This window comes from Thioalkalivibrio sp. ALM2T, assembly GCF_000381505.1.
In the GTDB taxonomy this organism is placed as follows: Bacteria; Pseudomonadota; Gammaproteobacteria; order Ectothiorhodospirales; family Ectothiorhodospiraceae; genus Thioalkalivibrio; species Thioalkalivibrio versutus.
On sequence record NZ_KB906556.1, the window covers coordinates 388,558 to 446,228 of the forward strand.

Below are 57,671 nucleotides of genomic sequence, written 5' to 3' on the forward strand. Positions count from 1 at the left end.
GTTCCCCGATCCTGCGTTGCGCCGCTTACAGGTAGAACCACTACCTGTTGCACGACGCGCCTTGTCTCGGAAAACCTGGGGTACCAACGCGAACGCGTTCATTGATCAGTGTTTCCCTAGTGGTGATGACCATGGTCCCGCGAAGGAACGACCTCCAAGCCCTCGATGGAAGCACCCGCCTCCGTCAGGGTCGCCAGCACCCGACCGTAGGACGACGTGGCTTCGGCGCGGGTCCGATGGTGATCATGGGGGCCTTCATGTACGACCATCCTTGCGCCATTCGCCAAGTGTTTCTCGTGCCCACCGTCATGGCCCTGCTTGTGGTCGCTAGCATGCGGTATTCCGAGACGGCGCTCTTCGGCCTCTTTCGGCATCGCCTCGGCCAGGCCTTGCATATGGCGAGCGAGCGTTTTTGGCGTCGTTCCGTCAGCGCGCGCCACATTCACATCAACCCCGCGTTCGACCAGTGCATCGACCATCTCCGGATACCCATAGAGCACCGCGTAGGTCAATGCAGTATTGCCCCGAGGTCCCCGCGCATCCAAATCCAGGTCGGGTTCTTCAAGCAAACGCCGCACAATCGCCGCTTCACCTCCGTGGACCGCCTTCATCAGAACCGTCACCCCCTCACGCTCGCGAGCGTTCACGTCCGCCCCCGAGGCAATCAGCAGATCCGTCAGCTCCGCAGAGACCCCAACTGCCACCAGCAGAGGCGTCAACTCCCAGGGCCGCTGAGGACGGTTCACATCCGCACCAGCTTCGATCAAGGCCTCGGCCCGCTCCGCATCATCGCCGGCCACCGCTTGATATAACTCGGACGACAGGCCGCCCTCTTCACTCGCCAACGCGCTCACAGGACCGGCCAGGCACAGCATGCCAAGCGCCATGCATTTGGAGAACCATTTCATCTCACCCTCCAGATAAAGGGCCCCGACGGCCATGCGACCGTCGGGGCCGGAACATCGGGCTAAGTCAAAGTCGGACGTGTGCGAGACCCTCGCGTCAGGAGATGTTAAAGCGTGCCCGGATCGACCCGATGGGCTTTAACATTCCATCAGCAGCCCGGTAATCGAAGAAATCAATATCTACCGGGAACGACCCCGCCTGTTGGGGCTCGAAGATCAGGTCATAGCGCTCCGCCGCCGTCATCAGGATCTCCCCTCCAGCGGGAATGGTCTCGATCTGCGGCAGGGGCCGACCGTCCTCGGCCACCACCTGGATCGGGCCCAGTTCCTCCGGAAAGCGCACCCGCTGAGGGACATACCCCGCCATGATGTAGCGCAGCAAAACCCGGTCCGCGCGACTCGCATTGACCACCACCGAGGGGTCCGTCTGGCTTAGATCCGCGCCTACCCCGTTAATGCAGAAGATCTCCGGATTGAAGTCGTCCAATCCGGCATCACCGCCACACAGCGCGGCGTCCCATGGCAGGCAATGCCAGTTCATGTCGATGTCATCGACCGCCCAGATCGCCTCGACCGTATAGCTCGGGCCGCCCTCGTAGACCGTACCGGGACCACTGGGTGGATCGATGATCAGTGCACCGTACATACCCATCTCGGCGTGCAGCACCGTGTTCGTATGGCAATGGTAGAAGTAGGTCCCCGCCTGCGACGCCCGCCACTGATAGGTGTATTCACCCAGTACATCGAAGGAGTAATGGCCAACGCCATCGTTGAAGGTATCCGGCTCGATCCCGTGATGATGCACCGTATGCGGTGCCATCATCGCCATCGCGTTCAGGTGGGTGTGGACGATCTGGCCCTGACGCACACGCATCGGGGGGGACGGCATCGCGCCTCCCATGCCACCGCCACCGTCCATGCCGCCGCCGCCATCCATGTTGAAGCCCCAGATCGGGACCTCGACACCGTTGATGACCTGGCTGCCCTGCATGAAGGTATTCAGGAAGAATTCAACGTCCGGGGTGACCCGGTTGGGGGTGTTCGGTGCGTCGATGTGCAGGCCGCAATTGCCCGTAATGCCGGCATCGCAGCCGCCACCCATGCCACCGCCTCCCATACCGCCGCCGTCTCGATTTCTGCTCATGTGGTCTTGCTCCCTTCAATCCGTTGATCCGGACCCGTCTCAGGACAGGTCATCCACTTTCTGGGTGAGATCCGATTCCGTCTGCGGCGCGGTACCCATCACGATTGGTGCATGGGCGCCATGCGGATACGAACCTCCGCCGGCGGTCTGCGACATCTCCGAATGGCAGTGCATCGGGAAGTGCTGAATGTCATTCGCGGCAACGGGCGGATACGCATCCGGTGGCGCTTTGAAGGGATAGATGACATCGCGCACGTCCAGCGGGAACATCGACACGGCGTCCTTGTTCTTGAACGGCGCACTGAAACGCTCGTAGTTGATAGTGACCATCTCCACGTGATTCCCGTGGAAGTGCGGCGCGTGCACGATGCCGCCGGCATTGAGCATGCGTACATAGGCCGCCTCATCGTAGTGGCCCATCAGCTCCGTGTTGTACTCGTGGGTGTTCTCGTAGGCGTGCCCGTTGATTGTGAAGTACCGGGGCTTGAAGCTATCCGGGGCGATGGAGTTCACCTGGTAATCTCCCAGGGTGCGCACCTGTTCCCCCCAGGATGGATCCACGTTGCTGAACATCCATTTGTACTGGCGCACAAACTGCGGCCCCCCCACGAATGGGCGATCCTTGATCCCCGCAGGCATGACCACCAGGGTCCCGTGCAGGCCCATGATCCGATTAACGCCGTTGTTCTGGTCGTCGTAATAGAGATACGTGCCTGCCGGCGGCGCGGCGAATGAAAACGAGATGACACTCTGGGCGCTGGCCTGGTGGCGGATGTCGGTCGCCCCAACATGGAAAACCACCGACGTATGCAGCGTGTTCTCCAGGTTGACCGTAATCGTGTCACCCTCCTGGCAGACCAGCGTCGGACCCGGCCAACTCATTACGTCCGTGGTGGAGAACCCGAACATCAGCGCCGACGTGCCGTCGATCATGGCGACATCGCCGCGTCGTGCTGCCAGGTCGATGCTCAGATCCGCCGCTTCGGCGCGCGGTGCCCAGGCCAGCAGGCCCATCGTTCCAGGAATGGCGAAGCCAGCCGACAAGGCCATCCCGCCCTTCAGAAAATTTCTACGATGCATGCGCGTGTTTCCTCCTTGTGATCAGGCGTGTGGCCCGGATAAGTTCAGCCCGGGAGCCTCAAGGCTCTGGTCGAGAACCTTGCTCGACACAACACCCCGAGCGCGCCAGTGACCGTCGCCCCAGCCCCCGGCACGAGGTACCGTCCCCCGCCATAACGAGCGACCCCATCCCGGCCTCGCTCCCTCGCTTCCGCTTTCAGGGTTCGGCCTTCCTGCATTTCACACGAAGCAATTGGCCGAACCGCGGCCGAAGATAGAGGAAAAATACTGAATTACAACAAGGGTATTACCGAATACCTATATGGCGAATCGCTCATTCAACGTGGGCCCTCCACATCAACGACCCAATTTTTCGCTCGCTACACCTTTGATTCGTGTATGATGCGGGGTTGGCAGTTGCCATCCGATTTTCGCCGGGCCTTCGTTTCCGGCCTGTGTGAGTACCCTCAATGTCTGATTCCCCCTCCTTCTCCCAGCTCGGGCTTTCCGAGTCGCTGGTTCATGCCCTGTCGAACATGGGCTTCACGACCCCGACCCCGGTCCAGGCCGCCTGCATCCCCGCGCTGCTGGAAGGCCGCGATGTTCTGGGCGAAGCCCAGACCGGCACCGGCAAGACCGGCGCCTTCGGCCTGCCGCTGATTGACCTGATGGACGCCGGCAAGCGTGCGCCCCAGGCACTGGTACTGGCCCCGACGCGCGAACTGGCCAACCAGGTCGCCGGCGCCCTGACTGAGTTCGCCCGCGAGTTCTCTGGCATCGATGTGCTGCCCGTCTACGGCGGCCAGCCGATGGGCGAACAGCTGCGCGCCCTGCGCAAGGGCCCGCAGATCGTGGTCGGCACGCCCGGCCGCGTGGTGGACCACATCAAGCGCGGCACCCTGAACCTGGACGCCCTGCGCGTCGTGGTGCTGGACGAAGCCGACGAAATGCTGCGCATGGGCTTTGTCGAAGAGATCGAGTGGATCCTGGAACAGACCCCCGAAGCGCGCCAGACCACCCTGTTCTCCGCCACCATGCCGGCGCCCATCCGTCGTATCGCGCACCGCCACATGCGCGAACCGGAAGAGATCCGCATCGGCGCCGGCAACGAGGCAGGCACCGACATCGACCAGAGCTATTGCCTGGTCGATGCCCGCCACAAGGTGGAGGCCCTGACCCGTCTGATGGAGACCGAGGAAGACCTGGACGGCGCGGTCGTCTTTGCCCGCACCAAGGCCTCCACGGTCGAGATCGCCGATTCACTCGGCCAGGCTGGCATCGCCGCGTCCGCGCTGAACGGCGACATGGAACAAGGCGAGCGCGAGCGTGTGGTCAGTGACCTGCGCGACGGCCGCCTGGATGTCATCGTCGCCACCGACGTCGCCGCCCGCGGCATCGATGTGCCGCGCATCAGCCACGTCTTCAACTTCGACGCCCCCGGCGATGCCGAGGTCTACGTGCACCGCATCGGCCGTACCGGTCGCGCCGGCCGCAAGGGCCGCGCCATCCTGTTCCTGGAGCCGCGCAAGCGCCGCATGTTGAAGGACATCGAACGCCTCACCGGCAAGCCGGTGCGCGAACAACCGGTGCCCGACCGCCAGGCCGTACAGGCCCGCCGCGAGACGCGCTTCGCCGAGCGCGTTCAGGCCCTCCTGGGCAGCGAACAGAACTCCGGACACGAAGCCCTGGTCGATCGCCTGCTGGCCGACAGTGGCGTATCCGAGCGCGAACTCGCCACCGCCCTGGTCGCACTGGCCACCGCCGGCAGCCCGCTGGATGCCAACGCCAACAAGGGCGCCGATCCGCTTCTGGCGGCCGCCCGCGCCCCCTATTCCGAGCGCGGCGACAACCGCCGGGACAGCAAGCCCCGGGGCGAGCGTCCGTCGCGCGGCAAGGATCGCGAGCCGGAAGCCGACATGGTGCGCTACTACATGCCGGTCGGCCGCAACAACGGCGTGGCGCCGGGTGCCATCGTTGGCGCGCTGGCCAACGAGGGCGGCCTGAACGGCCGCGACATCGGACGCATTGGCCTGCGTGACGATCACAGCCATGTGGATCTTCCGGCGTCGCTGGACGAAGCCGCGATTCGTCGCCTGGGCAACATCCATATTGCCAACCGCAAGCTGGAACTAACCCTTCAGGCCCCGCGCCCGGGCCAGGCCGCGAACCAGGACGACGCGCGCAAGCCCGCTCCGCGCAAGACCGCCAAGCCGCGCAGTGACAAGCCGGAGATCAGCGGCAGGTCCAAGCCGACCAGCAAGCCCACACCGGCCAAGCGCGGTCCGGCCCCGGGCAACGGCAAGCGCCCGGCCTATGCCGCCGCACCCGGCAAACGCCCCGTGCGCAAGGGTACCAGCGGGCCCAAGAACACCGGCTCGCGCGCGGACGGCACGCTGATGATCAAACGCAAGGCCGCCAACGGCTAAGCGCAGCGACTCAAAGGCGCGTACCAGACAACGCCCGCGGCCTCCGAAAGGAGCCGCGGGCGTTTCATTTGGACGTTCAGAAATCTCCGGTGCGCCCCGCCTCGACAATGCTGTAGATCGTGTCGCGCACCTCGCGGGCCACGACCTCGAGATCCTCGGGGAGATCCGTCGCATGCAGCATCATGTCCATGTTGGTAGTGACGATCCAGCCCTGCCCCTCGTCATCCTCCACCACTGCGATACGGCAGGGCAGAAAGCTTGCAAAGATGATGTCGTGCTTCACCATCTGATTGGCGATCAGGGCATCACAAAAGGCGAGAATGCGCATGTAGTTGCCCTCGCCACCCATCGCCTGCACCTGATCCGACAGCGGCAAATCGGCGACCTCCTGGAAATTGCGCAGATTGGCCCGCAATTTCATCGACTCGATGGCCTCGTCGATGCTGACACCATCTTCGATCTTGAAAATCTCGGCACTCTGCCGAACCATCTGCTGCAACGTTTCAGGATCCAGCGCCTCGTCCCCCTCCGTCGATTCGGACGCAGTCAGCGGAAGCGGCAGCAGCAATAACAACAACACGAGCATCCAGACTTTCATCGCGCACTCCTGATTCGGGTGGACGGGAGAGCCCGCCGGCCGAAAGCCCGTGCGGCCCTCCCTAGTGCGAATCTAGATCATGCGCATGCACTTCACCGCATCTACCGCGCCTGGACGCGGGAGATTCCCCATCGGCGCACGGGCCGCCCGCCAGGATCCACAGCGTCTCCTTAACGCCGGATCAAGCAGTAGAGCTGCTCGTACTTGCCATTGGTGTGGTCGGCACGGCCCACCTCGTCCTGCCAATCCCAACGATCGGCAGGAAACAGCTGACGCATCGTTGGCACTGCGCAATGGTGGGGCGGCCCGCCCTCGCGACCGGTCTGCATGAAGCACGCGAACAGTTCGCCGCCTTCACGCAGCCAGCCATGCAGCTTCGCCGCGTAGGCCGACCACTGCTCGGGCGGCAGGGCACAAAGAGACGTCTGCTCGTAGATCCCGTCCACTGGCACCTCTGGTTGCCAGGCAAGCATATCCGCCTGTACCACCTCCGCTTCCAGCCCGGCCTGCGCCAGATCGCGGCGCAACTGTTCTACCGGCGTTGGCGCCACATCCAGCCCGGTCACACGGAAACCCCGCGCAGCGAGAGCCGGCACCTCGTGACCAAAGCCACAACCGGGCACCACGATCCGCGCGCCGGGCTCCAGCGCGGTGACCTCCAGCCAACGCTCCAGCGAAGGGCTGGGCGCGCCGCGGTCCCAACGGGTCGAACCCGCCTGATAGCGGGCCTCCCAGTTGGTCTCGGCATCCAGAGCTTCGGAATCAACCGGCGAATCTTCGGAATTTGGCATCACTCCCCTTCTCGGCACAGGATAGGAAACGAATAGACCCTACCAAACCACGAATAACTCCCGGAGACCTCGATGGACCCTACCCAACTGCCCTATCGCATCCACCGCCAGGAACTCGGCCCGATGGAGAACTTCGTCTATCTGATCGAGGACCGCGCCAGCCATCGTGGGGCGGTGGTGGATCCGGCCTGGGATCCGGAGGCGATCATCCGTCAGGCCCGCGAAAACGAGGTCGACATCTCCGACATCCTGCTGACGCACAGCCACCACGACCACATCAACGGGGTCGAGGCAATCCTTGAACAGTATCCAAATGCGCGGCTGCATCTTCTCAAGCCCGAGGCCGAGTTCTGGGGCAAGGAGCTGGAACGCCCGGAACTGCATCACGGTGGCGATGAGATGCACCTGGGCGACACCGAGATCCGCTTCCTGCATACCCCCGGCCACACCCCCGGCTCCGCCTGCTTCCACATGCCGGCGGGCGACGACCTGATCACCGGCGACACCCTGTTCGTCTTCGGCTGCGGCCGTTGCGACCTGGCCGGGGGCGATCCGGAACAGATGTTTCATACCCTCAACGGCCTGCGCGAGGGGCTTCCGGCCCATACCTGCATCCATCCGGGTCACAACTACGCGGAAAAGGCGGAATCCACACTGGAGGAAGAGGATGCGGGCAACCCCTTCCTGCACTTCCACGACAAGGACGCCTTCGTCGATTACCGCATGCACGAACACGACCGAGTGCGCAGTACGCCCTATCACCCCATCCCGAAGGGATGACGACGGCGGACGGAGCCGGAAAACGACAGAGCGCACCGCGATGGCTTGCTCCCTCGGGGCCCATCGCGATCCACCGCGCCTGCAGCCGATTCGCTCAGCTGGATGACTTCCTGGCTACGAACCAGGTGTGTGCCTCAACGTACAGACGTGGGTGACAGCGCTCCGCAACATCGTTGGTGCGTCCGCATCGCCGGGTCCAAAGTGCCTGCGCGATGCACGCGACATCGACTTCCGGATTGAATTCCGGACCATCAAGGAGCGACACCATGAAAACACTTGCCTCACTCAAACTCGCGGCGGCCACGGTCCCCATCTTCGTCTTTGGCCTGGGCGGCGTCATGACCGGCGCGATGGCCGGCGAACACGAGAAGGACTCGGACGACCACGAGATGATGGAAGAACGTGGCGCCGAAGGTCACGACCGCGATGCCATGGAACAATCACGTGCGGGCGCCCGCGACGATGCCCCCCATATCCAGCGCATGCCGGACCAGGGGCTGCACGTCTCGGATCTGATGGACCAGAAGATCCATAGTCGCGAAAGCCACGACGAGATCGGGGAAGTCCATGATCTGGTCGTCGATCGGGACGGCCGTATCGTCGCGGTCGTGATCGGCACGGGCAGCGGCGTTCTCGGCCTCGGCGGAAAGGACGTGGCAATCACCTGGGACCGTATCGAGCGCACGTCCGAAGACGGAGACGTCAAGCTTTACATCGACATGAATGAAGACACGCTGCAGGAAATGCCGGAATACGAACGCGACTAACGCGTTGGTCATCCTCGCCTCGGGGGGTAGCACATCCCTCGGGGCCGCTGACGCGCTACGGAGACAGTGGTCATCTCGCGCCCGGGTGACGCTCCGCGCCTTCGTAAACACTGCGCGCCCCCCAACTACATAGCCAGTTTCCGGCTAACAGGGTCGCCCACCACTACACCGCCACCCGCACACACGCCAATCACCAAACCCCGGACATAAGCCCAGGCGGGCCCCAGACCCCACCCACGGCTGGGGGTTCAGTGGTGTACCCGACTCACCTTCCTCTCGAACTCTACGAGCTGCCCTTCGGCGGCGGCCCGGCTCACGCCATACCGCTCCTGGATACAGCCCACCAACTCGTCGCGTTCCCCCGCCACGGTTTCCAGTTCATCGTCGGTCAGCTTGTCCCAACGCGCCTTGACCTTGCCCTTGAACTGCTTCCAGTGGTCTTTCGCGATATTCCAGTTCATCTCGCACTCCTCCGAATGGTTAGCCGGCCTGATTGCCGCCCGACCCAGAACCCTGCGCAGCACACCCGTGCCCGTCTGTGCGGGATCGCACAAACCCGCCCGAACTTCACGCGCAGCGTCCATCTCCGTTCTTCCCATCGAGGCTCCTTCTCTTCCTCACAAGCACTACTTGGACCCACGGTTCCGGGGAATCGAGGGGTCTGTTGATTTTCGCGAACCAGAACACAGCGCGACCGGCTGTCTGTGTGCGCCAACGTACAGATACCCCATCTCTGGAGACGTAATCTGGCCCCAAGTATCGACCCGGAGCCTCCCGGGCACGCCAAGAACCCACCGAGACAACCACCCCATACCGCCCCGGATGGGACCAATCAGGAGAAACGTAATGACCAAAAGGCTAATCGCGCTCACACTCTGTCTGGCCGGAACACTTCCCCTCGCCGTCCAGGCCCAGCAAGCCGGATCAACGGCAAACTTTGGACCGTCCATGGGCGACCGCGAGTTCTCGCTTTCCGGAAGCGGCAGCAGTGACCGCAAGTTCAACAGCACCAACTTTGGCGTCTCCGGCGATATGGGCTGGTATCTGCGCGATCATTTGATCCTCGGGGTCCGCCAGAGCATCAACTACGCCGACATCGAGGGCGAGAACATAACCAATGACTTCTGGAACGGCGCCACGCGCGGCTACCTCAACTTCCAGACGACGGACGGCCGTCTGCGTCCCTTTGGTGGGGGCAGCCTGGGCTTCATCTACGGCGACGGCGTCAAGGACAGCGCGTTCGCCGGCCTGGAAGGCGGCCTGAAGTATTACGTCCTGGAGAACACCTACGTTCTGGGCCGCGTCGAATACCAGTGGTTCTTCAGCCGCTCCAGCGATGCAGAAGATGCCTTCCGCGATGGTGCGTTCGCCTACACCGTAGGCCTCGGCTACAACTTCTGAGCCTTCTTGCCCGGGGTAGGGGCAATTCGAAAGAATGCCTGCTGCCCTGCCCCGAGGCACACCACGATCAGGGGAGCAGCCGCTCCCCGCCACCATCCAATCGGGCCACAAAATCGCTTCATAGCTGGTCGAAGAGCAGGTTGACAGAGACTTCTGTGCGTCCCAGATCAGACCCCTTTCGTTCACAACCCAATGCACATCGCCCTTGTCTCGGACGACATGGGACGACACCGCGAGAACACGCAAACGCGCTTCAATCAGCGTCTCGCTGAAGACCCTTTTCTACACCTCATATGACGTATCGAAATCATCGTTACGCCATTGATATATCGTATTTTCTCTGTCTCCCGTTACCTGAAACCCAACGCGCCCGGAGGCGAATGTGCGGCAACGTACAGATGCCCTCTCGGTTGCGACCGCAATCTGCCGTTTCGGATGCGAAGCGGACCCTCCCGGTCGCCGTCGCACTCCAAAGGCTCTGCGCCATGCCAACGCGGTGGGTAACGTTTCAGGAGGCACGTAATGATGAAAAAAGCAGCCGCAGTCATGCTCTTCCTGGCTGGATCGTTCACCCTTTCCGTCCAGGCTCAACAAGGATCGGCCGCCAACTTTGGGCCCTCCATAGGCGACCGCGAATTCTCGCTTTCCGGAAGTGCATCAGTGACCGAAGGTTCGACAACACCAACCTCGGCATCACGGGTGATATAGGCTGGTATCTGCGTGGTCACTTGGTCCTCGGCGTCCGCCAGAGCATCCACTACGCGGACTTCGAGGGCGACTTCCTGGCCAATGACTTCTGGAGCGGAGCCACTCGCGGCTATCTCAACCTTCAAGACACAGACGGCCGGATGCGTCCCTTCGCTGGCGGAAGCCTGGGCGCAGTCTACGGCGACGGGGTCAACGACAGCGGGTTCGTCGGATTGGATGGGGGCTTGAAGTACTACCTCCTGGAGGACACCTACGCCCTCGGTCGCATTGAATACCAGTGGTTCTTCAGCCGCTCGAATGACGCAGAGAATGCGCTCCTCGATAGTGACTTTTCGTACACTGTCGGACTTGGCTACAACTTCTGATTCGCGTCCGGGGCCAGGGCTTTTCGGGCGCACGCTCGAATCGTGAAATCCACACCGGAACAACGCCGCGCCGGCCATGCCTCCGCGGGCTTCGGCGGCATGCAGGATTTCGCCCACAACCGCATTCGTGAACGCGACGGAGTGCGAAGTACGCTATATCGCCCGATCGTGCACGGCTGGGAGAGCCAGGCAGACCAAGCCGAACGCAAAGAATACCCCGCGACGGCTTGCATCCTTCGGGACCAATCGCGATAATGCGCGCCTTCAGTCGATGCGCCCGTAGCTCAGCTGGATAGAGTACCTGGCTACGAACCAGGTGGTCGGAGGTTCGAATCCTTCCGGGCGCGCCATATTCCTGAGAGAGGGCATCCACATCCGGGTGCCCTCTTTCGTTTCTGCTAGCACAAAGGATTCGAACCTCCGTTCAAAAACCGGTTCGATCCCGAGCGCAGCGAGGAACGTGTCGGCCCCAGGCCGACACCCGGAAGGGCAAGGTGCGAAGCACCGCCGCTATCCTTCCGGGCGCGCCATATACCAGAGAGAAGGATCAGTGACTTACCGTCGCTGGTCCTTTTTTCGTTTTGGGCCAGGTCGCGCCCCGTGACACTCTCATGCCACTTCTGTGACAACCCCCCAAGTCCCATGACTGGCTTACTGCCGCCTGATGAGCACCTGGCTCCGTGACAAATTCCACGCCTCGCGGCTAGGGAGACGCTGATTGAATCGCGCTTTGGACGTGTGCGGGCGCACCTGCCTGGGGGGCGCATACGGCCTTGAGGAATTGGATCTCGACCGAAACATCCCGACGATTGCCGTGAAGAGTCGCGAATGACGGCTGGGGCGGCCTTAGCGGGCCTCCGCTTTACTGCATAACGGTCGGCTTGGGATACTGCCGGTATGGGATGGCGCGCAGGTTTGCGGGCGGTCGCCGGAAACTCACCCGCTGATCGAGATTGCGCTCCCCTCCCGCCAGCCATGCGTTTGTTCAAACATCCTGCCCTCTTCAGCTGCCTCCTGGTCCTGTCTACGACCGCCGGGGCTGATCCGCGAAACCCTGGTGGCCCCGACAACGTGATCGCGGCGGCCGATTCCGCAATCGAATCGCGGATGCGGGCCGGAAGCGAGCCGCTGCGTCTGACGCTACGGGAGACATTACAGCTCGCGCTCGCCCGCAATCCGTCACTGCGCGGTGCCTACCTGGGCCGCGTGGTTGACCGGGCCAATCTGGATCTGGCCAACCGGGCCTTTCACCCCCGAAACACCGTGACGTTCCAGGCACGCGAGCAACGCACAAGCGGTGCAAACGGGCTGCGCACGCGCACCGCCAGCGTGAATCCCAGCGCCAGCCTTGCACTTCCCACAGGTGCGCGGGCCGGCCTGAACTGGCGCGTCGAACGGATACTCCACTCCGACGCGCCTGACACGCCGCAAGACAGCGCCTCCCAGATCACGTTGGACATCACTCAGCCGCTATTGCGCGGCGGCGGCCTGGAGATCGGGCGGGCGCCGGTGGAACGAGCGCATCTAAACGAAGAACAAAACGTGCTGGCCCTGGAATCTCAGGTGATCAGCACCCTCGCCCAGGTGATTCAGGCCTACCGCAACCTGATCCTGGAAAACCAGCGCGTCGAACTCGCCAGGCTCGCACTGGAAAGAAGTCGCCAGGAGTTGGAGAACCGGACCGAACTGGTGGACCGCGGCCGGCTGGCCGCGGCAGATCTCGCCCCGGCGCGTGAGAGTCTGGCACGTCAAGAACTGCAGCAGGAACAGACCCAGGAACGCCGAGATCAGGCCGAGCTCAATCTGATCCGCCTGGTCGGACTGGTACCGGGGGTACAGATCGAGCCGCAGGACACCATTGATGTCCACGACATTGACGGACTCCGAGCCGACACACCAACCCTCGAAAACGCAATGGATACGGCATTGCACCGGAGCCCTGAATTTCGTCAGTCGCTGGTCGCACAGCGACTGGCCGCGCTCGACCGGACGCTGGCCGAGGATGGCAACCGTTGGCAGCTGGATTTGTCCGCCTCAATCGAGGTACGAGGCGATAGCCCGTCCACCACCCGCGCCATCGAACGTGGCTTCGAAGAATCCCCTGGCCATTCCCTGGGCCTGCGACTCAGCATCCCCTGGGGGGACCGACACATACGCCAGCAACGCCTGGGTGTGGCGCAGGTAGAACAGCGTCAGGCGCGCCTGCGCACTCGGGCGCTTCGAACGTCCATCCGCATTGAGGTCGAACGCACCCTCGGGGCTCTCGAGAACCGGTGGGATCAACTACGCCTGGCCGAACAAGCGCTGGATCTTGCCCAACAGGCTGTGGCCGTCGAACAGGAAAAGCTGGCGGTTGGGCGCTCGTCTGGGTTCGAGGTCGAGAGCGTGGAGCGCGAGCTCCGGGAGGCGGAGCAGTCGCTACTGGATGCCGCCATCAACTACCAGAACGCCCAGACCGACCTGGACCGCGCCATGGGCATCGTGCTCGAACGCTGGGATCTGGCGATTCCATCGAGGACCACGGACACATCCGCATATATCGACTGAGCGCCGTACCGCCCGCCGGGCATACGCTGCATACCCGGAGCCTTCATTGCAGCCCAATACGCCGCGCCTTACGCCGAACTAACGCCATCCCAAGGCATCGGCATCGCCTATGCTAGGCTGGCTCGCATTCAGCGGCGCACACGCATGGAGGCCACGTCCAAATGATCCCTCAACCGATACGACACGCCCTGTTACTGGGCGTGACAACGGCCCTGATTGCCACCTCGGGATCCAGCCTGGCCTCGAGCACCAGCAGCGTAAGTGTGGGTGACGTACTGCGCGCTGGCGACCAAACCCGTATCGAAGCCATGATCGGCTCCACCGGCTGTATGGAGCTGCGCGGTCGGAGCGACAGCGAGGTGCAGGGGTATCAAATAATCGAGTCCTACCGCGGAGGGCATTCGACCAAGGACCGCGGGAGGGAGCGTTGGCGCGAAGGTGAAACCAAGCGCTTCGACTTCCGCAACTCGGCAATCCTGATCCTCTCCGGCGCCGTGGAAATCACCGAGATCCGCCGCAGCGGTGGCGGCTGCCCCGATCGCCTTGGACTACGCGTCGGCTGATGGCCACGGCAAGACCTGCCTGCACCCCCAACCCAAACCCGGGACCCCCAATGAATCCAATTCCTCGCCTATTCACTACATCGATCCTGCTTTCGCTTGTCACCGCGACCGCCTCCTCCGCAATCGCCTCGGGGGGTGGAAGCTCGGCCAACGAAGGGGACGTGCTGCGGAGCGGCGACAGCGTGCAGCTCGCCACACAAAGCTTCGCCACCGGGTGCATCGGATTCCGCGGGCTGGCCGACAGCACCCTGCAGGGATACGCAACGGTGATGGACCCAGACTCGCACCACGAAAGCCTCATACTCGAAGCCCGCGACCGGGAACAGTGGCGCGAAGGCGAAAGCAAGCGGCTCGATTTCAGCCACCGCTCGGAGGTTCACGTAATCTCCGGCCAGGTCGAGATTACCGAGATCAACTACAGCGGCGGCGGCTGCCCGAACCGTCTCGGCATACGCTAATCCGCCAAGTAGCTCCCGCAGACCCACCGTTGCGGCACCGGTGATCTCGCCGTCCGCTATGTCCGCACTCGCGCGTGCGGGCCTGCTGGCGGGTTCCGCGACCCTCTTTCACCTGAGTTTCCCGGAGGGCCCGCTGCCCGGGGCCTTCATCCTGTTAGCCATTGCCCTGCTGGGGCTCGCCTTGCAGGGCCTGACCATCGGCGCAGCCGCTGCGTCCGGGCTACTGGCGGGCCTGGGCTACTGGCTGCCATCGCTCGGATGGGTGGTATCGGGCGCCGAGGCCTGGCTGGGTTTCTCGTGGATCCTTGGCAGCCTGATGGTGCTGGGGTTGGCGCTATTGCACGCAGCGCCCTACGCGCTGTTCGCCGGTGCAGCCGCCGCACTTGCGCTGCGTCTGGAGCGCCCCGCTGAGGCCCTGCTTGCAGCGGGCCTGCTGACTGTGGCCCTGTCATTCTCACCGCAGATCATGCCCGGCCATTTCGCCTACACCCTGCTGGCCCACCCCCTGTTGGCGCAAATCGTCGATCTTGGCGGCATTCCCCTGCTGCTCTTTTTCTCGGCCTCGATGGGCTTTCTCGCCACCGGCATCCTGATCGCGCTGAGTCGTTACAGGCTCATGCCGGCAGCGCCGATACTGCTCGGCTTGCTGGTGGTAACCCTGCTGACCTACGGCAGTCTGCGCCTGGAGGCACTGGAACGGGCCGCCCCGGAACACAGCACCCGATTGGGCCTGGTGCAGCCCAACATCCCAGTACATGCACGGCGCGACGACATGCCGACCGCCGATCGGGATAACGATATCGAAACCGCCATTGAACAAACTCGGGACCTGCACGCATCCGACCCCGACCTGGACCTGGTGATCTGGCCCGAGGCGGCCATGACACTCCAGGCCGCTCCGCAATCCTGGGGGCATCGCGCCCTTGCCAGCCTGGCTGACGAGATCGGGGTGCCCATACTGGTCAACGGGACCGAACACCGGGCTGACCTGGCCCAGGGCACCCATAACGTTGCCCTGTTGTTCGAGCCCGACGCCGGCCTGTCCGGGACCTACCGCAAACGCAAGCTTGTGCCGTTCGGCGAGTACCTGCCCTTCGAAGCGCAACTCCCCTGGCTGCGCGAGCGTCTGCCGCATGCCTCGCGCTTCACGCCGGGACAAGCGGAGCAACCCCTGACAGGGCCCGATGGCGTTCATCTGGCCCCGACCATCTGCTTCGAGAGTCTGTTCGCCAACCTCGTGCGCGAGAACCTGTCAGGCCATGCGGGGATCATCGTAAATATCAGCAATCACGCCTGGTTCGGGTCTCCGCGAGCTGCCGATGCGCACCGGGCCGTCGCGCGGGCCCGCAGCCTGGAAAACCGCAGCCCGATGGTCATGCTGCACAACACCGGGGGCGGCGCCGTCTTCGACGCGACTGGCCGAGTCGTGCCGGGAAGCGAAACCCCTCAGTGGCGAAGCACGACCCAAAGCGTTGTGGTCCACACCATGGCGGAACGGCCGTTCTACCAACGCCATGGCGATCGCTTCCTGCAGGGCCTGGCCGTGCTGGTTCTGCTGGCCAGCCTTTACCACGGCTGGCGACGATGGTTTGGCCTACTCGCTGCGCAACGCGATGATCGGGTCCAGCCGCGAGGCCTGTAGGGCGGGGTAATAGCCGAAGGCGATCCCCGTCAGCGTGGAGACCGAGACACCCAGCAGTACCGCCATGGGCGCCGCCACGAATGCGTTCCCGGTGAAGTGGGCAAAGGTAATGGCCACCCCTGTTCCCAGCCCGGCCCCGACGACGCCGCCCAGCAGGCACAGCATGACCGCCTCGGCCAGGAACTGGCGACGGATGTCAGCGTTTCGAGCCCCAATGGCAAGTCGAATGCCGATCTCCTTGCGCCGTTCGGTGACCGACACCAGCATGATGTTCATGATCCCAACGCCGCCCACGATGAGCGCAATACTGCCGATCGCGCCCAGCATGATCGTGAACATGCGGCTTTGCTGCTCCATGTTGGCCAGCAACTGTTCGGCGCTATTAACCTCCACGGGCAACCCCGGGGCGCGTTCCTCCACCCAGGTCTCGATGGTTCGCGCCAGTTCCTGATGGTTGGCCTGCGGATGCACACGGGCCAGGATGCCTTCCAGCTCGTCACTGGCATCGAAGCGCTGCAAGGCTTCGATCGGTAGAAAGATCGTCCGGTTCGGGGAGATCGGACTCACCCCGCCCCCTCTGGGGTACGGCTCCAGGAGCCCGGCCACCGTCATGGTGTAGCCACCCAGTCCTACTCGATCGCCCACTTGCAGTGGCTGGTTGGTTTGCGCAGCGTAGTTGGATGCCACTTCGGAACCGATGACGCCCTGCAACTCCACCCCATCCAGTTCGGAGACCCAGCGTCCGTCGGCCAGACGCACCCGCAAAAGTCCCTGTAACGCCTCGGTCGCCCCCGTCAGCCGGACATTTTGGGTCTCCGCACCCGCCCGCAGTTGCGAACTCGCCCCATCAAATGGTGCGACTTGAATCAGTTGCGGTACAGCCGGGCCCATCGCCCGCGCCAGCTCAAGGTCCAGCTGGTTTCGCGCGGGGTCATCCTCATCCGTGGCGTAGCGCTGTCGAATATTGACGACATTGGTCCCCATCGCACGAAACTGTTCCAGAACCGCGTTGTGCATGATGGAACCAACATTCAGCATCGCGATGACCGAGGCCGTGCCGATCACGATCCCCAGTAGCGCCAGCAGGGAGCGCTGCTTGGTTGCCACGATATTGCGGCTCGCCTCGCCCAGGAGCATCCCCAGCTTCATGCCGGCGCCTGCTCCGGGCCGGCGACCACACCGTCCCGGATGACCAGTTGCCGAGGACACTCCCGTGCGATGGCCGAGTCGTGGGTGATGATCACCACGGTCACGCCTTCGCCGTTGAGCTCGTGGAACAGATCCATGATCTCGCGGCCCACGCTCGAATCCAGCGCGCCGGTGGGCTCATCCGCCAGCACCACGGAAGGGTTGCCCACCAATGCACGCGCGATCGCAACCCGCTGGCGCTGGCCGCCGGAGAGTTCGTTGGGTCGGTGATCGACCCGGTCGCCCATCCCGACGCGGCCGAGAATCTCGCGCGCCCGGCGGCGCATCTCCCGCTTGCTCACGTCCTGATACAGCAGCGGAAGCCCCACGTTATCCAGAGCCGTCAGTCGCGGTAGCAGGTGAAAGGTCTGGAATACGAAACCGATCTGCTGATTGCGGTAGTGCGCCAAAGCATCGGGCGAGAGTTGCAAGACGTCCTGACCCTCGAAAAAAAAGTCGCCCGAAGACGGGCGCTCAAGCATCCCGATGATGTTCATGAGCGTGGACTTACCGGAGCCGGAAGCCCCCATCAGCGAGGCGAGTTCACCACGGTGGATCTCGAGCTGGACGCCACGCAGTACATGCACATCGGTGGGACCGACTCGGTAGGAACGATGGACATCCTGCAGACTGACCAGCGGTTGCACCGCGGACATCAGCCTTCGCCCCCGGGTGGCAACAATCGATCTCCAGACTCCAGACCGCTCTGTACCTGCACGCCGTCATATCGGGACCGGCCAAGTTCCACGGCGACCTGCTCGGAGCCATTGGACGTCTGCCGCAGGACCCAGCGCTCCGACCCGCTCCCGCCCAGATAGGCATGGGGCACAACCAGCGCGTCCGGATCCTGCTGCGTGATCACATCCACGGAGGCGGACATTCCCACTCGAATCCGCTCCAGGGCCTGCTCGTCGAGATCCTCGATACGCACGATCAGGCGGAAGGACGGCAGACCCCGCCCACTTCCCTCCTGCGCCTGCGAAGACACATAGGACACGTGGGCCGGCATCGGGTCGCCACCGCCCCGCACCACGTTCACCCGGGCCGACTGGCCGGCCTGAACGTCATGAATATCCAGCTCGTCAACGGTGCCTTCGATCTCCAGGGAAGACAGGTCTCCCACCGCCAGCAGGGCTGAACCACTGGACACACGCCCCCCGGCCTCCACCCGTTCGCCATCATCCCGGTCCTCGCCGAGCGGGGCCAGCACGACGCCGTCGACCGGGGCGTATACGCGCGCGCCCTCACGCTGACGCTGCATCTGTTCATATTCCGCGCGTGCGTTCTCCACTTCGACACGGGCCCGCGCAATCGCCCGCTCGCCGCCCTGGCGCGAGGTCTCCGCAAGGTCTTCTCGCGCCGCCTCAACCCGTACTCGGGATTCCTCCACCCGCTCCCGGGCCGAACGCAACTCGCGCTCGGGCACGATGCCACGGTCGAACAGATGCTCGACATCGTCCAGTTCACGCTGGTCGTTGCTCAAGCTGCGTTCGGCCTGTCTCAGACTGCGGCGCGAACTAGCCATCTCTCGCCCCTGCTCCCAGTCTTCCAGGTCCTCCAACTCCGCCTCGGCATCGGCCAGGTCGCTGCGTGCACGCCGATAGCGGATATCGATCTCGGTCGAATCCAGTTCCAGCAGCAGATCACCCTCGGCCACACGCTCGCCATATTCGACATGGCGAGCCACCACGGTCGACTCGAAAGGACTGACCAGCGTAATGACATCACCCGGGCGGAACCGCCCGGAAAAGCTCGTGGTGGTTTCGACCGCGCGCGATTGCACCTCGAACGTCCCGGGCTGACCAGGATCGACGACCTGTGGATCGCTGGCACCAAATTCGGGTAATGCGGCTTTCGGAATGGCCCAGTACCCAGCACCGGCGAACACGGCCACCACAGCGGCCGTCATCACCAACCGCATCCGCCCGGAACGGCGATACGCCTGCTGCAAGGCCTCGCTGTTCGCCTCGATTTCCACGTAGGCGTCCTGCAATTCCTTGTGCTTGCCACGCAACTCATCGGAAAGGCTCTGCTCCGCCTGGCGCGCCTGCTCCAGGTCGGTCACATCGGTAAACACCGCCAACACGGCACGTTCACCCCCAGTATTTCGGGGCGCCAGATAGGAGGTGGTCAACTTCAGCGAGCGCGCCTGTCCGCCCGCATGGATGGACACCATCTGGTCGGGCTGCATCACACCCGAATAGACCGCCGCGAACAATGCATCGACAAAGTCCGCGTAGCCCTCTTCGCCGATAAACACTTCGGCCAGGCTGCGTCCTTCTGCTTCATCGGTCCCCAGACCGAGGATCGCAGCCCCGGCGGGATTCAAGGTCGTAATCGCGCCAGAGGCGTCGACCACCAGCACCCCATCCGCCATCGAATCCAGGATTTGCTGGCTCAACACAACTTGCCTGTCGCTCATGGCATCACTCCCGCTTCAGGGAGCGACAGCCCCCAGCTATCCAGCGTGGTCCCCAGCGCCCGGTCCAGCGCGGTTTGTGCATTCAGATACGCAATCACGGCATCCAGCAAACTCTGTTCGGCCTGCTGGAGGTTTTGCTCGGTCGCATTGACCTGGAACGACGTCGTCCGTCCCACCGCCAGCCGCTCACGCTCGATCTCCAGGCTTTCGCGCGCCAATTCCAGCGATCGCTGCGCGAGACCCAGCTGTTGCCAACGGCTGTCCAGGTCGTTCAGCGCACGTTCCACTTCCAGCTCCAGCTCGACTTCTCGCTCGGCAAACTGGATTTCCGATTGCTGCAGGCGAATGCGGGATTCGAGCAGCCGAACCGGCCGTTCCGGATCCAGAATCGGGATCTCCAGCTCCAGCCCCAGCGCATATCCCGGACGCTCGTCGAGCGTCGAACCGGTGGACTGCGCGGCGCTGCGCCCAGTCGCCCCGGCATCCAGGGAGGCATTCAGATCGAGCCGCCAGAGATGTTCATTCTCGGCCAGCATCTGCCCGATCGATTCGATCTCGCGGGCAATCCGCAGGCGCAAGTAATCCGGACGGTTTTCACGTGCAATCGATGTTGCATCATCCAGGGAAGGGGACCGAACTCGAAGGCTCTCAAGCGCCTCCAGCTCGACCGTGTCACGCAGACGCAGACGCGTGTCACGCCCCAGGTTCAGCAAGCGCAGGAGTTCCAGACGGGACTGATCCACAGCATCCTCGGCCTGGCTGACACTGAAACGCTGATTGGCCAGGCGCGACTCTGTCTGCACCAGTTCGTTGGATGCCATGCGGCCGCGCTCCACCAGTGCACGATTGCGCTCAAGCTGTTCAACGGTGCGCTCCAGGGACACCTTGGCGATCTCCAGGCGCTGTTGCCCCTGCAACAGCCCCCGGTACCCCGCAATCACATTGTCGATGGTCGCAACCACCGTCTCTTCCAACCCCAAGGCGCTGGCGGTTTCCTGCAAACGGGCAATTTCCAGGGGCGCACGCCCAACCGCCAGACCTCCGCCGCGCAACAAAGGCTGATTGAGGTCCAGCGAAAGCTGAGAACTGCGAGAGGTTTGGACAGCGGGGTCATCCAGACCATGGTCCTGGTCGAGATTCCAGCTGAAGCCGATCCGGCCACCGGTCGGAAGTTCGGTATCCAGAGACGGCGAGAGAGTGCTCGACCGCTGAGTAGCGGCATCATCCCCGGGCGCCCGATTCTGCTGCGCACCCAGAACGACCGTACCGCGCGGCCGAAACTGCGCCTCGGCCACCGCCAGATTCAACTGATCCACCACGCGATCGAGATATGCGCTTTGCAGCTGGGTATTGCGCCGCAGGGCCAGGGCAATGGCATCGGCCAGCCCCAATTCCACCTCGCTGCCCGACAGCGGGGCAGGCTCATATTCGTGGACATTAAAACTACTTGCAGGAGCAGCGGCCGCGGGCATCACAACCAATGCGGACACTGCAAACGCCCAGCTGGCCAGCACACCTGTAACCCAGCATGCTGGCCAGCCTCGCGTGTTACATAACACGTTCGGTTCGTTTAGAACCGAGACCTAACGTCGTTCCCGAGTGCACAGCCAACCGGTTTGGGACGAATACTCGCTACTGCTGGCACCACTGTTGAGCCGATCGGCATGCTGCTTGCGTACGTAAGAGTCCAGATCCGAGCTACGCACATTTGCAAAATACTGCCCGAAGTTCGCTCCGATTGCGTTGCTGCCACAACCACTTCCGGTACTACCGATACCCACGCATACACAAATCGTAGAAGCGTTCGCGGTCGCGCCCAGCATCACCCCGCCCAACAACATCATCGTAGCCAATCGCTTTTTCATCTTTTCTCCTAAATTGTCGAACCCATCAGACGGCCGCTCGCCTTTCTTCTTGAATCGGCGAAGATCTTACCGGCCGCACACTCTTATCGTTCGTATCATTCCATCGTGCAGACGTTTGCCTGCACGCACACTACAGCCGCGAAACGGCCTCGATCATGGCCACCGGCAAGAGTTGGAGCATTCGATCCGGTGGCTCAGTTCGCCCTGATCGTCGTACCAGGTGATCTCGACTTCACTGGAGTAGTAGGAGGCATATCCTGGCAGCGACATCCGCACCGAATTCAGGTCGCCCCCGTCCAGTTGATACGAATAGTTTCCGTACCAGCCGTCCCAGACGAATTCCTCGCTGGCGCCGGGGGCAAGCCTGAACTGCCGCTGTTCGTAGCCCGCCGATCCATGCAGGACCGTAATGGTCCCCTGCAGTGCCTGACTGGAGCGGTTCTCGAGTCGCAGCTCGGAAACCTCGTCGGCTGCGGCCATCCCCGCCGACATCGTGGCTATCCCAACCAAAGCCACCAACGCCCATCGTGCCAACCGTTCCATCCATCACCTCTCGCGTCGATCGGAACCGCGCAACGACCGCCCCGATGTCATGATCGCCCGTGTCCAACCAGGCGCCTTTCGAGCGTTATCAGAACACAAACCGTGATTCAGTTCAGATTTCGCCCCTATGCGACTAACGGAAAACTCACGCTTCCGGCGAGCACCCGCACCGAGACGGAGGATCAGGCGCGAGACGGAGGATCAGGCGCGAGCCTGACCTCTAAGGAAACACTGATCAATGGGCCCGCATCCGGCTCCATGTCCCACCGACGCATTTTGGGAAGGACATTGGGGCCACACCGGCATGTTTTACTCCCTGTAACCGCCGTTTTTGGCGGTTACAGGGGCGATTTCCGGTCCTGCGGACGATGCCCCCGCAAAACGGAAAACTGCCAGCAGGCGGGATCAGGGGTGCGTTCGGATCAGCGAAAAGCGGAGCATATCGCGGTAGCGCGTGGGAGAGATTGGCATCATCACAGAGTTCGGATTTCACCCGACCGGCCCATGCGCATGTGTCGGTGACCCGAGTGTTATACCCTGCGCCTGTAAAGGTAAGCGCCGCGTCCGAAAAGGCTACGCGGGCTCCGGCGATCTTTTGGGTACGAATGCGAGCAAGCGGAGGCCAGTGACGGCGTGCGGTGCAGTCTCGATATCGGTAACGAACTGACGGAGATCCCTCGACTCGCAGGTGAGGTCGAGGCGTTCTGCGAGCGCGCCGGCATAGAAGCCAACACCGTGAATCTCGCGCTCGATGAATGGATTACCAATCTCGTGTCCTACGCCTTCGATGACGGCGGCGAGCACCGGATCGGTGTGGAACTCGAGGCGGACACGGAAGGCCTGACGGTCGTGGTGACCGATGACGGCCACTCCTTTCATCCGCTAGAGGACGCACCGGAGGTCTCCCTGGAGGGAGGCGTCGAAGACCGCGCGATCGGAGGCCTGGGGCTGTATTTCATCCGAACGCTGATGGACGACATTCAGTACGACAGTGCCGACGGAGTGAATCGCCTTCGACTGCGACGTCTCAAGCGCAAGTGACAACGAACTGAACAACAAGGCCCGATTACGTAATGGAACTGAATAAAGAGACGGTGGACGGCGTATGCGTGGTGAGCCCCGAGGGGCGCCTGGACAGTAATACGTCGCCGGCTTTCGAGGCGAAACTGCTCGCCCTTCTGGATGATTCGCCCACCCTGGTAATCCGGTTTGCCGACCTGGAATACATCTCCAGTGCCGGGCTGCGGGTCATGCTGATGGCGGCGAAGAAGGTTCGGCAGCTGGATGGCCAGCTGGTGCTGTGCGAGATTCATGAGCCGATCCGGGAGGTCTTCGAGATCAGCGGCTTCCTGTCGATCCTGGACGTCTGCGATGATCGGGCGGTGGCCGTGGCGCGCGTCCGCGGCGAGGACTGAAGCCCGGTACTGACTCCTGTTTCCGGGCCTCAGGTGCGTCCGCCCGCCGGCCCGACAAAGTGCAGTGCCAGCACGGTGACGTCATCCGCCTGATCGGCCTCGCCGGCAAACTCCTCTACCGCCTTCATGACGGCGGCCGTCTGCTCCCCAACCGCTCGGCCCTTTAGCTCGCCGTACAGGCGGATCAGGCGGTCCTCGCCAAACAGGTCCTGCGCTGGATTCGCCGCCTCGGTCACGCCGTCGGTGTACAGCAGCAGCTCTTCCCCCGGCGCCAGACGCAGGCGCTCGGTCGCATACGGCATGTCTTCCATCGCCCCGAGCACCAGTCCGGGTGCCAGCTTCAGCCACTCGGCTGTGCCATCCGCTCGCCGGAGCAACGGCGGGTTGTGGCCCGCATTCGCCATCACCAGCTCGCCGCTGTCGAGGTCGAGGATCCCGCACAGATAGGTCACGAACATCCCGTTGTCGTTGTTCAGGCACAGCTCGTTGTTGACCCGTTCGAGGATGCGGCCCGGATCGGGTTCCTGCTCCGCGATGCCCTTGACCAGGGTCTTGGTGACGGCCATGAACAGTGCAGCCGGAACACCCTTGTCGGATACGTCGCCCACCGCGAAGAACAGGCGACGGTCATCCTCCATCGTGAAAAAGTCATAGAGATCACCCCCGACCTGACGCGCCGGGAGCAGATCGGCGTGCAGATCGACATCCGCCTGCATCCGGGAAAGCTCCAACCGCCGCGGCAGGAAGCTCATCTGAATGTTGCGGGCGATCTTCAGCTCGGACTCGATCCGCTCCTTGGCCGCCGTGGTCGCGGTCAGGTCGTTGATGTAGTCCTTCAGCGACAGGCGCATATCGTCGAAGGACCGAGCCAGCTCACCGATCTCGTCCTGAGACTGAATGGGGGGCATCGGCTGGTCGAGATTGCCCCGGGCGATCTCGCCGGCGCTGGTGACCAGCCCCTTCAAGGGGCGCGTGATCCCCCGCGAGATCGCGATAATGGCCCCCAGAAGAATCAGGAACCCGACACTCCCGATAATCAACACCAGGTGCATCACCCGCAGCACATCACCAAACAGTTCCCGCTCCGGGATCACCACCCCCACCACCCAGTCCGGGTCCGGGAGGCGGACGTGGTAGAGCCGCGCGGGTTCGTCCAGCAGCGCCTTCGGCAACCGACTGAATCCCTCATCCTGGCGCTGCAGCATGCGCCCGAGTTCACGCAGTTCCGGTTCATCCAGCGTCTCGGCCAGACTGAACAGGCTCTCGCGCATGATCCAGTCGCTATTCGGCCAGGAGATGAAGCGCGTCTGCCCGCTCAGCAGGAAGCCAAAGCCACTGTCCAGCACCTCGACCGCATCGACGGTCTCGGTCAGACGTCGCAACTCGACGTCGAGGGTCACGATCCCCCCAAGCACCTCCGTGCCGTCCGCCGCGCCATTGGCCATAAAAAAGGGCGTCGAGAAGGTGGTGATCAGGCGATCGGGATCGGCCGCCGATGCAAACGGATCCGCCCAGAATGCTTCGCCGGTGAGCGCGGGGATCTGATACCAGTCGCGGGTGAAATAGTCGAAGTCGTCCCCGCCGAGGTTCATGTACTCCAATTCCCCATCGGGTCCCTCATAGACGAAGGGCCCGTGGTATCGCTGTCCGGGGATTGCCGCTTCGGGCTCCCAGGTAATCGCGGCGCCCTGGGCGGCGGCGGTATTGGCCGTAATCGACTCCAGTAGAGATCGCATGGCCTCGGGGTCATGCCCGCCCTGAGTCAACGAGGCGGCCAGGGTCCGCCCCGAACCCGCGACTTCGTTGAGGGACGCATCGATGCGCCCGGCCGTGGCGCGGGTCAGCTCGCGGGCCTGGTGCTCCGCGTGGTCCAGCATGATGTCGCGGACCATGTAGTACAGCAGCCCCGACGTCGTGAAGAAGATGGTCGCCACCGTCACCACGGTGACCAGCGCCAGACGTACCGCCAGGCTCTTACTCGGGGCGTGCATCAATCACCGGGCGGTGGAAGGTGTCGTAGTCGGCGGGTTCGCGTTCAAGGCGGACCAGGTTATTCATCAAGTTGTGGGCCATTAGATAGTCATTGGGGTCGAGGACCGGGGCTGGCAGGCGGCCGTCCGAGTCGAAGTAAAGCGAACGCAGTACCGTGAGCATCAGGCTCTGGTGGGCGCGGTTCGTGGGCTCACCGTGCTGCTGGACCCGCTCCATAACCGCATCCACCGCCTGCTCCGGATGCTCAAAGGCGTGCTGCCAACCGCGTAGCGACGCAGCCACGAACGCCTTCACGGCTTCCGGGCGCTCCTCCAGCGTGGATTCGAGGACGTAGATCCCGTCTTCGGCCAGGCCGGTGCCGTGTTCCTCCAGCCCGATCGTGGAAAGCTCCTCCGGCTCGAACCCCGAAAGATACAGCTCCACCATTTCGTTGAATCGGGTGGCCATGGCCGCATCGACCGCGCCCGAGCGAAGGGCCGTTACACCCGATCCCTGATCGATAACCTCCGGCTCCACGCCGTAGGCGCGAAACAGCGCTTCGGGCTGATTGCGGAAGCTCTGCCAGCGCGCCACGCGGCGCCCATCGAGGTCCTCGGGCGCGAGGATGTCGCGATCGGCAAAGGACACGATCACCAGCGACGAGTCGTGCAGCAGTTGTGCTACGTTGACGACCTCCACACCGGCGTCGCGAAGCTCCAGCGCCTGTACCAGATACAACAGGGCAATATCGGCCTCGCCGCGAGCCAGTGCCTCGGGTGCCGGATAGTCCGGGCCGTGCGGAAGGATGTCCACGTCCAGGCCGGCGTCGCGGTACCAGCCCTGGTCGGCGGCGACATAAAAACCGGCAAACTGCGACTGCGGAACCCAGTGCGGCTGTACACGCAAGGGCTCCGCGAATGCCGAACCCGCCGCCAGGACCAGACTCAGGGCCAGCAACCGGCCGACCCACCGGGTCGAGTTCCAGGGGAGACCCGGTGATGGAAGGCGCAAGGACGAGCTCGGCATCGGCTAAAGACCACCGGGAGGATGGATGAAAACGTCGGACAGCATACCGGTCGGGACGGCCTCGCGCATCCGGGGACGGCTGCAGGATCTGTTCGTGGTTTTGTTGTTGATGGTGGCCGGACTGGTAACGGTTCCCGTGGCCGCTGCCGACCCGATCGACCCCGTCGCCGGGCCGCTTCCGGTCGCAACGGAGGGCCCGCCGGAGACGCTGCGTTCCGGCTGGTTTGAGCGACCGCCGTACCAATATGCCGATCCGGATGGCGTATCCGGAGCCGCGACGGGACTGGATCTGCGTGTCGCCCGCGAGGCGGCCGAGGCCACGGGACGTACCGTGCGCTACGACCCCATGCCCTGGTCCGACCAACTGGCGGGGCTGAAACAAGGCACCCTCGATCTGGTCGTCGGCACGTACTATGAACCCGAACGCCTGAGCTACGTGCACTACTCGCGGCCCTATCGCGAGGAACGCAACGCGCTCTACCTGCGCGATGACGACGACATCCGCCTGGCCAGCCGGAACGACTTCCTGGAAGCGGTGGAACGCGGGGAATTTCGCCTTGGCATCACGCAAGGGTATGCCTTCGCCGACCCCGAGGTCGCGCGCCTCGTGCGGGACCCAGGCGATGCAGCCCGAATCCTGGAGACTGACAGCGACGCCGCGAACGTAGCCGCCCTGGTGGAGGGTAGCATCGACGGGTTTATCGCCGATCCGGTGATCCTCGATCTGTTCCTGGCCGAAACCGGACACGCCAACGAGGTGCGCCGCGCCCGAATCGACCTCGGAACCGTAGGCGTACGGGTGATGTTCAGCCGCGCCACCGTGCTACGCGAATTCGTCGAGGCCTTCGATGCCGAGCTGAAGGCTCTGGGGGACAGCCGCCGGATCGCCAACCTCGAAGTGGAACACCTGCTACCCGCGTTTCTGGCCATGACCACCAGCGAGGTCTGGTTCAACGCACTGACGCTGATGGGCATCCTCGCCTTCTCCGCCTCCGGCGTAATGCTGGCGCGCCGCGAGCGCTACAACCTGTTCGGCGCCCTGGTGCTGGCCACGTTGCCGGCCATCGGCGGCGGTGTGCTGCGTGACCTGCTGCTGGGGCGCGATCCGATATTCATCTTCGAAACCCCCGAATTCCTGCTACTGCCGCTGGCAGTGGTGCTGGGGGGCTTCGCGCTCTACAAGCTACATGACCACTGGCTGGTGCATCTCGCCCCCGCACAGCGGCTACTGGCACGTCAGCGCACCGGCCTCGGCGGACGCATGGTGGGCAATGTGCAGCACGGCCTGGATGCCTGGGCGGTGGCCGCGTTCACCGTGATCGGCGTGGGCGTGGCGGTCGAGGCCCACGCCAGCCCGCTATGGCTCTGGGGCCCGGTGATGGCCGTGGTCACCGCGTCCTTCGGCGTGATCATGCGCGATGTGGTGCGCTCGGACTTCAACATCGACATGCTCAAGCGTGACTCCTTCGCCGAGATCTCGATCGTCGGCGGCATTGCCTATTCACTACTGCTCCTCTGGCCGCCGGTGGAGCTCTCGATGTTCTACATACTGATGGTCACCAACGCGGTCATCGTCAGCCTGTTCGTGGCGCGGCTTCTGGTGCTGTGGTCCGGCTGGGTAAACCCATTACAGATGGGCGACCCGCATACCCTGCCGGAACGTCGTCTGGATACCCTGGAAGCGGCGGAACCTGCCCTGTGGCAGCGCCTGTCGACCTACCTGGAAGAAAGCGAGACCGGCCGCGCCCGCGGTGTCGACCCGAGACGCCTGGAATCGCTGCACAAGGACTTCGGCTATGCCCTGGAGCCCTGGCAGACAGAGTTCACCGCTCTGGCCGGAGAACCGCTGTTCGAGTCCACGGTCATGCGCTATCAAAACCTACGCGCCCGATTCGACACGCTCCGGGCACTGGAGCAGCAACTCTATGACCACCTGCGCATGCCGATCGCCGACGCTCTACCGGATGCGGAAGAGGCCGGCGAACTGGAGACCCGAGTATCCGAGGGCCTGCGCAGCCTGCTGGACACCGTCAGCATGGCGGTGGAAAGCGGCGAACGGGAAGACTTCGAATGGTTGCAGGAACTCTCGCGCAACCAACGGGCACGTTTCGACGACCTCCGAGCCCGCTACCTCAAGGCCGATCCAGCGCCCGGCGGCGCCCTGGACCAAGTGCTACAACGCACCCACCGGGTCGAACGGATGATGTGGATGCTCGCCGACTACGTGGACCAGCGTCTGTCACCAGGCGGCGTGGCCGCCGTCAGCGACCGCCGCCAACGGCAGATGATGATGCAGACCGGGGCCCACTAGGGAGACGGCCTGCTGCCACTGCTCCATCGCCCCCTGCCGTGCGTCCAGGGCCCGCTTGCCGTTCCACACCCCCAGCAAGCGCATGGGGCGATCCAGCGGAGTCCGGCGCAGGCAGTCGCGGGTGGCCGCCAGGATCTGCTCGGGATCGGCCGTCCAGGCCTCCAGCGTCAGATCGCGCGTGGCCGTACGAAAATCGTCATACCGGATCTTGATACCAACCGTCCGCCCCAGGTAACCCTTGGTCCGCAGCTCCGGCACGATCCTTCGGCCTGGCTGACTCTCGTTGCCAATCAGGTTTTCGTTTGCGCTGGCACAAAGGGTTCGAACCTTCGCCCAACAATCTGGTTCGATCCCGAGCGCAGCGAGGAACGTGTCGGCCCCAGGCCGACACCCGGAAGGGCAAGGCGCGCAGCGTCGCCGCTATCCTTCCGGGCGCTCCACACTCCAGAGAAAGGGCACCCCATTCGGGTGCCCTTTCTCGTTATGGGCTCCAAGGTGTCGGTGACCCCCTCTTAACCGGTCACGCCAGCCCCCGTCGTACAACGCCCTATGACGCTGCAATGCCAGGGAGAGTCACGTCAGAGAGATGCCAGGTAGGCGCGCATGGAGGCCAGGCCCTTGTCCGTCAAAGCGACACGCATTCGCCGGCGATCTCCTGGATCGGGATACCGACTCGTCAGACCGAGACGCTCGAGGGTATCCAGGTAGCGGGAGGTGGTCGTCAACGGCACTCGCGCGCCCACCGCGAGGCTGGAGACATAAGTCGCATGGCCAGTCAGGTGGTTATGGGCCAGATCGAGAAGCATGTCCCAAGCCGGGTCGGAAAAGAGATCGGATGGGAAATGCTGTAGCCGTCGTCGCTGCAGGGCCAACACCTCTCCGACACGCTCCAGCATCTCGCCGTCCGACAGATCGATTTCGTCCGCTTGCATCGAGCCAACCCCGCGCCTGTGGCTGGTCGACCCGAACGCCTTCAACTGGCGGTCCATATCGCGCATCTGTTTGCGCAAATGCTCCATCGCGGACGACACATTATCTACAAAGCCGCTTCTCTCGCGCTCTTCGCGTGCCCGGCGGATCGCCCGGGTGACCGCTCCGTGCAGGACTTCCCGATTGACCGGCTTGCTGAGCACATCCTCAACATCGTGGCGCAGCGCCGTCACGGCCGCATCCGCATCCAGGTGGCCGCTCATTACGACGATGCGAGGGCGCGCGCCATCCTCCGCGATGTCATGGATGGCTCGGATAAGCGCGAAGCCATCCATGCCCGGCATCCGAAGGTCCACGACAACGACCAGAATACTGGGGTGTCCCTGCAGCCATCGCAGTGCCTCACGTCCGTCCCTCGCCGAAACGCACGGGATATCCGAAAGCGACAGGCTGCCCTGAAGTTCATCCAGGACATCGGGGTCGTCATCGACCAGTAGCGCAATCGGGGCAACCGCCGATTCGGGAAGTGACGTCGTGTTCATGCGGAGCGTTATCCATTGCCGGGTTGAAGTGTTATACCTGCGCGCCCAATGCATCATCAGCACATCGGCTCGTCAAAGCCACTTCTTTCATTCTGGAAGGACACTTAATCGGCACCACGAGCAGCACCTGCCTCGATTCGTCGGGCAAAGGCACCGAATGAGCGCACCGGCGCGGAGCAGTCTCCCACAGATGCCTTTCATCGCATCGCCACAATGGCCCCATTCTGGCAGAAGTGTCCCTGTCGCTCGCTTCCGCTTGGCGGCTGGTTCCGTATGCTGGAGCCGACACGAAACGATCGTCGGAATGACCCCGGGGCCCAGCATGACGCCAGTGGACCACACGCAGCCTGCCAAGATCCCCAGCGCGCCACTCATGCTGATTGTGGACGACGTGCGCGAGATTCGGGAGGAACTGATCGCCAGCGCCAGCCATCATGGCATCGCGGCCCATGGAGCCCCCGATCTGGCGGAAGCACGGCGCCGCCTGCGAACGGTTCGCTACGACCTGATCCTGCTCGACCTGAAGCTCTCGGAAGGGGACGGGCTCGCCCTCTTGCCCGAACTCGCACGGATGGAATCGGTGGCACCAGCGGTGGCGTTTCTGTCCGGACTCAACGAGGACATCCTGGGTGCCGCGGGCGATGTGGCGGCCGAACTCGGGCTGGACGTGCTCGCCCCACTCGGCAAGCCCATCCGGCGCGCATCCCTGACCGCGTTGTTTCGCCAACTGGAACAAGAGCCTCGTTCCCGCCCCGGGGTCGAGCTCCCAACCCCCATTGGACGGCGTGAATTCTCCGAAGGGCTCGCACAGAGGCAGCTGATCCCCTATCTGCAACCCCAATACTGTCTTCGCAGCGGTCGTTTGCTCGGATTCGAGAGCCTGGCCCGCTGGGAGCATTGGGAACTCGGCCAAACGCTGACACCCGTGGCATTTGGGGCCTATCTGGATGACCCAGAGTTCGCATGGCCTGTATTCGAACAAATCTTCCGCCAGGTCCTGCGCCACGCCTCCGCCCTGCAAGAACGGTTTGGCGCTCACCTGCGCTTTTCCGTCAACGCTGGTGCAACGATCTTTGGACACGCCCGCTTCCCGGGCGATCTGGTTCGGGCTTGCACCGATGCAGCACTGCCCGTTCATTCACTAACCATCGAACTGACCGAGAGCGCACCGTCACTCAACGTCGAGCAACGCCTGGGTCTCGCCCGGGCACGCATCGCGGGGTTCGGGATCTCTCTAGATGACTTCGGTGCCGGCTCGGCAGGTCTGACACGGCTCGCCCAATTGCCCTTGACCGAAGTCAAGGTGGATAGTTGGTTCATCCGCAACGCCACAAGCGACCGGCGCCGTCAGGCCCTGTTGCGGGATATCGCCATCCTTTGCAACCACCGGGCAATCGAGAGTGTCATCGAAGGCATCGAGGACCAGGCCATGCTGGAGATGGCCCAGCTGTTTGGCTTCGGTGTCGCACAGGGATACCTGTTCGGGCAGCCAGTGACGATCGAGCACGCCATGGAGTGCGCCGATCACTTCGCCCTAAACACGGAATCCACCTCGAACAGCGACGCCCCGAACCGGACCATTCGCACGACGGAGGTCTCCCTGGAACCCGAGGCCCTCGTTTCATCGCATGCAGAGACGACCCCCGAACCATCCGCCTGGTGCCTTATCGTCGACGACGATCCCGACATTCGCGAAGAGATGTCCGCGATTCTTACCGGCGAAGGCGTTACGTGCTGGCTGGCGGCCAGCGTCAGCGATGCCGAGTGGCAACTGGCAAACATCGACGATGTGGCGGTCATGTTCATCGACATCGACCTACCCGACGGAAACGGCCTGCAGTTACTCCAGCACCCGGTCTTTCTCGACCGTCAGCTCGCACCCATTCCCATCATCCTGACCGGGCATGGCAACGAGACGACAGCCAATCAAGCCCGCGAGCACCATGCCGAATACCTTGAAAAACCGGTATCGCGAGAACAGATCCGCAAGGCATTCAGACAGGCCTGCGCACGCTTGCCGTCGCGAAACACCTGCCAATCCTCTACCACCGCGGCGTTGCACCACTGATGAAACCCCGCCTGCTACGCATCGGCTTGCTGCTTGTACTTGTGATCCCGATCGTGATGTTCGGGATCCCCTGGGCCGGCCACACCGTCATGGCTTCACCTCCATCGACCGGAGGCCCCTGGTTCGCGCTTGGGGGCCTGGTCGCGGGGCTTGCCACTGCCTGGCTGATCGGATTCCTGGGCTCCGACGTGACGTGCGCCAATACCACCGGGCGAGAGAGTGACAGGCCAGGGCCCGCCGATGAGCCTTCCACACCCGGGGCAATGCAATGCCATCAACTGGCGTGCCTGGCCGGACTCCCCGCCCCCCTCGCCCTGTGGAGCGGGACCCTGCCGCAACAGGGTCGCCCCAGGGCGGACTCCGTCAGCGATGGCTATCCCACCCTTACCGGTCTGAACGAACCTCCGGACGACTGGTTCGGGACGGCCGTGGAAGAGGACGCATCGAACATCGAGTGCGCCCTGGAAACCCTGCGCGCACAGGGGCGCTGTGAAGTCGACTATCGCATCCAGCTGCCTGACGGGACCCTGCGCTGGATCCACGAACGACTGGCCATTTGCGACAAGACAACGGACGGACCCTGGACCATCGCCGGGCTCGCCCTGGATGTCACGGGCGCCCGCCTCAATCAGCAACGCCTGCTCGAAAACGCTCGAATGGCCACCATGGGCCAGATCGCACAGGGACTAACGCACGAGTTCAACCAGCCGCTTCAGGTCATCCAGCTAGCGGCCGACAATGCCCAGGAATTCTTGGGCAAACCCGGTGGCGGTCAGCCACCGTCCTATGCCCTTGCACGGCTCGAACGGATCATGGAGCAGACCGAGCGGACGGCCGAACTGATCCGCCTGTTGCGGTTATTCGGACCGCAGGCGACAGCCCTTCAAGCCATCCAGTTGCGGCATGCGGTTGACCATGTCCTCACGTTGATGGGGCAACAACTCGAGATGCGCGACATCCGGGTGCAGTGTCAGTTCGCGGAGCTACCCGCAGTCCACGCCGCACGCGGTGATGTCGAACACATCGTGGCCAACCTCCTGACCAATGCACGCGATGCACTGGAGACAAAGCCCGGTTCCCGCATGCGCAATGGACAGGACACCATTTGGATCACCACGTCCCGCGAGACATACGACGGTGCCCCCTGGGCGGTGCTTGCGATCCAGGACACCGGTTGTGGTCTCCCCGAGGGCCCTCCGGCGCGCCTGTTCGAACCGTTCTTTACGACCAAGAAGCATGGCCTCGGACTGGGCCTCACGCTAGTCCAGGGGATCGCACAGGCCCGCGGTGGCCATGTCGAACTGGCATCCACGAGCGGGGGCGCCCGAGTCTCGGTTTACCTACCGCTGCCCCTCAATCCACAACCATAAAAATACCCTTTCGCTCCGTCTCCTAACATTCGAGGAACCCAAACCGATGGCCTTGCTCACTTGGCCCCGCCCGCTGACCGATGACCCGGCCTGCATGACCCATCGTGCGCTTTTTCTCGACCGCATCGAACGCCTGCTCCCGTGGGAGACACTGATCCAGCAGCTGATCGATGCCGGTGTTACCGAGAATGACTTCCCGTCCGGGCTGAACACCCACCTGCGCATCCATTGCCTGCAACAGTGGTTCACCTATACCGACCCGGCAGTCGAAGAAGCCCTGTACGAAATTCCCCTTTTCTGTGCCTTCTGCGGGACCGAAACATCGGTCGAAGGCAAACGGATCAACGAATTCAGAGACACCCTGGACGGACTTGGACTGCTCGACTCACTGCATGATCGAGTGAACCAGACGCTACAAGCCGCCGGCCTGACCCTCAAGCCCGGGCGAGTCGAGGATCCGGTCCTTTTGCGCGACCCGGTGGCAGCCGGTCTGGGCGATCCCGTCGCGTTCTCCCCGCGTCCGGAAATCTCCGTCCCCATGGACCGCGCCTAATGCGCCAAGGGCATACCACCAGACTGGGACAAACATGCCTGGATGATTGGCTGCGGCGGCAACATGCTGGAAGCAGGACGAGCATTCGGAAACACGGAGACTCGACATGCCTACCCGCGACTCGAGGAAACGCGCCATCCACCGCACCCATGTCTGGCCCAGACCGCCGGAAGACCACACTCAGGCCTGTGGGATGCGTCGGCTGCCGGCATGGCGCACGAAGCGCCATGCCCACCGGCATGCCGCGCGACAGCACCTATTTCCTCCACTTTGGGTCGATTTGCCCCTGTGGCCGACCGCACATGGGACGGGAGGTCAGCTATGAAGCCTTGGCTACGCCCTGTCCAGCGGCTGCGCGACTGGAACCCCTCCCTCTCGGGGATGACCGACCTCGTCCATGCCCTGCGCCGCAACCCGAAAGAGTCGGCGGCGCTCGTCGTCCTGGTGTTCGTCAGTAGTCTGGCCTTTCTCTACGTCGACGACAGCCAGCAGGGCACCTTCACGCTCTTCCTGTTTGCCCCCGTTATCCTCGCTGCCCTGGCGTTTGGCATCTACGGCGGCTTTTTCGCCGCTCTGGTTGCGGCCGCGCTGATCGTTCCCTATTCCGCCCTGACCCTAGCGCCGGAACACGCCTGGCTCTGGCTGGATTGGGGCATCCGCTCCACGTGGCTGACCGTGATCGGGGTGCTGGTCAGTATGCTCTCCTGTGCGGTCTGTAACCTCGAGGGCCGCGTCAACTTGCTGCGAGGGCTCAATCCGGAAAATGGCGACCCCGATTACGACTCTGCGCAGAAACACGTGGAAGTTCTGCTGAGCAGCACAACCGGACGCGACCAGTACGCCAATGTCACCGAAGTGCGGGTAGCGAATTTCAAGGCGTTGCAGCAACGCTTCGGGACGCGCCGCATGAGTGAAGTCATGCAGGTTTTGGCGGAGCGCATCCGCCTCGTGATGCCCGCCGGAACCTTTGTTAGTCGTTCGGCCCCGGACTCGCTCTCCGTAGTCAACAGCTCGCATGCACCCTGGAACCCCGCCGAACAGACCGAGCGACTGCGCTCGGTGCGCGAGACCCCGCTCCAGATTGATGGCCTCGAAATCCATACCGAGCTGGTCTCAAGCACGATCAGCCAACGCATGGAACCACTCGCAGCGAGCCCCGGCATGGGCGATACGCCCGCCCCGCTCTCCAACATGAGCGACGCCGCAAGCCGCCTGCTGGCGCGTGCGCGCGATGCCCTTACGGCCGAGGGCGATCTGAACTCCGGTGGCCCCGCCCCTTCTTGGCACGGCGACACGCAACTGCTGGGCGAGATCGCCAAGGCCATCGAGGACGAGGAAATCCAGGTCGTCTATCAACCGGTCCTCGAGTTACGCAGCCGCAAGTTCCTCAAGCTCGAGGCCTTGCCCCGCTGGAACCATCCCATCCGGGGACTCGTCCCGCCCAGCCGTTTCCTGCCCCTGATCGAACACGCGGGCATGATCCAGCATTTTGCCCGCTGGGTAGTCGAGGACGTTGTGGAACGCCTGGCCGAGTGGAAAGCCCAGGGATACGAACCCGTCGTTTATCTGGACCTGCACCCTCACATGCTGCATGACCACACCTTCTTTGGAGAGGTGGCGCGGCAGCTGCGGACCCATGACCTATCCCTGGGGCAACTGGGGTTACAGATCCACGAACGCTACGTGATGTCCTTGAAAGGTCGGCAACTGCGGCATCTGCGCCATCTGCGCGCCTCCGGCATGCGCTGTGTTGTAGATAGCTTCCACGGCAAACATGTGCCGCTCACCCACTTGCGCACCCTACCGCTGGACACGATCAAGCTGGATGCAAAGGCCCTGTGCTACACCTCCGGTAAGCTGCAAGACCCACGCTCCATCCAAGCCATCGTGCGGATGGCGCACGACCTGGGACTCTCGGTGATTGGCGCCGGAATCGAGAATTCCACGCAACTCGCCGAATTCGTGCATCTGGGCTGCGACGAACTCCAGGGTCCACTGCTCGGCAAGCCGGTCGAACATACCCAGGTGGACAGCCTGATGGAGGTCCACTTCTCGCAGATCAAGCCGCTTACGGCCACCTGTGCGCCCGGGAACGAAGAAACGGAACTGGATCCAGCCTAGTCATCAGATTGAGACGGCCAGAACGGAGAGCGCGCCTCCGCTGTCGCGCCCGCGGCATTCAAATCCCATCAGCAGCGGGACTCGCTCACCGATGACTGCGGCTCGCCCACTGCTCAGACCCCTTTGTGCAGCGCCTGATGGATGGCGGTCAGGAGCTGTGCCTTGCGATAGGGCTTGCGAAGCACCGGTGCAGAGCTTCCGGACGGATTGCCCACCATCGGCTCGTCACCGGTGTAGCCGGACGCCATGACGATGGGCAGGTCCGGTCGCACCTCGCAGGCCTGCGCGACCACATCGGTTCCCGACAAACAGCCGGGCAGCACCACATCGCACAGCAGCAGGTCGAGCTGCGCATCGCTGCGAAGAATCTCGATCGCCGTGTCGGCATCGTCAGCTTCGCGCGTCTGAAAGCCCGCCTCACGGAGAATCCCCGCCACCAGTTCCTGGATCTCGGGGTGATCCTCGACGATCAGGATGACCTGTCCCCAACCCTTCTCCAACACGTCCGGTACGGGTTCTACATACGAGTCGGCCGGTTCGCTCGAGGCGGGCAATAACAACGTAAAGGTGGTCCCCGACCCCGGCTCGGAGTCGACGTGAATCGACCCACCCGACTGCTGGAGGAAACCGAACACCATACTCAGACCCAGGCCGCTGCCCTGCCCCGTCGCCTTGCCACTAAAGAACGGCTCGAAGATACGGTCCAGCTCGTCCGGATACATTCCGGTGCCCGTATCCCGGACCGTCACCAGCAGGAAATCGCTGACGCCGTCGCCTGCGTCAGCGTCGAGCGCACCCACAGCAGCGTCACCGTCCGCGTTGCGCATACCGATCTCCAGCACGCCCCCTTCCGGCATCGCATCGGCAGCATTGAAGGCGAGGTTCAGCAGGGCACTCTCCAGCTGACTTCGATCCATATGCACCGGCAGGACTGCTTCATCCGGGATCAGGGTGACCAGTCGGCTCCGCTGCCCGAGCGAGGCCTCGAGAATCGGCCGCATCTCTTCGAGAAGATCCTGGAAATTCAGCCTCTCGGGCATCAAGGTCTGGCGTCGGGCAAAGGCCAGCAGGCTTTGCGTGAGGTTCCGGCCTCGTTCCGCGGCCTGCTCGATGACCCGCAGCAGCCGAGCCGGTTGCGATCCTCTGGTCACATGCTCTTCGAGCCGGTCGACGTTGCCCAGGATCACGGTCAATAGATTATTGAAATCATGCGCCAGGCCACCAGTCAGGCGGCCCGTCGCCTCCATGCGCTGCGCGTTCATCAGCTCGCGTTCCATCGCCCGCTTTGCCGTGACATCGCGCTCGACCGACACCCAGTGGGTAAACCATCCCGTCTCGTCGGCTAAGGGGACAATATCCAGCTCCAACCACAACTCCTCGCCGCTCTTGGTGTAGTTCAGGAGCTCGGCCCGCACCGGACGCCACTGCTCCAGGGCCCGCCGAATCCTGCGAAGTTCTGCGGGCTGCGTCCCCGGTCCCTGGAGCATGCGCGGCGTATTCCCAATCGCTTCGTCGAGCGTGTACCCAGTGCGTCGCTCGAACGCCTCGTTGGCAAAGATGATCCGTGGCCCCGGATACTCAATCGGCTCGGCTTCCGTGATCAGGACAATGTCGTTGATGCGCGAAATGGCCGCGCGCAGCAGCTTGAGCTCCTGCTGTTGCTTGCGCTCCTCGGTCACATCCAGAAGGTATACGGTCAGACCGTCGGGCAACGGGTAGATCCGCACATCAAGACACACACCGCGGGGTTCGAAATGGGCCTGAAAAGTGACCGCCTCTCCTCGCCGCATTGCCCGACGGAACTGCATTCCAAACGGGTCGCTGGGCGAAAACCGTCCCTTACCCCAAATGGAGGAGGCTTCTTCCGGGCCGCCCGGTAACCCGAGCAAGCTCCTTGCCTTGAAATTGGCGTAAGTTAGCCAGTATTCCCCGTTCACAGTAAAGAAAGCGTCCGTGATGCTCTCCACGGTGTCCTGCAGGCGAAGATCAAGCGCCTTCGCCTCCTCGCGTAATTGCCGCAGCCCAGTGATGTCTATAGCCAAACCCACCCATCGTTGGATAGCGCCATCCGCCGACTTCACCGGGAGCGCCTGGGCGAGATGCCAGATGTATTTTCCATCGGCGCGACGAAGCCGCACCTCGCGCATATAGGGCTCTCCAGTCGCCATCGACCGCCCCCAATGCTCGAGCGTCGGGGCGCGATCGTCCGGATGGAGCGTATCGCGCCAAGCGCTCAGAAACCCCTCCTTGGTGGCCCCGGAAAATTGCGCAAACTGGCCCCCAATATAATCCAGCTCACCATCAGGCCTTGATGTCCAGACCTGGATCGGCATCAAATCCACAATCTGTTCGTAGTGCGCTCGCTCCTCGCGCAGGCATTCCAGCCGCCTGCGCTCCTGCTCAAAGACCGACTGGTGGTAGTAAAAGACAAAGAACACCGCCAGCACAGCGGCCGTTGCCCCCAGCCGGTTCGCCAGCACGTACCCCAACGGAAACCCTTCTGGCGCGGAGGGCGACAACAAGAATCCGACCCAGATCGCCGCAACCACCAATGCGGTCACCAATGCCAGAAAGCGACCACCACCGGCATAGAAGGCCATAACAACCAGCGGTATGTAGAGAAATCCGTGCGCAAAGCCCAGCTGCGTCACCAACTCGGTCGCCAGGATGAGCCCCATGCCGGAATACACCGTCACGGCCAGGACCCAGCTCCGCGGCTCTGAAGCCTCCATGTTCGTCATAGCGTCCCACTACCTTCAAGCCAAATACGTATTGACCAACGAGCACCCCCGCGGATGAACCGCCCCGGGTTTCTCAACCGCCCCGGATTTTCGGAAACTCGTTGGTTTGGATCGCGCCGCGCGAGCGGGCCTCTGAAGTCGCTGATGATACTTGGCTTGAGCTCGACCCCGTTTCCTCGGGCCGTTTGCAAGGGGCTTTCTTGTCGCTGCGAGTTCCAGCCGAGCCGATCGAGTGTCAGGCAGGTCAGGCCCCAGGCTAAACCCCACCTCCGGCGGGTCGCCGACCGGATGCGGGGCCAGATGAAGAAGGCGCCACGTCAGACATGTGGGGCGCGTGGTCGAAACCACTTCGCCTCCTTTGCCAAGTGCGTCGCCGACCAATGCATCAGGCCCATCTCATGCCCAAGCCCATAGCGTTCAGCACCTGAGAGCACTCTGCCGCACCCACCATTCGGGACACCCTCCGTACCACCAGCCGTGCTGGGATCCCCGCCCCTGCCTCCCCAGGCGCGGGCGACTCCGTGCTCGGTCCAGGCCTGATCCGACCACTCCAGCCGAGCCCCACTCGATCCCTGTTCCGTCGCCAGGCTGGCGCCCTCGGCTTCCCCCTGGATCAGATTTGCGCGAACCCCACTGTGCGCTGGCGAACATACCGCGCTGACGCAAGGTGCAAGACTGAAACCGTTGCCTACGACGGGGTAGGCCAGCCCGGCCCTGACCCGCCTGCGTCCGGACAAGGAGAAGGTCATCGACATCAAGGCGTTCGGATCTTCCTCGCGTACGCGCGAGGCGCTTCGCCACGACCGCGACACCGAGTTGCTGCGTTCGGAGCTTCTGAGCGTCGAGCAGCTCAAACGGCATGCGGTCACGCTGGCCGGGCAGCACCGTATCGATCCCCGCCCCGGACCGGACCGGCTGCTGCCGCGCCTGGCGGACAATGAACGGGTCCTGATCGCGGCCTACGACGTCGTCACCGCCACCCGTACCGAAGTACCGGGCCAGCGAATCGTGCCGGACGAGGCGTGGCTGCTCGACAACTTCTACCTGATCGAGCAGCAGATCGCGATGGCGCGACGGCATCTTCCGGACGGCTACAGTCGGCAGCTTCCGCACCTGGCCGATGGCCCGTCGGCCGGCTTCCCGCGCATCTACGACCTGGCGCTGGGACTGATCTCGCACATGGATGGGCGGGTCGATCGCGACAACGCCACCGAGATGATCGCCGCCTATCAAACCGTCGAGCCCCTGAAACTGGGTGAACTGTGGGCATTCCCGATCATGCTCCAGCTGGCCTTGCTGGAGAACCTGCGCCGCGTCGGGGTACGCATCGCCCAGCGCCGCGTGGAGCGTGACGCGGCCATCACCTGGGCGGACCGCATGCTCGCGGCCGCCGAACGCGAACCCGCGCAGCTGATCCAGTTGCTGGCCGAGTTTGCCAGTGCCGATGTACCGCTGACGGCGCCGTTCGTGGAGGAGTTCTACGGGCGGCTCCAGGCGCAGGGGCCGGCCATGGCCTTCGTGCAGACCTGGGTCGAGCAACGGTTGCAGGAACAGGGGGTCACCACGAGCGGATTGTCCGAGGCGTATGGACGCACGGCGGCAGCCAACCAGATTTCCATCGCCAACTGCATCGGTAGCCTGCGGTTCATCTCCTCGATGGACTGGAAGCAGTATGTCGAGTCACTCAGCGTGGTGGAGCGGATTCTGAGCGAGGATCCGATGGGCAGCTACGCCGACCAGGACTTCGCGACCCGCGACCGGTACCGCCACGTCATCGAGGAAGTGGCGCGCCACAGCGGCCGCAGCGAACCGACCGTCGCGCACGAAGCCATCGGTCTGGCGCAAGCGGCAGCCACACACCGGAACCATCGCGACCGCGGTGTGCATGTGGGCTACTACCTGGTCGACCGGGGACGTCCGGACCTGGAGCATGCAGTGGGCTATCGGCCCTCGTGGAGATCCCGCATCCGCGTGGTGTTCCGGGAACACAGCCTGCCCCTGTATCTGGGGCCCATTTGGTTGCTCACGCTCGTCATCGCAGGGGTTGCGGCATCCCCTGGAGGCTTCTTCGGCGACGGTTCCGGGTGGAACTGGCTGCTTGCGCTGCCCCTCCTGATCGCCGCCTCGGCGCTGGCGATCGCCCTGGTGAACCTGCTGTACACGCGCGTTCTGCCACCACGGGCCTTGCCCCGCATGGATTTTTCCCACGGGATTCCCGACCGCCATCGCACCATGGTGGTCGTACCCACCCTGCTGGCGAGTCCGCAGGACGTCGATGACCTGCTCGAAGCCATGGAGATCCGCTATCTCGGGAATCGGGATCCCAACCTGTTCTTCGCCCTGCTGACGGACTTCCGCGACGCGCCCGAACAAATCATGCCCGGGGACGAGGCCCTGCTCGCCCATGCGCGCAGTGCAGTCGAACAACTCAACCAGACCTACAGCGACGACCGCCCCTGTATCTTTTACTGGTTCCACCGGCCCCGGGTGTGGAATCCGTTCGAGCAGCGTTGGATGGGCCATGAGCGCAAGCGCGGCAAGCTGGAGCAGTTCAATGCGCGGCTGCGAGGCGAAGCCCTGACCGCCTTCTCCGACCTTGTTGGCGATCCGTCCGTGCTTGCGTCGATCCAGTACGTCATCACCCTGGATACCGATACACAGCTACCGCGCGACGCCGCCCGCGCCCTGATCGGCAATCTGGCGCATCCGCTCAACCGCCCGGTCTACGACCCCGACAACGGCCGCGTGGTGGAAGGCTATGCGATCCTCCAGCCACGCGCGACGATCAGCCTGACCAGCGCCGAGCAGTCGCACTTCAGCCGGTTGTTTGCCGGTGAGTCCGGCCTCGACCCGTATACCCGCGAAGTGTCGGACGTCTACCAGGATGTCTTCTGCGAAGGCTCGTTTATCGGCAAGGGCATCTATGACGTGGATGCGTTCCGCCAGGCCGTCGACGGACGCTTTCCAGAGAACCTGATTCTCAGTCACGACCTGCTCGAAAGTGGCTATGCGCGGTCGGCCCTGGTGACCGATATCGAACTGATCGAGGAACACCCGGCCAGTGTTGCCATCGAGGCCAGTCGGCGCCATCGCTGGATACGCGGCGACTGGCAACTGGCAGGCTGGCTGCGCCCGCGGGTACCCGGGCCGCCCGGCCCGGATGGATCCATGGGACCGCGCCAGCCAAACCCGCTCTCGGCCCTGTCGCGCTGGAAACTGTTCGACAACCTGCGGCGCAGCCTGGTCGCGCCCGCGCTTGTGCTCCTGCTTGCAGGGGGCTGGCTGCTGGGACCGGCGTGGCTGTGGACTCTGCTGGTCGTGGCCGTGGTGCTCCTGCCCACCCTACTGTCCAGCATCATCGAGCTGATCGACAAGCCAACCGGACGCGACTGGGCGCCGCACTTGAACCTGACCGGACGGTCGACCGACCGGCCCCTGCTGCTCGCCCTGCTCACCCTGGCCTTCCTGCCCTACGACGCACGGATCAGCGTGGGTGCGATCCTGCACTCGGGCATCCGCATGCTGTACACGCGCAGCGGTCTGCTGCTGTGGTACCTGCCATCGTACGCGCGCCGCAATGCCCTCCAGACGCCGGCCGGCTTTTTCCGGGAGATGGCGATCGCACCCGGCCTTGCCGTCGTGCTAGGCGTGCTACTGGCTCTAACCAGCAGCCCGGCGGCGGTCTGGCTTGCTGCCGCCCCGATCCTGCTGCTGTGGCTGGTCTCGCCGGTGATCGGCTGGTGGATCAGCCGGCCGCTGAGCGTTTCCACTCCGGACCTGAGCGCCGATCAGCGCGCCTTCCTGCGGGCCGTGGCCCGACGCACCTGGCGTTACTTCCTGGACTTCGTCGGCCCCGAAGACCACTGGCTCCCACCCGACAATTTCCAGGAATCCCCTGCCCCGGCCATCGCCACGCGGACCTCCCCGACCAACATGGGCATGGCGCTACTGGCCGATCTGGCGGCGGTCGATTTCGGCTATCTCACGACCGGGGAATGCCTGGAGCGCATCGGCAATACCCTGGGCTCGATGGAGCAGCTGGAACGCTATCGCGGGCATTTCTACAACTGGTACGACACCCGCACGCTGCAACCCCTCCAGCCGCAATACGTATCGTCGGTGGACAGCGGTAACCTGGCCGGCAGCCTGCTGACCCTGCAAGCCGGCCTGGAGGAACTGAAGCACCAACCGATACTGACCCAGAACGCGTGGCAGGGCCTACAGGACACCCTGGAGGTGCTCGCCGAACACTTGCCCCCTGCTTCCGCGCCCGAGTTGACGAAAACCGTCGGCCGGCTGCAGGAGACCCTGCGCACCCTGATCCTGAACGGCCCCCCGCAGACCCTGGAGGCCGCCACCCGCGCGCTCGGCGAGCTTCACCGCCTCGGAGGCATGCTCCGCGAGGAGTCGCCGCCAGGTACCGAGCTCGACCCTGAACTGGAGGCCTGGACGCAGGCATTCCAGCGCCAGGCCCAGGCCCTTCAGGAAGAGTTCGCAACGCTGGTTCCCGCCACGTGGCCGGACAACGGCCTCCCCACGCTGGCAGAACTGGCCCGGGCGGATTCCGGAGGTGGCGCCGCCCGGGAACAGATCGATCGCATCGATGACCTGATCGGACGTTGCGGCGCACTGGCGACGATGGATTTCGAATTTCTCTACGACGTGCCGCGCGACCTGCTGGCCATCGGCTACGACGTGACCGAACGGCGGCGTGACCCATCCTGCTACGACCTGCTGGCATCGGAGGCCCGCCTGGCCAGTTTCCTGCTCATCGCACAGGGGCAGGTGCCGCAGACGCACTGGTTCACGCTCGGCCGCCTGCTGACCCGCCATGGAGGGGACGTCAGCCTGATCTCGTGGAGCGGCTCGATGTTCGAATACTTGATGCCGCAGCTCATCATGCCGAGCTACGCCCATACCCTGCTGGACCAGACCGGGAAGGCGGCCGTGGCGCGCCAGATCGAGTACGGCCGTCAACGGGCAGTCCCCTGGGGTATATCCGAGTCCTGTTACAGCGCCACGGATCTCCATCAGGTGTACCAGTACCGCGCCTTCGGCGTACCCGGCCTCGGCTTGAAGCGGGGGCTGGGCGATGACCTGGTGATCGCACCCTACGCCAGCGCCCTGGCCCTGACCGTGGCACCGCAGGACGCCTGCCGTAACCTCCAGAAGCTGGCGGATCAGGGGTTCCTTGGCGCCTACGGCTTCTACGAAGCAATCGACTATACGGCGACCCGGGTGCCGCACGGCAATCCGCATGCCGTCGTGCGCTCCTTCATGGCGCATCACCAGGGCATGAGCCTGCTCGCCTTTGCCCATGTCCTTCTCGACCAGCCGATGCAGCGCCGTTTCATGTCCGATCCGCTGGTGCGGGCGACCGAATTGCTGCTCCAGGAACGGGTGCCGAAGAAAGGCGCCACCGTGCACCCGCACGCCGCGGAGGTCAGTGCCGCCGCGCGCCCCTCCGGCGCGGACACCGGTTCGATCATGCGCGTATTCACCGACCCGGACACGCCGATGCCCGAGGTTCATCTGCTCTCGAACGGCCGTTACCACGTCGTGGCAACCCATGCCGGCGGCAGCGCCAGCCGCTGGCGCGATCTCGCCGTCACCCGCTGGCGCGAGGATGCCACTACCGATGGCTGGGGCACGTTCATCTACCTGCGCGACCGCGACAGCGGCACCTACTGGTCGACGGCCCACCAGCCCACCCTGCGCCGGGCCGACCACTACGAGGCGATCTTCGTCCAGGGGCGGGCGGAATACCGCCGCCGCGACCACGCCATCGAGGCCCACACCGAGATCTGTGTATCGCCCGAGGACGATGTCGAGATCCGCCGCGTCACCCTCACCAACCAGTCGTCCAGTACCCGCCACATCGAGGTGACCAGCTACGCGGAGGTGGTGCTGGCGCCGTTGAACAACGACCTCGCGCACCGCTCGTTCAGCAATCTGTTCGTGCAGACCGAGATCCTGCCGGAGCGCCAGGCGATCCTCTGCACGCGGCGCCCACGCACGCCGGGCGAACAAGTGCCCTGGATGTTCCACCTGATGGCGGCCCCGGGTGCGACAACCGACGAACCCTCCTACGAGACCGACCGTGCCCGCTTCATCGGCCGCGGGCGCAGCGCCGCCAACCCGCTGGTGCTCGACAACCCGGAAAGCGAAGCGACCCTTTCCAATACGGATGGGCCGGTGCTCGACCCCGTGGTCGCGATCCGCCGCACCCTGACCCTGGCGCCCGACGAGTCGGCCAGCGTGCAGATCATCTCCGGAGCCGTGGACACCCGCGAGACCGCACTCGCCCTGCTGGAAAAGTATTGCGACCGCTACTTTGTCGAGCGGGCATTCGAGATGGCCTGGTTCCAGAGCCAGGAAGTGCTGCGCCACATCAATGCCACCGAAGTCGATGCCCAGCTCTTCGGTCGCCTGGCCAGTTCCGTCGTCTACGGCAACGCCCTGCGCCGCACCGAGCCCGCCACCATCGCGCGCAACCGGCTGGGCCAGTCCGGGCTGTGGCGCTTCGGCATTTCGGGGGACCTGCCCATTGTCCTGTTGCACATCCGCAACCTGGATCGCATCGGCCTGGTCAGGCAGATCCTGCAGGCCCACACCTACTGGCGTCTGAAGGGCCTGGCCGCGGACCTGGTGATCGTGAACGAGGACTTCTCCGGCTACCGCGCCCTGCTCCAGGATCAAATCATGGGGCTGATCCACGCCGGACCCGAGGCACAGGTCGTCGACCACCCCGGCGGCGTCTTCGTACGGCGTGCCGAAGAACTGACCGAGGACGAACGGGTTCTGCTGCAGACGGTGGCGCGGATCGTCTTCAGCGACACGGCCAAGAACCTGAGCGAAGAGATGGACCGGAGGCTGTCGGCCAAGTCGCTGGATCGGCGGGTCTCGAACAAGGGACGATCGGTGGATCGGCGCCGCTCGAAGCCGGGCCGATCGGTGGACCGGCGCGTGACCGCAACGCGTGCCTCCGACCTGCTGGAACCCGCCAAGTCCGCCACCCCCGAAGCGATTCATCCGCTGGCGCCACGCGAGCGGGTATTCAGCAACGGGCTGGGCGGCTTCACCCCCGACGGGCATGAATACGTGGTCACCCTGGAGCCCGGCCAGACGACCCCGGCGCCGTGGGTCAACGTCATCGCCAGCCCCCACATTGGCACGGTCGTCAGCGAGAGCGGCAGTGCCTACACCTGGGTCGAGAACGCGCACGAGTTCCGCCTCACCACCTGGCACAACGATCCGCTCTCCGACGCCAGCGGCGAGGCCTTCTACATCCGCGACGAGGAGACCGGCATGTTCTGGTCACCCACGCCGCTGCCAGCCCGCGGCCAATCCGGCTACGTATGCCGGCACGGGTTTGGCTACAGCGTGTTCGAGCACACCGAATCGGAGATCACCTCGGAGCTGTATACCTACGTCGCCATGGACGCTCCGGTGAAGATCGTGCGGGTCAAACTGAGCAACACATCGCAGCGGCCACGCAGCCTGTCGCTGACCGGGTATTGGGAACTGGTGCTCGGCGAGTGGCGGCACGCGAACATGATGCACATCGTCACCGAAGCCGATGCGCAAACCGGGGCGCTGCTGGCCCGCAATGCCTATGGCCGCGAATGCGCCAACCGGGTGGTATTTGCCCATGTCGGTGGGCGCGAGCGCTGGATCAGCGGGAGTCGCAACGAATTCATTGGCCGCAACCGCTCGCTGGCCAGCCCGGAGTCGATGCGCCGTAAGCGGCTGTCCGGCAAGACCGGGCCCGGCCTCGACCCGTGCGCCGCGCTCCAGACCCGGATCGAACTGGCTGCAGGAGAGGAACAAGAGATCGTGTTCGTCTTCGGTGCGGCCGCCAACGCCGACGAGGCGCGCCAGTACATCCAGCGATTCGGCGGACGCGCCGGCGCACGCCACGCACTCGAAGCGGTCTGGGAATACTGGAATCACACACTGGGTGCGGTGCATGTGGACACGCCCGACCCCGCCCTGAACGTGCTGGCCAACGGCTGGCTGGTGTATCAGACGATATCGTGCCGGCTGTGGGGCCGCAGCGGCTATTACCAGTCCGGCGGTGCCTACGGGTTCCGGGATCAGTTGCAGGACACCATGGCGCTCGTCCATGCCACGCCCTGGCTGGCCCGCGAACAGCTGCTTCGCTGTGCGGGACGCCAGTTCCCGCAGGGCGACGTGCAGCACTGGTGGCACCCGCCCAACGGCCAGGGCGTGCGCACCCGGTTCTCCGACGATTACCTGTGGCTGCCCTATGCCGCCTGTCGCTACGTGGCAGCCACCGGGGACAGCGGCGTGCTCGACGAGTCCATCGCGTTCCTGGAGGGCCGCGAACTCCATGCGGACGAGGAGGCCTACTACGACCAGCCGCAGACCTCGTCGGAATCGGCCAGCCTCTATGAACACTGCGTGCGCGCCCTTCGGCACGGCCTGCGTTTCGGCGTGCACCACCTGCCGCTGATGGGTTGCGGCGACTGGAACGACGGCATGAATCTGGTCGGCAACGCGGGCAAGGGCGAGAGCGTATGGCTCGCGTGGTTCCTGTTCGAGAACCTTGAGCAATTCGCCGACCTCGCGCGCAAGCACGGCGACGCGGACTTTGCCGAGTTGTGCACCGCGCAGGCCGAAGCACTTCGCGACAACATCGAAGCCGAAGCCTGGGACGGTGCCTGGTACCGGCGCGCCTGGTTCGACGATGGGACTCCCCTGGGTTCATCCAGCAACGAAGAGTGCCAGATCGATTCGATCAGCCAGAGCTGGGCGATCCTCTCCGGGGGTGGCGACCCGCTGCGCGCCCGCCAGGCCATGGCGGCGGTGGACACGCGCCTGGTGCGACGCGACGCGCGGATCATCCAGCTGCTCGACCCGCCCTTCGACCACTCCGACCTGGAACCGGGGTACATCAAGGGCTATATACCCGGTGTGCGCGAGAACGGCGGCCAGTACACCCATGCCGCCATCTGGACCACGATGGCATTCGCCAGGATGGGCGACACGGAACGCGCCTGGGAGTTCTTCGCCATGCTCAATCCCATCCACCAGGGCAGCACCCCGGAGGCGATCGAACGCTACCGGGTCGAGCCCTACGTGATGTGCGCGGATATCTACGGCGCCCCACCGCACACCGGCCGCGGCGGATGGACCTGGTACACCGGGGCGGCCGGCTGGATGTACCGGCTGACGGTCGAGACCCTGCTGGGCCTGCACCTGGAAGCCGACCATCTGCGCATCGCGCCCCGCATCCCTGCGGACTGGGACGCCTACCGCATCCACTACCGCTACCGCGAGACCGTCTACCACATCACCATCCGGCCGACCGGGGAACCTGAAGGTCAGGCGACGCGCATGACGGTGGACGGTGTCGAGTGCCCGGATTCACGCATCCCATTGGTGGACGACCACCAGGAGCATCATGTCGAACTCCATCTTGTTACCAAGGCGTGATCACGCCCCCACCCACCAGCGACCGTGGCCACATGGCCCACACGGCCCGGCCCATCGGCCCGGAGGGATGGCAACACCCATTGAACCGGCCGCGTGTTCGCTAGCGCACAGACCCCCTGGAGGGTCGGTGCCAGGGTTGAGCATGAGCGTTCGACCCCGCGCGGACACCGCGCCGCCCTGCCATCGTCATGCGTCCGGTCGAATCGTTTGTGATGAATCTTTACACCTGGGGGTACACGCAGGCGGCCACGAGGTGTGCCGAGCATCGAATGCGACAGGGACGATACCATGAGGCTTGAGTACCAGATGAGGGATGAGTACCAGACCAAGAACGCATTGCGGCGCGCGGCGGAGGCCCGCCTCGCAAGGGTCGCTTCCCGGGACAGCCCCGAATCGAACCAGGCGCTCGTGCACGAACTCCAGATCCACCAGATCGAACTGGAGCTGCAGAACGAGGCCCTGCGTCAGGCCCAGCATGAACTGGAGGAATCGCGTAACCGCTATGTCGACCTCTTCGAATCCGCCCCGGTGGCCTATGTCATCCTTGCGCGCGATGGCCGGTTGACCGACGCCAATCAGCTCGCCACCCGGCTCCTGGGCCTCACCCAGGCACAGTTGCTTGAACATTCCTTCGACCAGTTCGTCGCTTCCTGCGACCGGGAACGATGGCAGGAACGCGCCGCGGCCGTGTGGGCTGGCCGCCTCGACACACCCCAGGAGCACGAACTTCTGCTTCAGAATACCGAGGGCGCACAGTTCCCGGCCCAACTGCAATGCGGCGCGCTGGACCGCTCCCACACCGGGAACACCATGCGCATCGCGTTTTTCGACATCACTGAGCGCGCCGAGGCCGCAGCCGAGATCCACCGGCTCGCCTATTTCGATGCGCTGACCGGCCTTCCCAACCGACGCCTGCTTCTGGACCGCCTGGCCCAGACACTGGCGGCATCCGAGCGCAAGGGCCTCTACGGCGCGATCGTGTTTCTCGACCTCGACGATTTCAAGGTGCTCAACGATACCCGGGGTCACGACGCCGGCGATCAACTCCTCGCCGAGGTGGGTCAGCGCCTGCGTGCCGGGCTGCGCGAAGGCGATACCGTGGCGCGCATGGGCGGCGACGAATTCGTGGTGATCCTGGACGGTCTCGGCCCGACGCGGGACAGCGCCGCCCTGCTCGCCCAGAGCATTGGCGAAAAGCTGCGTCAAAGCATTGCCGAGCCCGTCGATTTCGGCGACTTCACGTTCCACTGCACGACCAGCATCGGCGTGCGCCTGTTCGGTCCGGGCGAAACCCAAGCAGAATTGCTTCAGCATGCCGATCTGGCCCTGTACCGGGCGAAATCGGCCGGGCGCAACCGGGTAATCTTCTTTGACCCGTCCATGCAGGCGGTGCTCGATGCCCGGGGCATCCTGGAGGACGCACTGGGCCAGGCACTAAGCAAGGGGCAACTCGAACTGCACTACCAACCCCGGTTCGATGGAACACGGCGCGTGGTGGGAGCCGAGTCGCTGCTCCGCTGGCGACATCCGAAACACGGATTGATGGCGCCTGGCGCCTTCCTCGGGATGGCCGCACAGACGGGTCTGATCCTGCCCATCGGACGCTGGGTGCTGGAGATCGCCTGCGCCCAGCTCGCGGCCTGGGCACAGGATCCCACGACCCGCGAACTTACCCTGGCGGTCAATATCAGTGCGCTGGAATTCCGGCAGGACGATTTCGTCGATCAGGTCCGCAAGGCACTGGAGTCCACTGGGGCCAATCCGGAAAGGCTGACCCTGGAACTGACCGAAGGCGCGACCCTCGACAGCAGTGAAGCAACCATGGCCCGGTCGCGGCAGTTGAGGGAGCTCGGCGTGCGCTTATCGGTAGACGACTTCGGAAGGGGTTGGTCGTCCCTGTCTCGCCTTACCCGGCTGCGGCTGCAGGAAATCAAGATCGACCCCTCGCTGGTGGCCACCATGGGCCAACCGGGTGCCGACACCACCCTGGTTACGGCCATCCTCGTCCTGGCCAAGAGCCTTGGGCTCGCGACCGTTGCCGAAGGCGTGGAAACCGAGGCACAGCGCCGCCTCCTCGCCGACCAGGACTGCGATACCTTCCAGGGTTTCCTGTTCAGCGCGCCACTGCCACTGGACGACTTTCAGCGCCTTCTGCGCAAGGCAGGGCCGTGCCCTTAGGGAAACACTGATCAATGAACGCGTTCGCGTTGGTACCCCAGGTTTTCCGAGACAAGGCGCGTCGTGCAACAGGTAGTGGTTCTACCTGTAAGCGGCGCAACGCAGGATCGGGGAACCTGGGGTGCCAACCCCGCAAGTTATTGAAAGGAGGGGCTCGGCCGCCCGTTGTTGACGAAAACGGGCGCGCGCACAGCGTTGCGGCTCCCTTGTGCAGAATGACTGCACGGCAGTCACCGCGCCTTGTTCGCACGCAAAAGCGACTCGAGCGCGAACGCGTCCATTGATCAGTGTTTCCTTAGCCGTTGCGGTGAGCAGCGCTCGTCGAGGTTCTGCTCCGCATTTTCTGTCGCAGCCGTTCCTGCCCGCTCCAGATTCTGGCAAGGGCACTCCTGGAGAAGACAGGGCCATCGCCCCCGTCTGCGCAGCTACCCGTACGGTCGAGGGCATCACCGGGGGCGTTTCCGAGCTCGTTGACGGTCATGATCACTCCTCTCTCCGGACCGAATGCGCGTTCCATAGCGCGGACAGCCCGCCTCGTTCTGGCTTCCCCAGGCAGAAAGCCGCCAACCCGCTACCCGGGCTGACCCGGCTTGGGCAAACGCGACCGGACAAGAATGCCATTCCCCTGCGGACGACTCTGTTCGCCGCCGAACAAAACAACCTTCCTTGCCCTGCCCCTCCGATCGGTAACCGGCCCAGGCGCGGCGTACCCGCCCGTTGGTCGACAAGCTGGGGGCCCACGCGCCGATTGAACTCAAGCCGGCTCGCCGGCCCCGCAGTAACGCCGGATCTTTCTCGCTTCCGGGAAGGCCCGCTATGTGTGCGGGATCGTACAGACAACCCACCGGGCACACGCCAGACTTTCTCACAGATGCTGGTCAAGAAGACCCGGCCACAAAACGGCCCACAACACTGAGGGAAACGCCATGACACTGGGAACCATTCTGCTCATCGTCCTTGTCCTGCTGTTAATCGGCGTGATCCCGACGTGGCCGCACAGCCGGAACTGGGGCTATGCCCCGGGCGGGGTAATCGGCGTGGTGCTGATCATCCTTCTCATCCTGCTACTGACCGGCCGGATCTAGTCCCCATCGTTCCTTCCTGCCGACGGACATGCCGCCACCGACACCCCGAAATCAATGCAGCCCCTGACCGACACCGTCCACGGTGACTTGGTCCATCCCCATCTGGAGAACAAGAAATGAGACAGTTGCGATATTTACCCCCGATTTTCCTGACCCTTTTGCTGGCCCTGCTCCTCGCGGGCTGTGCTGGATCGGGTGAACGACAGACGGTCGGCGAGTACGTCGACGACAGCGTGATCACCACCAAGGTGAAGGCGGCGTTGTTCAACGAGCCATCCCTGAGCGGCTTCGAAGTCAGCGTCGAGACCTACGAGGGCCGCGTGCAGTTGAGCGGCTTCGTCAGTTCCCAGGAGGACATCAACAAGGCCGTCGAGATCGCGCGTGGCGTCGAGGGCGTACGGTCGGTCGAAAACGACATGCAGCTCAAATAGCGGCCGGACCCCGATACGCACACGCGGCCACCCTGCCGAGGCCGCGATCGCGGTGGTGTGCCGCCACTCGTCCATGATCCATGACGGCCCGCCCATTGGGGCGGGCCGTCATCGGTTTGCCTACTCCCGCAACGCGGCTTCCAGCCTCTTGGTCTCGGTGATATCGACCATGGTGATCACCACCCCATCGATCACGTTGTCCACCCGTCGATAGGGCATGATGCGGACCGTGAACCAGCGCCCGTCGTCAGTCGTGATCTGTTTCTCCGAGACGGCCAGGGTGCGCAGGGTATCGCGGGCATCGTCATGCAGTTCCGGGTATTCCAGGCTGGTGGTCAGATCGCTCAGCGGCCGGCCGACATCGCTCTCCCGGAGACGGAAGACCCGGGCCGCCTGATCGGTATAACGCCGGACATCCAGATTCTGATCCAGGAACAGGATGGCGATATCGATTCTGTTGAGCACGTTCTGCATGTCGCTCTGCGCGAGCGCGAGATCGTCCAGCTTGGCCTGCAGCTCGGCATTGATCGTCTGCAGTTCCTCGTTCATGGACTGCATCTCTTCCTTCGAGCTGTTGAGCTCCTCGTTGGTCGATTGCAGTTCCTCGTTGGCGGATTGCAGCTCCTCGGTCGCAGCCTGCGACTCTTCCCGGGCCGTGCGCGCCTCCTCGCGCAAGGCCTCGATCTCGGCACGGTATTGCTGCAGCTGGGCGTCATGCGCGGCCGGCATGGGCCCCTTGCCCTTGTTCCTGCGCCCACCCCGCCCGGCCGTGCTCGGGGCCAGATCACGGAAGACGATCATGGTCATGCCCCGCAAGGGGGATGCGTCATGAAAGGCATGCACCGTGACATCAACGCGCTGTACTCCGGCGTGCGTGGGCACTTCCAGGCTATGTAGCTGCACGGGGCGGTCGGCCTTCACGGCCTTCTTCAACGCCCCGGCCAGAGGCCCACCCAGGCCTTCGCGCGCCATGGCGAAGATATTCCAGTTAGCCTTGCCGGCGGCCGGCTCGAGGTACTTTCCGGTATGGCCGCTGACGTAGACGATATCCCCATCGGCGTTGAGCACGACCGCGGCCGGCGCATACACCTGCAGCAGGACCCGATCGGACGCCTCCTGCAGCGCATCGGCGGGTTGGGAAGAAACCTCGGATGGGGACACGGGACGCTCCTTGCTCGGGCCGGACAGCGGCGGGAAGGCATGCAGCAGGAAATCACGCCCACCCATGTAGGTGTGATCCTGGCGCTGATAGAACCGCAGCCGCGACTCGATCGGCGTGAACAGATGGTTGAATTGCCCGACGGTCTCGGAAGTCCCCAGAAACAGTACGCCACCCGGGCGCAGGCTGTAGTGGAACAGGGGCAGCAGCTTGCGTTGCAATTCCGGCCCAAAATAGATCAGCAGGTTGCGGCAGGCAATGAGGTCGAGCGTGGTGAATGGCGGGTCGAGGATCACGTCATGCTGCGAGAACAGCACCATGTCCCGAATGCCCGGTATCACCTGATAGTGGTCTTCATGGGCGGTAAAGAAACGCGCCAGTCGTGCGGGCGACACATCGTCCGCGATCGCGAGTGGGTACCGGCCCCGGCGCGCGCTCGCAATGCCGTCCGGGCTCACATCCGACGCGAAGATCTGCAGCGTGACGGCAGGCTGCGGCCGCGATCGCTCCATGACCTCGGTGAACACCATGGCCAGCGAATAGGCCTCCTCGCCGGTCGAACAGCCAATCACCCAGGCGCGAAGCTTCTCTGCCCCCTTCTGTCGCTCCAGAAGCCCGGGCAGCACCGTACCCTCCAGATACTCCCAGGCGGCGGGATCACGGAAGAAACTGGTCACGCCGATCAGCAGTTCCTTGAACAGCAGTTCGGCTTCCTGCGCGTTGTGTTCGAGGAACGCTGCGTACTCCTCCAGCGATGCGATGCGATGGATGGCCATACGCCGTTCCGTCCGGCGCTGCAGTGTGCTGGGCTTGTACAGCGAAAAGTCATGGCGAATTCGCTGCTGCAACGCGGCAACGATCCGCTCCAGAGGCGTGGAGGTGTCCGACGGCGGCGCCTCGCCCGAAACAGCACTCGCCTCGCACACGACGGCCAGGATTCGTTCCGGCAACTCGCTCGGCGTCGCCACGATATCGGCACACCCCGCATTGATCGCGCTTCGGGGCATCGAGTCGAACTGCGCCGATTCGGGGTCTTGCACCGCCGTCAGGCCGCCCACGGCCTTGATCGCCTCCAGGCCCGCCGTTCCGTCCGAGCCCATACCGGAGAGCACGACACCGATGGCGCGTTCGCCTTGCCCACCCGCCAGCGACGAAAACAGGATATTGACGGGCAAGCGCATGCCCCGTGGCTCTGCGGGTGCGCCCAGATGCAGCGTCGTGCCGACCACGGTGAGTTCCGTGTTCGGCGGAATCACATACACGTGACCGGGCTCGACGCGCATGCCCTGTTCGGCCGCACGCACCGGCATGGCGGTGACCCGTTGCAGCAGCTCGGGCAGCAGCCCCTTCTGGGTGGGATCAAGATGCTGCACCACGACACAAGCGATGCCGCGATCCGGCGGTATGCGGTGCAGAAACTCCTCCAGCGCGACCAGACCGCCGGCCGATGCCCCGATTCCTATAATACGTACCGCCTCCGGAGCATCGACAGGGGAACGGTTACCCATACTTAGCGCCTCCCGGGCAGGCTCATCGCGGCGATGATTCGCACCTCGAGACGATCAGTAATACGTCCTCGCCCTCCGGGCCCAGGCTCGCGGTGATTCGCAACGGCTCCGCGCCATTCCCCCCTCGGCCGCTGGATTCAACCGAGCAGCAGACACCCCCGGCGCCTCCCCGGCACGCTTCAACCACGCCCTGGATCGCCGAGTGGCTGCCCTGCGCGAACCACGACGCCAGGGGCGCGCCCTCGAGTCCATCCGGTGCCGTACCGAGCAGCTCTGCTCCCGCACGATTGCCTTCGAGGATTCTTCCATCGAGCCCGACCACCAGATACCCCACCGGCGCAAACTCATAGAGACTCCGATAACGCGCCAGGGCCTGATCCAGTTCCTCCTGGTCGGTTCTCAGCTGGGAGTTCTGCAGATCCAGCTCGACCTGGTGGGTCTGCAGTTCACTCAGCAGCCTGAGCGCATCCGCGGCGGTATCGGGGTCGCTTGCCAGGCGGTAAAGGAGCGTCAGCGAATCCGGGCCAACCGTCCAGCCACCGTTAGGCGGAGCCGAGCCCTCTTTGAGCCGGGACTCGGCCTCATGGCGTAATTGCAACTGTCTCTCGAACTCCGGGCTCAGCTTCCGCATCGGTCCTCCAGTCAAATCCATCCCGAGGTCGCGGCCCCTGGTGCCCGCATGATAGCCCGGTGCCGGGTCGCTCTGCTTCCCGGCGAGGGTACCTCGGTCGCAGCCGGTGACCGGGGTCACCCGCGGGAGGTCCCGGTCAGGTGGAATCCTTGATGTCCTTCTTCAGATCGCCATATCCCGCCTGGAGCTTTCCGCCCGCCTTCTGAGCGCGCCCTTTCACTTCCAGTTCCTTGTTGCCTACGACCTTTCCGGCCGTCTGCTTTGCCTGGCCCTTCGCCTCTTCGACGCGGCCCTTGATCTGGTCCTTGTTCATGTCCCTCTCCCGTTAACGATTGTCGAAAAAAGGAGTCACGTCCGGGATCACCGCCCGGTCCACCCGTCAATCACTTACGGGGGCCCGACCCGCATCCCTGCAACGGTCTCCGGCGTGTCCGAGCGACCGCCCGCGTTCTCGGCGTTTCGCCAACTTCAAGCTACGTGAGCGCCAAGCCCAGCGTCTGTCTGTTGCCGAACACAACCCGTCCTGCTTCGGCAAGCGGCCATGCGGGTGTCTGTGCGCCACAAGCCAGCCAATGCAGTGACCTCGCAGCGCGCGCGGCCCGCTCGAATGAGTCCCGAAACGCCCTGTGCGGTGCCGCACCGACGGGCAATCCGGCCACGCATACGCTTAAAGGCGAATCACGGGGTTCGGACAGCCTGTTGCCGAACCCGTCCAAACCAGGAAAAAGCTCATGAACCAGATCATCTACATCGTCGGCGCCATCGTTATCGTCCTGTTCATACTGGGATTCTTCGGACTCCGATAGGACCCGCAGCGTCGCCGCGGAGGGTTTGCCTGCAGCGTTGCCGGGCCGCCGAACAGTCCGCCGGTCATTCGGGGGAGCAGCCACAGGCCGCCATCCGCCAGAAAGGGTGCGCCATCCGGCATGGCCGGTTGCGCGCCAGGAAAACCCTGATCCATTCGCACGTCCGGCTCCGGCAGCCGACGCACGCGTCGAGCGCCCTGCCAGAGACCCCGCTCTGTATGTCTACTCTGTATGTCTACGCGCGTACCGGAGGTGTCTGCGTGCTTGCGTGTTCGAAGGGGACCAGACGTTGCCGCTCCTCGTCCCACAGGGCGAGCCGGGCGCAATGGAGGCTCTGCTTCAGCGTGACACGGCTGATCTTGCGAAGCTGCGGATGGTCTTCCAGCACCTCGGGCAATCGGTAGAACGGAATACGGCTGGCGAGATGGTGGACGTGGTGTACCCCGATATTCGCGGTCATCCAGCGCAGCACCGCAGGCAGTTCGTAATAGGAACTCCCGTAAAGCGCCGTTTCCTGGAAGCTCCACGCCTCGTCGCGCGCCCAGCGCGTGTTCTCGAACTGGTGCTGAACATAGAACAGCCAGACACCGATGGAACCCGCCAGAACCGCGATCGGCAGGTGGACCAGGAGGAAGGTGCCCACACCCACCAGCCACATCATCCCAACGACGACCAGCGCAATGCCTGCATTGGTACCCATGGTGCTCACCCAGGGCATCCATCGCGCGCGCAGGAAGCCGACAGGAACGCGATTGTTCAACATGAACAGGTAGACCGGACCCAGCCCGAACAGGATCAGCGGATGCCGGTACAGCCGGTAACGCAGGCGTTGCGAGGCAGACAGCGCCTGGTATTCCCGCACACTCAAGGTATCGATGCTCCCTTCGTCCGCCCGATCCAGATTGCCGGAGTGCGCGTGATGGAGGGCATGCGTGTAGCGCCAAAAGTCGTAGGGCGTGAGCGTAAAGATGCCCAGTGCCCGTCCCACCCAGTCATTCGCGCGCCGGGACGGGAAGAATGACCCGTGCCCGCAGTCATGCTGGATCATGAACAGCCGCACGAGAAATCCGGCAGCGGGAATGGCCAGCACCAGGCCAACCCAGTAGCCAGCGCTCACACTGGCCCAGGTCAGAAACCAGAAAAGGCCGAACGGAATCACGGTAACGGCCAGTTCAAAGACGCTACGCGCGAGAA

General features: G+C 64.0%; 39 protein-coding genes, 1 tRNA gene and 2 pseudogenes (1 of these 42 running past the window's edge). 21 read left to right on the top strand and 21 right to left on the bottom strand.

All coding sequences use genetic code 11. The annotated features are described in order from the left end of the window. Positions 1-116: 116 nt before the first annotated feature. From F816_RS0101795 to F816_RS0101805, 3 genes are all read right to left on the bottom strand, one after another. Positions 117-908 carry an ankyrin repeat domain-containing protein gene (locus tag F816_RS0101795; protein WP_026333087.1) on the bottom strand — a complete coding sequence of 264 codons (792 nt, stop codon included), beginning with the start codon at positions 906-908 and terminating at the stop codon, positions 117-119. A 94-nt stretch (positions 909-1,002) separates the two neighbouring features. Continuing rightward, a complete protein-coding gene (locus F816_RS0101800) occupies positions 1,003-2,049 on the bottom strand; it encodes a multicopper oxidase domain-containing protein (RefSeq protein ID WP_231363367.1) in 1,047 nt (348 codons plus the stop codon). Positions 2,050-2,088: 39 nt separating this feature from the next. Then, positions 2,089-3,099 (bottom strand): multicopper oxidase domain-containing protein, encoded by a 1,011-nt coding sequence (locus F816_RS0101805; protein WP_026333089.1) that lies wholly within the window; start codon positions 3,097-3,099, stop codon positions 2,089-2,091. 479 nt (positions 3,100-3,578) lie between these two features. On the opposite strand from F816_RS0101805, the gene F816_RS0101810 reads away from it, so the two are divergent. Beyond that, the gene (locus F816_RS0101810) at positions 3,579-5,534 is read left to right on the top strand and encodes a DEAD/DEAH box helicase (protein ID WP_019593286.1); all 1,956 of its coding nucleotides are present in this window, start codon (positions 3,579-3,581) and stop codon (positions 5,532-5,534) included. Positions 5,535-5,610: 76 nt separating this feature from the next. On the opposite strand, the gene F816_RS0101815 is transcribed toward F816_RS0101810, so the two are convergent. Together F816_RS0101815 and F816_RS0101820 are read right to left on the bottom strand one after the other, a co-directional pair. Then, positions 5,611-6,132 carry a DUF302 domain-containing protein gene (locus F816_RS0101815; RefSeq protein ID WP_019593287.1) on the bottom strand — a complete coding sequence of 174 codons (522 nt, stop codon included), beginning with the start codon at positions 6,130-6,132 and terminating at the stop codon, positions 5,611-5,613. A gap of 170 nt (positions 6,133-6,302) precedes the next feature. Then, positions 6,303-6,923, bottom strand: a complete 621-nt coding sequence (locus F816_RS0101820) for a methyltransferase domain-containing protein (protein ID WP_019593288.1) — start codon at positions 6,921-6,923, stop codon at positions 6,303-6,305. Positions 6,924-6,995: 72 nt separating this feature from the next. Here F816_RS0101820 and F816_RS0101825 point away from each other — a divergent pair, with 72 nt between their 5' ends. Further along, positions 6,996-7,703 carry an MBL fold metallo-hydrolase gene (locus tag F816_RS0101825; protein WP_019593289.1) on the top strand — a complete coding sequence of 236 codons (708 nt, stop codon included), beginning with the start codon at positions 6,996-6,998 and terminating at the stop codon, positions 7,701-7,703. A gap of 266 nt (positions 7,704-7,969) precedes the next feature. After that, positions 7,970-8,470 carry a PRC-barrel domain-containing protein gene (locus tag F816_RS0101830; RefSeq protein ID WP_019593290.1) on the top strand — a complete coding sequence of 167 codons (501 nt, stop codon included), beginning with the start codon at positions 7,970-7,972 and terminating at the stop codon, positions 8,468-8,470. 248 nt (positions 8,471-8,718) lie between these two features. Here the strand turns inward: F816_RS0101830 and F816_RS15035 are convergent, their stop codons facing one another. Next, positions 8,719-8,931 carry a CsbD family protein gene (locus F816_RS15035; protein ID WP_026304820.1) on the bottom strand — a complete coding sequence of 71 codons (213 nt, stop codon included), beginning with the start codon at positions 8,929-8,931 and terminating at the stop codon, positions 8,719-8,721. A gap of 487 nt (positions 8,932-9,418) precedes the next feature. Here F816_RS15035 and F816_RS0101840 point away from each other — a divergent pair, with 487 nt between their 5' ends. The 7 genes and pseudogenes from F816_RS0101840 to lnt all read left to right on the top strand — a co-directional run bounded on the left by F816_RS0101840 (position 9,419) and on the right by lnt (position 16,154). Beyond that, positions 9,419-9,871 carry a hypothetical protein gene (locus F816_RS0101840; RefSeq protein WP_019593292.1) on the top strand — a complete coding sequence of 151 codons (453 nt, stop codon included), beginning with the start codon at positions 9,419-9,421 and terminating at the stop codon, positions 9,869-9,871. A gap of 522 nt (positions 9,872-10,393) precedes the next feature. Then, a pseudogene (locus F816_RS13965) lies at positions 10,394-10,944 on the top strand (hypothetical protein). 273 nt (positions 10,945-11,217) lie between these two features. Next, a tRNA-Arg gene (locus tag F816_RS0101850) sits at positions 11,218-11,294 on the top strand. 625 nt (positions 11,295-11,919) lie between these two features. After that, entirely contained in the window at positions 11,920-13,491 is a 1,572-nt protein-coding gene (locus tag F816_RS0101855) for a TolC family protein (RefSeq protein ID WP_019593294.1), read from the top strand. 161 nt (positions 13,492-13,652) lie between these two features. Further along, entirely contained in the window at positions 13,653-14,054 is a 402-nt protein-coding gene (locus tag F816_RS0101860; RefSeq protein WP_019593295.1) for a hypothetical protein, read from the top strand. 50 nt (positions 14,055-14,104) lie between these two features. Then, entirely contained in the window at positions 14,105-14,512 is a 408-nt protein-coding gene (locus F816_RS0101865; protein WP_026333091.1) for a hypothetical protein, read from the top strand. Positions 14,513-14,570: 58 nt separating this feature from the next. Beyond that, positions 14,571-16,154, top strand: a complete 1,584-nt coding sequence (lnt, locus tag F816_RS13970; RefSeq protein ID WP_019593297.1) for an apolipoprotein N-acyltransferase — start codon at positions 14,571-14,573, stop codon at positions 16,152-16,154. Here the strand turns inward: lnt and F816_RS0101875 are convergent. From F816_RS0101875 to F816_RS14930, 6 genes and pseudogenes are all read right to left on the bottom strand, one after another. After that, positions 16,107-17,291, bottom strand: a complete 1,185-nt coding sequence (locus tag F816_RS0101875) for an ABC transporter permease (protein ID WP_026333092.1) — start codon at positions 17,289-17,291, stop codon at positions 16,107-16,109. The genes lnt and F816_RS0101875 overlap by 48 nt on opposite strands. Positions 17,292-17,299: 8 nt before the next feature. Then, positions 17,300-17,998: an ABC transporter ATP-binding protein gene (locus F816_RS0101880; protein WP_019593299.1), complete on the bottom strand. Its 699-nt coding sequence runs from the start codon at positions 17,996-17,998 to the stop codon at positions 17,300-17,302. After that, entirely contained in the window at positions 17,998-19,764 is a 1,767-nt protein-coding gene (locus tag F816_RS0101885) for an HlyD family secretion protein (RefSeq protein WP_019593300.1), read from the bottom strand. Before F816_RS0101885 ends, F816_RS0101880 begins: the two co-directional genes overlap by 1 nt. Then, the gene (locus tag F816_RS0101890) at positions 19,761-21,161 is read right to left on the bottom strand and encodes a TolC family protein (protein WP_019593301.1); all 1,401 of its coding nucleotides are present in this window, start codon (positions 21,159-21,161) and stop codon (positions 19,761-19,763) included. The genes F816_RS0101885 and F816_RS0101890 overlap by 4 nt, the downstream gene beginning before the upstream one ends. 621 nt (positions 21,162-21,782) lie before the next feature. Further along, positions 21,783-22,109 (bottom strand): hypothetical protein, encoded by a 327-nt coding sequence (locus F816_RS0101895; protein ID WP_019593302.1) that lies wholly within the window; start codon positions 22,107-22,109, stop codon positions 21,783-21,785. 298 nt (positions 22,110-22,407) lie between these two features. After that, positions 22,408-22,538: pseudogene (locus F816_RS14930) on the bottom strand (IS5/IS1182 family transposase); the annotation flags it as partial. 267 nt (positions 22,539-22,805) lie between these two features. Here F816_RS14930 and F816_RS0101900 point away from each other — a divergent pair. Then, entirely contained in the window at positions 22,806-23,213 is a 408-nt protein-coding gene (locus F816_RS0101900) for an ATP-binding protein (RefSeq protein ID WP_019593303.1), read from the top strand. Positions 23,214-23,245: 32 nt separating this feature from the next. Continuing rightward, positions 23,246-23,587, top strand: coding sequence for an STAS domain-containing protein (locus tag F816_RS0101905; RefSeq protein WP_019593304.1), 342 nt, complete (start codon positions 23,246-23,248; stop codon positions 23,585-23,587). 29 nt (positions 23,588-23,616) lie between these two features. Here the strand turns inward: F816_RS0101905 and F816_RS0101910 are convergent, their stop codons facing one another. Continuing rightward, complete coding sequence (locus F816_RS0101910; protein ID WP_019593305.1) at positions 23,617-25,578, bottom strand: SpoIIE family protein phosphatase; 1,962 nt, start codon at positions 25,576-25,578, stop codon at positions 23,617-23,619. After that, positions 25,562-26,515, bottom strand: a complete 954-nt coding sequence (locus F816_RS0101915) for an ABC transporter substrate-binding protein (RefSeq protein WP_019593306.1) — start codon at positions 26,513-26,515, stop codon at positions 25,562-25,564. The genes F816_RS0101910 and F816_RS0101915 overlap by 17 nt, the downstream gene beginning before the upstream one ends. Before the next feature lie 178 nt (positions 26,516-26,693). On the opposite strand from F816_RS0101915, the gene F816_RS0101920 reads away from it, so the two are divergent. After that, on the top strand, positions 26,694-28,895 hold the full coding sequence (locus tag F816_RS0101920) for a transporter substrate-binding domain-containing protein (RefSeq protein WP_026333093.1): 2,202 nt from the start codon (positions 26,694-26,696) through the stop codon (positions 28,893-28,895). Here the strand turns inward: F816_RS0101920 and F816_RS0101925 are convergent. Beyond that, positions 28,824-29,153, bottom strand: coding sequence for a hypothetical protein (locus F816_RS0101925; RefSeq protein WP_019593308.1), 330 nt, complete (start codon positions 29,151-29,153; stop codon positions 28,824-28,826). The two genes, F816_RS0101920 and F816_RS0101925, sit on opposite strands and share 72 nt — an antisense overlap. A 320-nt stretch (positions 29,154-29,473) precedes the next feature. Next, positions 29,474-30,424 (bottom strand): response regulator, encoded by a 951-nt coding sequence (locus F816_RS0101930; RefSeq protein ID WP_231363376.1) that lies wholly within the window; start codon positions 30,422-30,424, stop codon positions 29,474-29,476. A 316-nt stretch (positions 30,425-30,740) separates the two neighbouring features. On the opposite strand from F816_RS0101930, the gene F816_RS0101935 reads away from it, so the two are divergent. From F816_RS0101935 to F816_RS0101950, 4 genes are all read left to right on the top strand, one after another. After that, the gene (locus F816_RS0101935) at positions 30,741-32,435 is read left to right on the top strand and encodes an EAL domain-containing protein (RefSeq protein WP_231363377.1); all 1,695 of its coding nucleotides are present in this window, start codon (positions 30,741-30,743) and stop codon (positions 32,433-32,435) included. Further along, positions 32,435-33,805, top strand: a complete 1,371-nt coding sequence (locus F816_RS0101940; protein WP_019593311.1) for an ATP-binding protein — start codon at positions 32,435-32,437, stop codon at positions 33,803-33,805. The genes F816_RS0101935 and F816_RS0101940 overlap by 1 nt, the downstream gene beginning before the upstream one ends. A gap of 46 nt (positions 33,806-33,851) precedes the next feature. Further along, complete coding sequence (locus F816_RS0101945) at positions 33,852-34,358, top strand: transposase (RefSeq protein ID WP_019593312.1); 507 nt, start codon at positions 33,852-33,854, stop codon at positions 34,356-34,358. 381 nt (positions 34,359-34,739) lie between these two features. Further along, a complete protein-coding gene (locus F816_RS0101950) occupies positions 34,740-36,479 on the top strand; it encodes an EAL domain-containing protein (protein WP_019593313.1) in 1,740 nt (579 codons plus the stop codon). A 113-nt stretch (positions 36,480-36,592) separates the two neighbouring features. On the opposite strand, the gene F816_RS0101955 is transcribed toward F816_RS0101950, so the two are convergent. Beyond that, positions 36,593-39,220 (bottom strand): PAS domain-containing sensor histidine kinase, encoded by a 2,628-nt coding sequence (locus F816_RS0101955; protein WP_019593314.1) that lies wholly within the window; start codon positions 39,218-39,220, stop codon positions 36,593-36,595. Positions 39,221-40,036: 816 nt separating this feature from the next. Between F816_RS0101955 and F816_RS0101960 the strand changes: the two genes are divergently transcribed. From F816_RS0101960 to F816_RS0101975, 4 genes are all read left to right on the top strand, one after another. After that, positions 40,037-48,679 (top strand): GH36-type glycosyl hydrolase domain-containing protein, encoded by an 8,643-nt coding sequence (locus tag F816_RS0101960; RefSeq protein ID WP_019593315.1) that lies wholly within the window; start codon positions 40,037-40,039, stop codon positions 48,677-48,679. 408 nt (positions 48,680-49,087) lie between these two features. After that, positions 49,088-50,857, top strand: coding sequence for an EAL domain-containing protein (locus F816_RS0101965; protein ID WP_026333094.1), 1,770 nt, complete (start codon positions 49,088-49,090; stop codon positions 50,855-50,857). A gap of 926 nt (positions 50,858-51,783) precedes the next feature. Next, complete coding sequence (locus tag F816_RS14310; protein ID WP_018145506.1) at positions 51,784-51,942, top strand: DUF3309 family protein; 159 nt, start codon at positions 51,784-51,786, stop codon at positions 51,940-51,942. Positions 51,943-52,058: 116 nt separating this feature from the next. Next, positions 52,059-52,373: a BON domain-containing protein gene (locus F816_RS0101975; protein WP_018145505.1), complete on the top strand. Its 315-nt coding sequence runs from the start codon at positions 52,059-52,061 to the stop codon at positions 52,371-52,373. 120 nt (positions 52,374-52,493) lie between these two features. Here the strand turns inward: F816_RS0101975 and F816_RS0101980 are convergent, their stop codons facing one another. The 4 genes from F816_RS0101980 to F816_RS0101995 all read right to left on the bottom strand — a co-directional run. Next, positions 52,494-55,040, bottom strand: a complete 2,547-nt coding sequence (locus F816_RS0101980) for a chemotaxis protein CheB (RefSeq protein ID WP_019593318.1) — start codon at positions 55,038-55,040, stop codon at positions 52,494-52,496. Positions 55,041-55,062: 22 nt separating this feature from the next. After that, complete coding sequence (locus F816_RS0101985; protein WP_019593319.1) at positions 55,063-55,671, bottom strand: PAS domain S-box protein; 609 nt, start codon at positions 55,669-55,671, stop codon at positions 55,063-55,065. 136 nt (positions 55,672-55,807) lie between these two features. Beyond that, positions 55,808-55,984, bottom strand: a complete 177-nt coding sequence (locus tag F816_RS0101990) for a CsbD family protein (protein WP_018176672.1) — start codon at positions 55,982-55,984, stop codon at positions 55,808-55,810. A 728-nt stretch (positions 55,985-56,712) separates the two neighbouring features. Then, positions 56,713-57,671, bottom strand: partial view of a fatty acid desaturase gene (locus tag F816_RS0101995; protein ID WP_019593320.1) — the 3' portion only. The gene runs 82 nt beyond the window's last position; only the last 959 of its 1,041 coding nucleotides appear in the window; its start codon lies beyond the right edge, outside the window; it ends in the stop codon at positions 56,713-56,715.

Excerpts from the sequence above, each read along its gene's own strand:
- F816_RS0101795 (WP_026333087.1), bottom strand. The coding sequence starts at position 908 with ATGAAATGGTTCTCCAAATGCATGGCGCTTGGCATGCTGTGCCTGGCC.
- F816_RS0101800 (WP_231363367.1), bottom strand. The coding sequence starts at position 2,049 with ATGAGCAGAAATCGAGACGGCGGCGGTATGGGAGGCGGTGGCATGGGT.
- F816_RS0101805 (WP_026333089.1), bottom strand. The coding sequence starts at position 3,099 with ATGGCCTTGTCGGCTGGCTTCGCCATTCCTGGAACGATGGGCCTGCTG.
- F816_RS0101810 (WP_019593286.1), top strand. The coding sequence starts at position 3,579 with ATGTCTGATTCCCCCTCCTTCTCCCAGCTCGGGCTTTCCGAGTCGCTG.
- F816_RS0101815 (WP_019593287.1), bottom strand. The coding sequence starts at position 6,132 with ATGAAAGTCTGGATGCTCGTGTTGTTGTTATTGCTGCTGCCGCTTCCG.
- F816_RS0101820 (WP_019593288.1), bottom strand. The coding sequence starts at position 6,923 with ATGCCAAATTCCGAAGATTCGCCGGTTGATTCCGAAGCTCTGGATGCC.
- F816_RS0101825 (WP_019593289.1), top strand. The coding sequence starts at position 6,996 with ATGGACCCTACCCAACTGCCCTATCGCATCCACCGCCAGGAACTCGGC.
- F816_RS0101830 (WP_019593290.1), top strand. The coding sequence starts at position 7,970 with ATGAAAACACTTGCCTCACTCAAACTCGCGGCGGCCACGGTCCCCATC.
- F816_RS15035 (WP_026304820.1), bottom strand. The coding sequence starts at position 8,931 with ATGAACTGGAATATCGCGAAAGACCACTGGAAGCAGTTCAAGGGCAAG.
- F816_RS0101840 (WP_019593292.1), top strand. The coding sequence starts at position 9,419 with ATGGGCGACCGCGAGTTCTCGCTTTCCGGAAGCGGCAGCAGTGACCGC.
- F816_RS0101855 (WP_019593294.1), top strand. The coding sequence starts at position 11,920 with ATGCGTTTGTTCAAACATCCTGCCCTCTTCAGCTGCCTCCTGGTCCTG.
- F816_RS0101860 (WP_019593295.1), top strand. The coding sequence starts at position 13,653 with ATGATCCCTCAACCGATACGACACGCCCTGTTACTGGGCGTGACAACG.
- F816_RS0101865 (WP_026333091.1), top strand. The coding sequence starts at position 14,105 with ATGAATCCAATTCCTCGCCTATTCACTACATCGATCCTGCTTTCGCTT.
- lnt (WP_019593297.1), top strand. The coding sequence starts at position 14,571 with ATGTCCGCACTCGCGCGTGCGGGCCTGCTGGCGGGTTCCGCGACCCTC.
- F816_RS0101875 (WP_026333092.1), bottom strand. The coding sequence starts at position 17,291 with ATGCTCCTGGGCGAGGCGAGCCGCAATATCGTGGCAACCAAGCAGCGC.
- F816_RS0101880 (WP_019593299.1), bottom strand. The coding sequence starts at position 17,998 with ATGTCCGCGGTGCAACCGCTGGTCAGTCTGCAGGATGTCCATCGTTCC.
- F816_RS0101885 (WP_019593300.1), bottom strand. The coding sequence starts at position 19,764 with ATGAGCGACAGGCAAGTTGTGTTGAGCCAGCAAATCCTGGATTCGATG.
- F816_RS0101895 (WP_019593302.1), bottom strand. The coding sequence starts at position 22,109 with ATGGCCGCAGCCGACGAGGTTTCCGAGCTGCGACTCGAGAACCGCTCC.
- F816_RS0101905 (WP_019593304.1), top strand. The coding sequence starts at position 23,246 with ATGGAACTGAATAAAGAGACGGTGGACGGCGTATGCGTGGTGAGCCCC.
- F816_RS0101910 (WP_019593305.1), bottom strand. The coding sequence starts at position 25,578 with ATGCACGCCCCGAGTAAGAGCCTGGCGGTACGTCTGGCGCTGGTCACC.
- F816_RS0101920 (WP_026333093.1), top strand. The coding sequence starts at position 26,694 with ATGGTGGCCGGACTGGTAACGGTTCCCGTGGCCGCTGCCGACCCGATC.
- F816_RS0101930 (WP_231363376.1), bottom strand. The coding sequence starts at position 30,424 with ATGATGCATTGGGCGCGCAGGTATAACACTTCAACCCGGCAATGGATA.
- F816_RS0101935 (WP_231363377.1), top strand. The coding sequence starts at position 30,741 with ATGCTGATTGTGGACGACGTGCGCGAGATTCGGGAGGAACTGATCGCC.
- F816_RS0101940 (WP_019593311.1), top strand. The coding sequence starts at position 32,435 with ATGAAACCCCGCCTGCTACGCATCGGCTTGCTGCTTGTACTTGTGATC.
- F816_RS0101945 (WP_019593312.1), top strand. The coding sequence starts at position 33,852 with ATGGCCTTGCTCACTTGGCCCCGCCCGCTGACCGATGACCCGGCCTGC.
- F816_RS0101950 (WP_019593313.1), top strand. The coding sequence starts at position 34,740 with ATGACCGACCTCGTCCATGCCCTGCGCCGCAACCCGAAAGAGTCGGCG.
- F816_RS0101955 (WP_019593314.1), bottom strand. The coding sequence starts at position 39,220 with ATGACGAACATGGAGGCTTCAGAGCCGCGGAGCTGGGTCCTGGCCGTG.
- F816_RS14310 (WP_018145506.1), top strand. The coding sequence starts at position 51,784 with ATGACACTGGGAACCATTCTGCTCATCGTCCTTGTCCTGCTGTTAATC.
- F816_RS0101975 (WP_018145505.1), top strand. The coding sequence starts at position 52,059 with ATGAGACAGTTGCGATATTTACCCCCGATTTTCCTGACCCTTTTGCTG.
- F816_RS0101980 (WP_019593318.1), bottom strand. The coding sequence starts at position 55,040 with ATGGGTAACCGTTCCCCTGTCGATGCTCCGGAGGCGGTACGTATTATA.
- F816_RS0101985 (WP_019593319.1), bottom strand. The coding sequence starts at position 55,671 with ATGCGGAAGCTGAGCCCGGAGTTCGAGAGACAGTTGCAATTACGCCAT.
- F816_RS0101990 (WP_018176672.1), bottom strand. The coding sequence starts at position 55,984 with ATGAACAAGGACCAGATCAAGGGCCGCGTCGAAGAGGCGAAGGGCCAG.